This window comes from Allobosea sp. (assembly GCF_035944895.1).
Classification (GTDB): Bacteria; Pseudomonadota; Alphaproteobacteria; order Rhizobiales; family Beijerinckiaceae; genus Allobosea.
Window position 1 is genome coordinate 1 of sequence record NZ_DASZAT010000014.1, and the last position, 56994, is coordinate 56994.

At 67.2% G+C, this 56994-nt stretch carries 50 protein-coding genes (1 of these 50 only partly in view); 29 read left to right on the forward strand and 21 right to left on the reverse strand.

The annotated features are described in order from the left end of the window. On the forward strand, positions 1-1291 hold a 1291-nt coding region (gene puuE / locus VGV58_RS25420), incomplete at its 5' end, for an allantoinase PuuE (protein WP_326876853.1). 7 nt (positions 1292-1298) lie between these two features. Here the strand turns inward: puuE and VGV58_RS25425 are convergent. Further along, entirely contained in the window at positions 1299-2177 is an 879-nt protein-coding gene (locus tag VGV58_RS25425; RefSeq protein WP_326876854.1) for a LysR substrate-binding domain-containing protein, read from the reverse strand. Between the two features lie 144 nt (positions 2178-2321). On the opposite strand from VGV58_RS25425, the gene gcl reads away from it, so the two are divergent. The 6 genes from gcl to VGV58_RS25455 all read left to right on the forward strand — a co-directional run bounded on the left by gcl (position 2322) and on the right by VGV58_RS25455 (position 9569). Further along, positions 2322-4097, forward strand: coding sequence for a glyoxylate carboligase (gcl, locus tag VGV58_RS25430; protein ID WP_326876855.1), 1776 nt, complete (start codon positions 2322-2324; stop codon positions 4095-4097). Between the two features lie 23 nt (positions 4098-4120). Further along, complete coding sequence (gene hyi / locus VGV58_RS25435) at positions 4121-4900, forward strand: hydroxypyruvate isomerase (protein ID WP_326876856.1); 780 nt, start codon at positions 4121-4123, stop codon at positions 4898-4900. Positions 4901-4923: 23 nt separating this feature from the next. Further along, on the forward strand, positions 4924-5817 hold the full coding sequence (gene glxR / locus VGV58_RS25440; RefSeq protein ID WP_326876857.1) for a 2-hydroxy-3-oxopropionate reductase: 894 nt from the start codon (positions 4924-4926) through the stop codon (positions 5815-5817). Positions 5818-5856: 39 nt separating this feature from the next. After that, entirely contained in the window at positions 5857-7137 is a 1281-nt protein-coding gene (locus VGV58_RS25445) for an allantoate amidohydrolase (RefSeq protein WP_326876858.1), read from the forward strand. A gap of 14 nt (positions 7138-7151) precedes the next feature. Next, positions 7152-8780 carry an HAL/PAL/TAL family ammonia-lyase gene (locus tag VGV58_RS25450; protein WP_326876859.1) on the forward strand — a complete coding sequence of 543 codons (1629 nt, stop codon included), beginning with the start codon at positions 7152-7154 and terminating at the stop codon, positions 8778-8780. A 99-nt stretch (positions 8781-8879) separates the two neighbouring features. Beyond that, entirely contained in the window at positions 8880-9569 is a 690-nt protein-coding gene (locus tag VGV58_RS25455; RefSeq protein ID WP_326876860.1) for a DUF2161 domain-containing phosphodiesterase, read from the forward strand. A gap of 19 nt (positions 9570-9588) precedes the next feature. On the opposite strand, the gene VGV58_RS25460 is transcribed toward VGV58_RS25455, so the two are convergent. The 12 genes from VGV58_RS25460 to VGV58_RS25515 all read right to left on the reverse strand — a co-directional run bounded on the left by VGV58_RS25460 (position 9589) and on the right by VGV58_RS25515 (position 22430). Next, complete coding sequence (locus VGV58_RS25460) at positions 9589-10644, reverse strand: NAD(P)H-dependent flavin oxidoreductase (protein ID WP_326876861.1); 1056 nt, start codon at positions 10642-10644, stop codon at positions 9589-9591. A 109-nt stretch (positions 10645-10753) separates the two neighbouring features. Continuing rightward, a complete protein-coding gene (locus tag VGV58_RS25465) occupies positions 10754-10984 on the reverse strand; it encodes a tautomerase family protein (protein WP_326876862.1) in 231 nt (76 codons plus the stop codon). 29 nt (positions 10985-11013) lie between these two features. Then, on the reverse strand, positions 11014-11724 hold the full coding sequence (locus VGV58_RS25470) for an SDR family NAD(P)-dependent oxidoreductase (protein ID WP_326876863.1): 711 nt from the start codon (positions 11722-11724) through the stop codon (positions 11014-11016). A 150-nt stretch (positions 11725-11874) separates the two neighbouring features. Then, positions 11875-12804, reverse strand: coding sequence for a LysR family transcriptional regulator (locus VGV58_RS25475; protein WP_326876864.1), 930 nt, complete (start codon positions 12802-12804; stop codon positions 11875-11877). Between the two features lie 81 nt (positions 12805-12885). Continuing rightward, positions 12886-14604, reverse strand: coding sequence for a Na/Pi cotransporter family protein (locus tag VGV58_RS25480; RefSeq protein ID WP_326876865.1), 1719 nt, complete (start codon positions 14602-14604; stop codon positions 12886-12888). Between the two features lie 306 nt (positions 14605-14910). Beyond that, positions 14911-15573, reverse strand: coding sequence for a transglutaminase-like domain-containing protein (locus tag VGV58_RS25485; protein WP_326876866.1), 663 nt, complete (start codon positions 15571-15573; stop codon positions 14911-14913). Between the two features lie 13 nt (positions 15574-15586). Further along, a complete protein-coding gene (locus VGV58_RS25490; protein ID WP_326876867.1) occupies positions 15587-16192 on the reverse strand; it encodes a 2-hydroxychromene-2-carboxylate isomerase in 606 nt (201 codons plus the stop codon). 3 nt (positions 16193-16195) lie between these two features. Beyond that, positions 16196-17803 (reverse strand): acyl-CoA carboxylase subunit beta, encoded by a 1608-nt coding sequence (locus tag VGV58_RS25495; RefSeq protein ID WP_326876868.1) that lies wholly within the window; start codon positions 17801-17803, stop codon positions 16196-16198. A gap of 4 nt (positions 17804-17807) precedes the next feature. Next, the gene (locus tag VGV58_RS25500; protein WP_326876869.1) at positions 17808-18308 is read right to left on the reverse strand and encodes a biotin/lipoyl-containing protein; all 501 of its coding nucleotides are present in this window, start codon (positions 18306-18308) and stop codon (positions 17808-17810) included. 2 nt (positions 18309-18310) lie between these two features. Next, positions 18311-19810 (reverse strand): acetyl-CoA carboxylase biotin carboxylase subunit, encoded by a 1500-nt coding sequence (locus tag VGV58_RS25505; protein ID WP_326876870.1) that lies wholly within the window; start codon positions 19808-19810, stop codon positions 18311-18313. Continuing rightward, a complete protein-coding gene (locus VGV58_RS25510) occupies positions 19807-21642 on the reverse strand; it encodes an acyclic terpene utilization AtuA family protein (RefSeq protein ID WP_326876871.1) in 1836 nt (611 codons plus the stop codon). Before VGV58_RS25510 ends, VGV58_RS25505 begins: the two co-directional genes overlap by 4 nt. A 5-nt stretch (positions 21643-21647) precedes the next feature. Beyond that, positions 21648-22430: an enoyl-CoA hydratase-related protein gene (locus VGV58_RS25515; RefSeq protein WP_326876872.1), complete on the reverse strand. Its 783-nt coding sequence runs from the start codon at positions 22428-22430 to the stop codon at positions 21648-21650. Positions 22431-22629: 199 nt separating this feature from the next. Here VGV58_RS25515 and VGV58_RS25520 point away from each other — a divergent pair, with 199 nt between their 5' ends. Beyond that, complete coding sequence (locus VGV58_RS25520) at positions 22630-23889, forward strand: acyl-CoA dehydrogenase family protein (protein ID WP_326876873.1); 1260 nt, start codon at positions 22630-22632, stop codon at positions 23887-23889. Beyond that, the gene (locus tag VGV58_RS25525) at positions 23882-24760 is read left to right on the forward strand and encodes an SDR family oxidoreductase (RefSeq protein WP_326876874.1); all 879 of its coding nucleotides are present in this window, start codon (positions 23882-23884) and stop codon (positions 24758-24760) included. The genes VGV58_RS25520 and VGV58_RS25525 overlap by 8 nt, the downstream gene beginning before the upstream one ends. Positions 24761-24769: 9 nt before the next feature. On the opposite strand, the gene VGV58_RS25530 is transcribed toward VGV58_RS25525, so the two are convergent. Beyond that, complete coding sequence (locus tag VGV58_RS25530; protein WP_326876875.1) at positions 24770-25504, reverse strand: TetR/AcrR family transcriptional regulator; 735 nt, start codon at positions 25502-25504, stop codon at positions 24770-24772. A 307-nt stretch (positions 25505-25811) separates the two neighbouring features. On the opposite strand from VGV58_RS25530, the gene VGV58_RS25535 reads away from it, so the two are divergent. The 10 genes from VGV58_RS25535 (at position 25812) to VGV58_RS25580 (ending at position 37363) form a co-directional block, all read left to right on the forward strand. Beyond that, positions 25812-26774: an NAD(P)H-dependent flavin oxidoreductase gene (locus VGV58_RS25535; RefSeq protein ID WP_326876876.1), complete on the forward strand. Its 963-nt coding sequence runs from the start codon at positions 25812-25814 to the stop codon at positions 26772-26774. 333 nt (positions 26775-27107) lie between these two features. Continuing rightward, positions 27108-27947 (forward strand): ABC transporter ATP-binding protein, encoded by an 840-nt coding sequence (locus VGV58_RS25540; protein WP_326876877.1) that lies wholly within the window; start codon positions 27108-27110, stop codon positions 27945-27947. Further along, the gene (locus VGV58_RS25545; RefSeq protein WP_326876878.1) at positions 27944-29896 is read left to right on the forward strand and encodes an AMP-dependent synthetase/ligase; all 1953 of its coding nucleotides are present in this window, start codon (positions 27944-27946) and stop codon (positions 29894-29896) included. Before VGV58_RS25540 ends, VGV58_RS25545 begins: the two co-directional genes overlap by 4 nt. Beyond that, the gene (locus VGV58_RS25550) at positions 29896-30783 is read left to right on the forward strand and encodes a branched-chain amino acid ABC transporter permease (RefSeq protein ID WP_326876879.1); all 888 of its coding nucleotides are present in this window, start codon (positions 29896-29898) and stop codon (positions 30781-30783) included. Before VGV58_RS25545 ends, VGV58_RS25550 begins: the two co-directional genes overlap by 1 nt. 4 nt (positions 30784-30787) lie before the next feature. After that, a complete protein-coding gene (locus VGV58_RS25555; protein ID WP_326876880.1) occupies positions 30788-31861 on the forward strand; it encodes a branched-chain amino acid ABC transporter permease in 1074 nt (357 codons plus the stop codon). A 37-nt stretch (positions 31862-31898) separates the two neighbouring features. After that, positions 31899-33161: an ABC transporter substrate-binding protein gene (locus tag VGV58_RS25560; RefSeq protein ID WP_326876881.1), complete on the forward strand. Its 1263-nt coding sequence runs from the start codon at positions 31899-31901 to the stop codon at positions 33159-33161. Between the two features lie 55 nt (positions 33162-33216). Beyond that, complete coding sequence (locus tag VGV58_RS25565) at positions 33217-34008, forward strand: ABC transporter ATP-binding protein (protein WP_326876882.1); 792 nt, start codon at positions 33217-33219, stop codon at positions 34006-34008. Between the two features lie 9 nt (positions 34009-34017). After that, positions 34018-35250: a phenylacetate--CoA ligase family protein gene (locus VGV58_RS25570; RefSeq protein WP_326876883.1), complete on the forward strand. Its 1233-nt coding sequence runs from the start codon at positions 34018-34020 to the stop codon at positions 35248-35250. Positions 35251-35407: 157 nt separating this feature from the next. Beyond that, positions 35408-36196 (forward strand): enoyl-CoA hydratase/isomerase family protein, encoded by a 789-nt coding sequence (locus tag VGV58_RS25575; protein ID WP_326876884.1) that lies wholly within the window; start codon positions 35408-35410, stop codon positions 36194-36196. Positions 36197-36289: 93 nt separating this feature from the next. Continuing rightward, on the forward strand, positions 36290-37363 hold the full coding sequence (locus VGV58_RS25580) for an ABC transporter substrate-binding protein (RefSeq protein ID WP_326876885.1): 1074 nt from the start codon (positions 36290-36292) through the stop codon (positions 37361-37363). Between the two features lie 31 nt (positions 37364-37394). Here VGV58_RS25580 and VGV58_RS25585 read toward each other — a convergent pair whose 3' ends face one another. Beyond that, positions 37395-38105 (reverse strand): orotate phosphoribosyltransferase, encoded by a 711-nt coding sequence (locus VGV58_RS25585; RefSeq protein ID WP_284169224.1) that lies wholly within the window; start codon positions 38103-38105, stop codon positions 37395-37397. Between the two features lie 238 nt (positions 38106-38343). On the opposite strand from VGV58_RS25585, the gene pyrC reads away from it, so the two are divergent. Then, positions 38344-39438: a dihydroorotase gene (gene pyrC, locus VGV58_RS25590; protein ID WP_326876886.1), complete on the forward strand. Its 1095-nt coding sequence runs from the start codon at positions 38344-38346 to the stop codon at positions 39436-39438. Positions 39439-39563: 125 nt separating this feature from the next. Here the strand turns inward: pyrC and VGV58_RS25595 are convergent, their stop codons facing one another. Both VGV58_RS25595 and VGV58_RS25600 read right to left on the reverse strand, forming a co-directional pair. Next, positions 39564-40850 carry an amidase gene (locus VGV58_RS25595; protein WP_326876887.1) on the reverse strand — a complete coding sequence of 429 codons (1287 nt, stop codon included), beginning with the start codon at positions 40848-40850 and terminating at the stop codon, positions 39564-39566. A gap of 108 nt (positions 40851-40958) precedes the next feature. After that, complete coding sequence (locus tag VGV58_RS25600; protein WP_326876888.1) at positions 40959-41939, reverse strand: LysR family transcriptional regulator; 981 nt, start codon at positions 41937-41939, stop codon at positions 40959-40961. A 128-nt stretch (positions 41940-42067) separates the two neighbouring features. Between VGV58_RS25600 and VGV58_RS25605 the strand changes: the two genes are divergently transcribed. The 3 genes from VGV58_RS25605 to VGV58_RS25615 all read left to right on the forward strand — a co-directional run bounded on the left by VGV58_RS25605 (position 42068) and on the right by VGV58_RS25615 (position 47438). After that, the gene (locus VGV58_RS25605; protein ID WP_326876889.1) at positions 42068-42904 is read left to right on the forward strand and encodes an alpha/beta hydrolase fold domain-containing protein; all 837 of its coding nucleotides are present in this window, start codon (positions 42068-42070) and stop codon (positions 42902-42904) included. 50 nt (positions 42905-42954) lie between these two features. Next, positions 42955-44172, forward strand: coding sequence for an efflux RND transporter periplasmic adaptor subunit (locus VGV58_RS25610; RefSeq protein WP_326876890.1), 1218 nt, complete (start codon positions 42955-42957; stop codon positions 44170-44172). A gap of 80 nt (positions 44173-44252) precedes the next feature. Beyond that, positions 44253-47438 carry an efflux RND transporter permease subunit gene (locus tag VGV58_RS25615; RefSeq protein ID WP_326876891.1) on the forward strand — a complete coding sequence of 1062 codons (3186 nt, stop codon included), beginning with the start codon at positions 44253-44255 and terminating at the stop codon, positions 47436-47438. Between the two features lie 188 nt (positions 47439-47626). Here VGV58_RS25615 and VGV58_RS25620 read toward each other — a convergent pair whose 3' ends face one another. Together VGV58_RS25620 and VGV58_RS25625 are read right to left on the reverse strand one after the other, a co-directional pair. Next, positions 47627-48487, reverse strand: a complete 861-nt coding sequence (locus tag VGV58_RS25620; RefSeq protein ID WP_326876892.1) for a DUF3037 domain-containing protein — start codon at positions 48485-48487, stop codon at positions 47627-47629. Then, positions 48484-49263 carry a HipA family kinase gene (locus tag VGV58_RS25625; protein ID WP_326876893.1) on the reverse strand — a complete coding sequence of 260 codons (780 nt, stop codon included), beginning with the start codon at positions 49261-49263 and terminating at the stop codon, positions 48484-48486. Before VGV58_RS25625 ends, VGV58_RS25620 begins: the two co-directional genes overlap by 4 nt. Positions 49264-49765: 502 nt before the next feature. Here VGV58_RS25625 and VGV58_RS25630 point away from each other — a divergent pair. From VGV58_RS25630 to VGV58_RS25655, 6 genes are all read left to right on the forward strand, one after another. Further along, positions 49766-50671, forward strand: coding sequence for a DUF3108 domain-containing protein (locus VGV58_RS25630; protein WP_326876894.1), 906 nt, complete (start codon positions 49766-49768; stop codon positions 50669-50671). A 173-nt stretch (positions 50672-50844) separates the two neighbouring features. Continuing rightward, entirely contained in the window at positions 50845-51987 is a 1143-nt protein-coding gene (thrC, locus tag VGV58_RS25635; RefSeq protein ID WP_326876895.1) for a threonine synthase, read from the forward strand. Positions 51988-52113: 126 nt separating this feature from the next. Next, a complete protein-coding gene (locus tag VGV58_RS25640) occupies positions 52114-53049 on the forward strand; it encodes a transporter substrate-binding domain-containing protein (RefSeq protein ID WP_326876896.1) in 936 nt (311 codons plus the stop codon). An 82-nt stretch (positions 53050-53131) separates the two neighbouring features. Beyond that, positions 53132-53797 carry an amino acid ABC transporter permease gene (locus VGV58_RS25645; protein ID WP_326877075.1) on the forward strand — a complete coding sequence of 222 codons (666 nt, stop codon included), beginning with the start codon at positions 53132-53134 and terminating at the stop codon, positions 53795-53797. A gap of 125 nt (positions 53798-53922) precedes the next feature. Next, a complete protein-coding gene (locus VGV58_RS25650) occupies positions 53923-54600 on the forward strand; it encodes an amino acid ABC transporter permease (protein WP_326876897.1) in 678 nt (225 codons plus the stop codon). Between the two features lie 76 nt (positions 54601-54676). Continuing rightward, positions 54677-55459 (forward strand): amino acid ABC transporter ATP-binding protein, encoded by a 783-nt coding sequence (locus VGV58_RS25655; protein ID WP_326876899.1) that lies wholly within the window; start codon positions 54677-54679, stop codon positions 55457-55459. A 42-nt stretch (positions 55460-55501) separates the two neighbouring features. Here VGV58_RS25655 and VGV58_RS25660 read toward each other — a convergent pair whose 3' ends face one another. Together VGV58_RS25660 and VGV58_RS25665 are read right to left on the reverse strand one after the other, a co-directional pair. Then, on the reverse strand, positions 55502-56776 hold the full coding sequence (locus VGV58_RS25660) for an acyl-CoA dehydrogenase family protein (protein ID WP_326876900.1): 1275 nt from the start codon (positions 56774-56776) through the stop codon (positions 55502-55504). Between the two features lie 11 nt (positions 56777-56787). Next, positions 56788-56994 carry the 3' end of a phosphotransferase family protein gene (locus tag VGV58_RS25665; protein WP_326876901.1) on the reverse strand. The gene runs 834 nt beyond the window's last position, so 207 of the gene's 1041 nt are visible here — the last part of the coding sequence; its start codon lies off the right edge, out of view — the gene reads right to left on this strand; the stop codon is at positions 56788-56790.

A 56994-nucleotide genomic window follows, 5' to 3' on the forward strand; every position in this document is an offset into this window, starting at 1 on the left:
GCATGGCGATGCCGCCTCGGAAGCCTTCCTCTCCGAGATCGTCGGCGCCGCGCCCTGGCCCGGCCAGCGCCATATGAACATGGAGTCGATCTACGAATACGGCTCGCGCGCCGGCTACTGGCGGCTCTGGCGCATGTTCACTGAACGTAACATGCCGGTCACGGTCTTCGCGGTGGCCTCGGCACTGCAGCGCTATCCCGGGATCGTCGCCTCGATGCAAGAGGCCGGCTGGGAGATCGCGACCCACGGCCTGAAATGGATCGACTACCGCGACGCGCCGGCCGAGCTCGAGCGCGAGCACATCCTGGAAGCGATCCGTATCCAGGCCGAGCTCGCCGGGGAGCGCCCGCTCGGCTGCTATCAGGGCCGGACCTCGGTCAACACCATCCCGCTGACGATGGAGGAAGGCGGCTTCCTCTACACCGCCGACGTCTATGCCGACGAATTGCCCTATTGGTTGAAGGGACCGCACGGCCCGCAGCTCGCCGTGCCCTATACGCTCGACGCCAATGACATGCGCTTTGCGACGCCGCAGGGCTTCAACAGCGGCGACCAGTTCTTCGCCTATCTCAAGGATAGCTTCGACACGCTCTATGCCGAGGGCGAGAGCGCCCCGAAGATGATGTCGGTCGGCCTGCATTGCCGCCTCGTCGGCCGGCCCGGCCGGGCCGCGGCGCTCGCCCGCTTCCTCGACTATGTCCAGAGCCATGAGCGCGTCTGGGTCGCGACCCGGCTCGACATCGCCCGTCATTGGGTCAGGACGCATCCGCCGGAAGGCGGCTACGTGCCCTCGCGGCTGCCGCAGGCGCTGTTCGCCGAGGTCTATGGCCGGGTCTGGGAGCATTCGCCCTGGATCGCGCAGCAGACCCATGCCGGGGGCCTGACGACAGTGCAGGACACGGCCGAGGGCCTGCATCAGGCGATGGTCGCGGTGCTGCGCAAGGCCTCGCGCGAGCGGCAGAAGAGCCTGCTCGACGCCCATCCCGACCTCGCCGGCAAGATCGCCGCCGCCGGCGAGCTGACGCCGGAATCGGCCAGCGAGCAGGGCTCGGCCGGGCTCGATCGCCTGACCTCGGATGAGCGCGCCCGCTTCACCGCCCTGAACGAGGCCTACAAGGCAAGGTTCGGCATCCCCTTCATCCTGGCGGTCAAGGGCCTGAGCAAGGCCGACATCCTCGCCTCGTTCGAGCAGCGGCTGACCAGCACGCCGGAGCAGGAGTTCGCCACCGCCCTCGCACAGGTCGAGAAGATCGCCCTCATCAGGCTGAAGGAGATGCTGCCCGCTGGCTAGGACTTGCTCAGCCCGCCCTGGCCTGCGTAGCGAAGGCGATGAACTGATCGATGATCGGATCGGCGTCTTCTTGCGTCACCGCATGCACGTCCGCGACCGGGCAGGGGCCGGTGATGCGCAGATAGCGCAGGCCGGGCAGGCCCTGCCTGCCGACCGATTCCGGCACGAAGCCGATACCGAGTCCGGCTGAGACCAGGCTGACGATCGACATCGACTCCACCACCTGCTGCACGATTTTCGGCAGGAAGCCGAGCTGCGCGCAGAAGGATTGCAGATGCGCGGCGAAGGCGGAATCGCGCAGCCGGTAGAAGACGAAGTCCTCGTCCTTCAGTTCCAGGATCGTGGTCGCCTTTTTCCCCGCCAGCTTATGACCGGCCGGAACCGCAAGGCCGACCCGTTCGCCCCAGACGCGGCGGACGACGAGGTCGCGATCGTCGGGGGCAAGGCGCAGGAAGCAGATGTCGACCCGCCGCGCCTTGAGCGCCGCGACCTGCTCCTGCGGCGGCATCTCGTCGATGGTGATTTCGACATCCGGATGCAGGCGCTGGAACTCGGCGATCGCCAGCGACAGGCCACTCAGCAGTACCGAATTCGTCGTCGCCAGATGGATGATCCCGGCGCGGCCCTGTCCGATCGCCCTGACCTGCGCCGCCGCCTGCCGCGTCTGCGCCAGGATGGCGAGCGCATGGCGGCGGAAGGCATGGCCGGCGGCGGTGAGCTCGACCTGCCGGCTGCTGCGGCGGAACAATTCGGTCTTCAGCTCATGCTCGAGATCGCGGATCTGCTGGCTCAGCGGCGGCTGGGAGATATTCAGCTTCTGGGCGGCCGTGGTGAAACTCAGCTCCTCGGCCAGGGCCACGAAATAGCGCAGGTGACGCAGTTCCATCCCGGCCTCCGCATGGGACAATCAGCCTCTCATCTATATGCCATACATATAGATGATGACGAACAATATATTGGTCAGATTGGTCCATGGCTGCCATTCCTTCCTCCGACAACGGGCGCCGAGACGCCGAACGGAGGACGGGCCATGCCGAAGATGACCGCTGCCGAAGCCGCCGTGCTGATCCTGGAGCTGGAGGGCGTGAAGCAGGCCTTCGGCGTCCCGGGCGCAGCGATCAACCCGTTCTATGCCGCACTGAGGCCGCGCAACCGCATCGGCCACATCCTGGCGCGCCATGTCGAGGCCGCTTCGCACATGGCCGAGGGCTATACCCGCGCCGAGGCCGGCAATATCGGCGTCTGCATCGGCACGTCGGGGCCGGCCGGCACCGACATGATCACCGGGCTCTATTCGGCCTGGGCGGATTCGATCCCGATCCTGTGCATCACCGGCCAGGCGCCGCGCGCCCGACTGCACAAGGAGGATTTCCAGGCCGTCGACATCGAGTCGATCGCCAAGCCCGTGACCAAATGGGCGGTGATGGCGCGCGAGCCGGGGCAGGTCCCGGGCATCTTCCAGCACGCTTTCCACCTGATGCGCAGCGGCCGTCCCGGCCCGGTGCTGATCGACCTGCCTTTCGACGTCCAGACCGCCGAGATCGAGTTCGATCCGGACACCTATCAGCCGCTGCCGGTCTACAAGCCGGCGGCGACCCGCGCCCAGATCGAGAAGGCGCTGACCATGCTGAACGGCGCCGAGCGGCCGCTGATCGTCGCCGGTGGCGGTATCATCAACGCCGACGCCTCCGATCTCCTGGTCGAGTTCGCCGAGGTCACCGGCGTGCCGGTCGTCCCGACCCTGATGGGCTGGGGCACGCTTCCCGACGATCACCCGCTGATGGTCGGCATGGCCGGCCTGCAGACCAGCCATCGCTACGGCAACGCGACCATGCTCGCCTCGGACCATGTCCTGGGCATCGGCAACCGCTGGGCCAACCGCCACACCGGCAATGTCGACGTCTACACCAAGGGCCGCAGCTTCACCCATGTCGATATCGAGCCGACGCAGATCGGCCGGGTCTTCACGCCCGATTTCGGCATCGCCTCGGATGCGGGCAAGGCGCTGGAGCTGTTCGTGGAGGTCGCCACCGAATGGCGCACCGCCGGCAAGCTCAAGGACCGCACGGCCTGGGTCGAGGAGTGCCGCGAGCGCAAGCGCACCATGCTGCGCCGGACGCATTTCGAGGACAGCCCGATCAAGCCGCAGCGCGTCTACGAGGAGATGAACAAGGCCTTCGGCCGCGACACCACCTATGTCAGCACGATCGGCCTGTCGCAGATCGCCGCCGCCCAGTTCCTGCACGTCTACAAGCCGCGCGGCTGGATCAATTGCGGCCAGGCGGGGCCGCTCGGCTGGACGATTCCCGCGGCGCTCGGCGTCTGCGCCGCGACGCCCGGCACACCGGTGGTCGCGATCTCCGGCGACTATGACTTCCAGTTCCTGATCGAGGAATTGGCGGTCGGCGCCCAGTTCCGCACGCCCTACATCCACGTCCTCGTCAACAACTCCTATCTCGGGCTGATCCGCCAGTCGCAGCGCGGCTTCAACATGGACTACTGCGTGCAGCTGTCCTTCGAGAACCTCAATGCGCCTGAGCTCGGCGTCTACGGCGTCGACCACGTCAAGGTCGTCGAAGGCCTCGGCTGCAAGGCGATCCGGGTCACCGAGGTGAAGGACATCCTGCCGGCGCTCGAGCGGGCCAAGGCGATGCTGGACGAGTTCCGCGTGCCTGTTGTCGTCGAGATCATCCTGGAGCGCGTCACCAATGTCGCGATGGGGACGGACATCGACAAGGTGACGGAGTTCGAGGACCTCGCGCTCGCCGCCGAGGACGCGCCGACCGCGATCGCGCTGCTCGACTGATACCGATCGGGAGCTTTCAACCCATGCCGAAGTTCTGTGCCAACCTGACGATGCTCTTCAACGAGCATCCTTTCCTCGACCGCTTCGATGCCGCCGCTAAAGCCGGCTTCAAGGGCGTCGAGTTCCTGTTCCCCTATGCCTTCGCCAAGGACGATATCGCTGAGCGGCTCAAGACGAACGGCCTGGCCCAGGTGCTGTTCAACCTGCCGGCCGGCGACTGGGACAAGGGCGAGCGCGGCATCGCCTGCCATCCCGATCGCGTCGGCGAGTTCCAGGACGGTGTCGGCAGGGCGATTGACTACGCCAAGGCGCTCGGTGGCACCATGGTCAACTGCCTGGCGGGCCTGGCTCCCGCCGGGGTCGAGCGCGACAAGGCGCGGCAGACGCTGGTCGACAATCTCGCCTTCGCGGCGGCGGCGCTGAAGCGGGAGGGCATCCTGCTGATCATGGAGCCGATCAACGCTTATGACATCCCCGGCTATGTCGTGAACCGCTCGGCCGAGGGCATCGCCGTCATCGACGCGACCGGCTCCGACAATCTCAAGCTGCAATACGACATCTATCACATGCAGCGCATGGAAGGTGAGCTGGCGGCGACGATCGAGAAGCTGCTGCCGCGCATCGCCCATATGCAGCTCGCCGACAATCCCGGCCGCAACGAGCCCGGCACCGGCGAGATCAATTACGGCTTCCTGTTCGGGCTCATCGACCGGCTCGGCTACGCCGGCTGGATCGGCTGCGAATACAAGCCGAAGGCCGGCACGGTCGAAGGCCTCGGCTGGCTCAAGAACGCAACGCGCTGACGCGAAGGATCGGAGGACACGTCATGAAGATCGGATTCATCGGGCTCGGCATCATGGGCGCGCCGATGGCGGGCCAGCTGATCAAGGGGGGCCATGAGGTCCACCTCTACAGCCGTACCCAGGTTCCGCAGGAGCTGGCCGCGGCCGGCGGGCGCTCCTGCGCCTCCGCGACCGAGGTCGCGCAGCAGGCCGAGATCATCATCACCATGGTGCCGGACACCCCGCATGTCGAGGACGTGCTGTTCGGCGAGACCGGCGTCGCCAAGGGCCTGTCGAGGGGCAAGATCGTCGTCGATATGAGCTCGATCTCGCCGGTCGCGACCAAGGAGTTCGCCAGGCGGATCAATGTGCTCGGCTGCGACTATCTCGACGCGCCGGTCTCGGGCGGCGAGGTCGGCGCCAAGGCCGGAACGCTCTCGATCATGGTCGGCGGGCCGCAGGGTGCCTTTGATACGGTCAAGCCGCTCTTCGACCTGATGGGCAAGAACATCACTTTGGTCGGCGGCAATGGCGACGGCCAGACCACCAAGGTCGCCAACCAGATCATCGTCGCCCTCAACATCGAGGCGGTCGGCGAGGCGCTGCTGTTCGCCGCCAAGGCGGGCGCCGATCCCGCCAAGGTCCGCCAGGCGCTGATGGGCGGTTTCGCCTCCTCGCGCATCCTCGAGGTGCATGGCGAGCGCATGATCAAGCGCACCTTCGCGCCGGGCTTCCGCATCGAACTGCACCAGAAGGACCTGAATCTGGCCCTGTCGACGGCGCGCTCGCTCGGCGTCTCCCTGCCGAACACGGCGACAGCGCAGGAATTGTTCAACGCCTGCGTCGCCCATGGCGGCGGCGCCTGGGATCATTCCGGCATGGTGCGCGCGCTGGAGACGCTGGCGAATTTCGAGATCGGCCAGACCGACAAGGCCTGACCGGGATCGGCGAGGGCGCCGGTCGAGGGGACGTGCATCATGACGCTTCCACAGAACGCATCCCATGACGACCGCTCCAACGCGGCGCCGGACGGCCATGAGGTCATGCGCCGCCTCGACGATCTCGCGCGCTTCTCCAGCGACCAGGGCGCGCTGACCCGGCTCTTCCTGACGCCGGAGCATCGCCAGGCCATCGGCCAGGTCGAGGCCTGGATGCAGGAGGCGGGCCTTGCGACCCATGTCGACGACATCGGCAACCTCGTCGGCCGCAGTGAAGGCCGCGGCGAAGGCCTGCCGACTCTGCTGCTCGGCTCGCATATCGATACCGTCCGCAATGCCGGAAAATACGACGGCAATCTCGGCGTCGTCGCCGCGATCCAGGCCATCCGACGGCTGCGGGCGGAGGGGATAGAACTGCCCTTCGCCGTCGAGGTGCTCGCCTTCGGCGACGAGGAGGGCGTGCGCTTCCCGGTGACGCTGAACGGCTCGCGCGCCGTCGCCGGCCGTTTCGATCCTGCCGCGCTCGATGTCTGCGATACCGACGGCGTCTCGCTGCGCCGGGCGCTCACCGAGTTCGGCCTGGACCCGGCGGGCATCCCCGGTATCCGGCGCGATCCGGCCGAGATCCTCGGCTATGTCGAGGTGCATATCGAGCAGGGGCCGGTGCTGGAGGAGCGCGACCTGCCGGTCGGCATCGTCACCGCGATCAGCGGCGCCAGCCGCTTCGCCATCACCATCGACGGCGTCGCCGGCCATGCCGGCACGGTGCCGATGAACCTGCGCCGCGACGCCTGCGCCGCTGCTGCAGAAATGATCCTGGCGGTCGAGCGCGTCGCCTCGATGCGGCGCGACGTCGTCGCCACGGTCGGGCGCATCGCCATCGCGCCGAGCGCGGTCAACGTCATCGCCTCGAAGGCCGAATTCTCGCTCGACCTGCGCAGCCCCTCGGACGAGGCGCGCCACGCCGCCGTCCGCGACCTCAAGCGCGCCTTCGAGGCGATCGCCGCCTATCGCAACGTGACCTCGACCATCGTCGCCTTCTACGAGGAGGATGCCGCGGTCTGCTCGCCGGCGATCGTCGCGGCATTGGAGAAGTCGGTCGCGTCGCGAGGCGTCGCGCCGCTGCGGCTGCCGAGCGGGGCGGGGCATGACGGCCTCGCCATCGCCAATCTCTGCCCGTTCGGCATGCTGTTCATGCGCTGCGCCGGCGGCATCAGCCACAACCCGGCGGAGGCGGTCGAGGCCGCCGACGTGCAGGTGGCGGTCGACGTGCTCGTCGACGTCCTGCGCACCGCTTCTCCCGAAACCTTCAGGACCTGAGCAGGAGACCGACCATGAGCGTAGCGATCGACGGAACGACACTGACCCCGGAGCAGGTGGTGCGCGTCGCGCGCGCCGAGGGCGGGGCGGGCTTCGCCGCCGCGACGCTGGCGCCCGAGGCGCGCGAGCGCATCGCCGAGGCGCGCGACTATATCGACACGAACTTCATGAGCGACGATGCGCCGTTCATGTATTCGTTCAACACCGGCGTCGGCCTGTTCAAGGACCAGCGCGTGCTGATGTCCGAGATGACGGACTATCAGCGCAACACCGTCTACGCCCATGCGACCGGCATCGGCGAGCCGCTGTCCGAGGACGCGACCCGCGCCACCATGCTGCTGCGCGCCAACGCCTTTGCCTCGAACTATTCAGGCCCGCGTGTCGAGGTGGTCGAGCGCCTGCTCGAATGTCTGAACGCCGGCCTGCATCCGGTGATCCCGTCCAAGGGCTCGGTTGGCGCCTCCGGCGATCTTGCCCCGCTCGCCCATATGTCGGGCGCGATCTGCGGCTTCCCGGAAGCCGAGATGGTCTACAAGGGCGTGCGCATGCCGGCGCGCGAGGCGCTGCAGCGCGCTGGGCTTTCGACCGAGTTCCCGCTCGCGGCCAAGGACGCTTCGGCCCTGATCAACGGCTCCACCGTCTCGCTCGCCGTCGGCGTGCTGGCGATGGAGGATGCGCGCCGGCTGCTGAAGCATGCCGACATCGCGCTCGCGCTGACGCTGGAATGCATCCGCGGCGAGCTCGCCGCCTTCGATCCGCGCGTCCACAAGGCGCGCCCGCATCCCGGCCAGGCGGCGACGGCGCGCAACATCCTGCGCATCGCTGGCGATTCCAAGCGCTGCGGCGAGGCGGCAAGGCAGCTCGTCTTCCCGGACGAGGCCCGCGCGCCCGGCAGCAAGGCCCCGCCGCGCGTGCAGGACGTCTATTCGATCCGCTGCGGCCCGCAGGTCCACGGCCCGGTGCGCGAGGCGATGGAGTTCGTCACCCGCGTGATGACCACCGAGATCAACTCGGCCACCGACAACCCGCTGATCTGCAAGGACGGCGACGGCTATGTCTGCATCTCGGCCGGCCATTTCCACGGCGCCTATGTGGCGCAGGCCATGGACCTGCTTGCCATCGCCGCGACCGATCTCGGCTCGATCTCCGAGCGCCGCCTGGCGCGCCTGATCGATCCGACCATGAGCTACGGCCTGCCGCGCAACCTGCTCGCCGGCAAGCGCGGGCTCAACACCGGCTATGCCACGGTGCAGTGCTCGATGTCGGCGCTGGTGATGGAGAACCGGCACCTCTCGACGCCCGGTTCGGTCGATTCGATCCCCGGCAAGTCGAACGCCGAGGACCATGTCTCGAATTCGACCTGGTGCGCCCGCAAGGCCCGCACGGTGGTCGAGAACGTCGAGCAGATCCTCGCCTGCGAGATCCTGATGGCGGCGCAGGCGCTGAGCCTCGTCGATGACCTCGCCAGGGACTATCCGATCGCCAAGGGCAGCCGCGCTGCGCTCGATGCCGTGCACGCGGTCATCCCGCCCGCGCTCCAGGGCGACCGCTGGTACGCCACCGAGATCAACCAGGCGCTGGCGCTGCTGCGCTCAGGCGCGATCGTCGACGCCGTCGAGAGCGCGGTCGGCCCGCTGGAATGACGATCGGAAACGCCCGGCTCCGGCCGGGCGCTACGGCGCCTGTTCGGCACTTCGAAACGTCTTGGTACCATCATGGTGTGAGTCGTCCGGAGAGCCCGCGTGGAAACCACCCTCTACCCGCCCGTCAAGCGCTTCCTCGAGGAGCTCGGCTATGCCGTGAAGGGCGAGATCGGCCGCTGCGACCTCGTCGGTCTGAAGGAGGGCGATCCCACCGTGGTGGTGATCGGCGAACTGAAGCTGGCCTTCAACCTGGAACTCATCCTGCAGGGTGTTGACCGGCTGCGCCTCGGCGACGAGATCTGGCTGGCGGCGCAGCTCTCCGCCAGGGGCAAGGGGCGCGAGAGCGATCCGCGCTATCGCGACCTCTGCCGCCGGCTCGGCTTCGGCCTGCTCGGCGTCAGCAGCACGGGCCGGGTCGAGGTGCTGGTGTCGCCGGTTGCGCCGACGCCGCGCAAGAACCCCAAGGCCCGCTCGCGGCTGGTCGACGAGCACCGGCGGCGCAAGGGCGATCCTGCCGCCGGAGGCAGCACGCGCCGGCCGATCATGACCGCCTATCGCCAGCAGGCGCTGGCCTGCGCCGCGGCGATGAGCGCGGCGCCGCAGCGGCCGCGCGATCTCAAGCCGTCTTGTCCCGACGCCCAGAAGATCCTGCACCGCAATGTCTATGGCTGGTTCGAGCGCGCCGAGCGCGGCGTCTACGGGCTGACACAGGCTGGCCGCAACGCGTTGGCGCTCTGGGGGGCGAACTGCCCGCCGGTCGAGGTCGAGCGCGGCAGGCTGTCGGCTTAGGTCGTCGCGGCAGCCTCCATCAATCGCCCAGGCCCGCGAGCATCCGCGTCAGCGCCGCCGATGTCATCGGCCTGGCGAGTGGGTAGGACTGGCCCGCCCAGAGCAGGGTGAAGTCGTCGCGGCCGGCCGTTTCCGCGGCGCTGCGCAGCGGCCCCAGCGCCGTGCCGGCGGTCGGGAAGGCCGGCGCGAGCTCCGAGATCGGGCCGAGCTCCGCCATCGCCCGGTTGACGATGCCGCGCGCCGGCCGGCCGGTGAACAGGTTGGTGATCGCGGTCGGCCGCTCGCTCATGCCAAGCGCCTTGCGGTAGATCGGCGAGATCTTGGCCTCAGGCGTGAACAGATAGGCGGTGCCGACCTGGACGGCCGCTGCTCCAAGCGCGAAGGCAGCTTCCACCCCGCGCCGGTCGGTGACGCCGCCGGCGGCGATGACCGGGACCGGGACGGCGTCGACGACCTGCGGCACCAGCGCGAAGGTGCCGACCTGCTCGGATATCCGGTCGTTCAGGAAGATGCCGCGATGGCCGCCGGCCTCGGCGCCCATGGCGATGACGGCGTCGACGCCGTGCTCGGCCAGCCAGCGCGCCTCGGGCACGGTGGTGGCGGAAGCGATGATCCTGGCTCCAGTGCGCTTGACGCGCTCGAACAGCTCCGGCGCCGGCAGGCCGAAATGGAAGCTGACGATCTCGGGGCGATACTCTTCGACGACGCCTGCCAGGCCTGCGTCGAAGGGCGTGCGTCCGCTCGGCGTCTTCGGCATGTCCGGATCGAGCCCGGCCTCTGCATAGTAGCCACCGAGGTGCTTCAGCCAGGCCGCCTGGCGGGTGGGATCGTCGGCCGGGGGCGTGTGGCAGAAGAAGTTGACGTTGATCGGCCGGCGCGTGCCGGCCCGCACCGTGTCGAACGCGGCCCGCAGGCCCGCCTCGTTGTATTGTGCGCCGGCCAGCGAGCCGAGGCCGCCGGCTTCGCTGACGGCGATGACCATCTCCGGCGTTGAGGCGAGGGCCATCGGCCCCTGGATGATCGGCAGTTCGATGCCGAACAGGTCGAGCAGCTGTGCTTGTGCCGTGCTGGTCATGGTCGTTCCTCACAAGGGCCGAACGGGCAGCGGCCAATCTCCGCCGCGGCCCGTCGATTTCAAGGCGAAGGTCAGCGCATCCGCAGTGCAGGATTGAGCGAACCTCTGGTCAGCTCGCCGCACGTCGCTTGCGGTATTCCGGAACGGGCAGGCCGCCCCAGCCCCAATTGTCGAGCGCGACCTCCTCGATCACGACGAAGGTCGAATCGAACGGCTTGCCGAGCACGTCGAGCAGGAGCTGGCTGGCCCCGGCGATGAGTTTGGCCTTCTCCTCGGCGGTGGCGGCGCTTTGGCCGGGCGCGGAGCCCTCACGGGTGATCTGGATAGTGACGATCGGCATGGCAATCTCCTGCTGGTTCGACTTGCGGGTCAATGGCCGGCGCTCTGGCCGCCGTCGACATGCAGGATCTCGCCGGTGACGAAGGGGGCGCTCTCCAGGAACAGCACGGCGTCGACGATGTCCTTGATCTCGCCCAGTCGCTTCACCGGATGCAGGCCCGCCAGGAATTCGTGCGTCTGCGGTGCGTGCATCGGCGTCTTGATGATCCCCGGCGAGACCGCATTCACGCGGATGCCCTTCTGGGCGTACTCGATGGCGAGCGCCTTGGTCGCCGAGTTGATGCCGCCCTTGGTCAAATTGGCGAGCACGGTCGGGACGGAGCTGACGGCCTGGTCGGTCAGACTGGTGGTGATGCTGACGATGTGGCCGGAACCCTGCGTCAGCATGGCACGCGCGGCCTGCTGGGTGATGTGGAAGAAGCCGGCGAGATTGGTCGCGATCTTCGCCTGGAAGTCCTCGGCCGTGTAGTCGGTGAAGGGCTTGGCGATGAAGATGCCGGCATTGTTGACCAGCGTGTCGATGCGCCCGAAACGGGCGAGCGCCTCGCGGACGACCCGCTCGGCCGTCGCCGGGTCGGCGATGTCGCCGGGTACGGCGAGAACGTCGGGGTCGGCGCCCTGCGTGATCGAGCGCGATGTCGCGACGACACGATAGTTGCGGTCGCGGAAACCCTTGACCAGCGCGGCGCCGATGCCTTGCGAGGCGCCGGTGATGATCGCCACCTTCCGTTCGTTGCTCATGATGTTCCTCGTCTTTTCGACAGCGAGCGGACGTGCCGCTGTCCGGCCCTCCGGCCTGGTGACGGGGAATCTGGAGTATCTCGCAATTCGGCTGAATGCCCGTCGTTCGACAGTCATTCTTCCTTCAAGCGGAAGAATGACCCGTCAGGATCACATCGCGACCGACGCGGCCGAAAGCCGCGCGAACTCGGCGCGCAGCCGCGGTACGGCGAAATCGATGAACGCCCGGACCTTCGGGACGCTGGCCCGGCCCTGTGGCATCACCAGATTGACCGGTCGCGCCGGCGGCTCGGCATCCCGCAGCAGGAGCTGGAGCGCGCCATCCTGGACCTGCTCGGCGACGTGGTAGGTGAGGAGGCGGGTGACGCCGAGCCCGCCGAGCGCGGCCCCCCGCGCCGCGCGAACGCTGTTGACGACGAGCCGCGGCTTGAACTGAACCGAGCGCGGAACCGCCCCGCCCTTGGCAGGCGGGAAGGTCCAGGCATCGCGCCCGAAATCGGTACAGGCGACGATGCTGTGCTTGGCGAGGTCGCCGGGCTCGTCGATGCGTGGATGCTGGCTGAGATAGCGCGGTGAGGCGACGGTCACCAGCCGCACCTCGCCGCCGATGCGGATCGCGGTCATCGAGGAATCCGGCAGGTCGAGGATGCGCAGGGCGATGTCGATCCCTTCCTCGACCAGGTTGGCGCCGCGCACCAGCAGGACGAGATTGACCGAGACCGCGGGGTGAGCCTCGATGAAGGCATCGACGATCGGCCGCAGGATTTCCTCGCCGCTGATCGGTGGCGCTGTGATGGTCAGGGTACCGCGTGGAGCGGCCTGCTCGCCGGCGCCGACGGCCTCCAGCTCGTGCAGCTCTGCGAGAATGCGGCGGCAGACATCGGCATAGCGCTCGCCGGTCTCGCTCAGCCTGATCGAGCGGGTGGTGCGGTGCAGCAGCGGCGCCCCGGCCTGCTGCTCCAGGAAAGCGATCGCTCGGCTGACCGCGGCCGGCGAGCGGCCGAGTAGGCGTCCCGCTCCGGCGAGGCTGCCCTCGTCGAGTGCGGCGATGAATACCTTCATCGCGTCGATGCGATCCATCAGACCTCAGCCCCCTGGCTGCCTAGGCTCGGCCATTCCGGCGGGCTGTCAAGCGTCGCTGAACGGAGCCTGGCCCGGGCCTCAGGCCGGCTTGTGCGGCAGCGCGAGGCCGTAGCCGCCCTCCGCGGACTGCTCCTCGGCCTTGCGCAGCCTGGTGTCGCTGAGCTCGTCGGCCGCTTCCAGGATCGGGTAGGCGATCGAAGTGATGTGGCCGTGGATGCGCTTCAGGTCGCGCAGCACGTCGAGATGGATAGACGAGGTCTCGAGCGATTCCGTGACCCCGCTGCGCAGGCGCTCGTAATGCTTCTCGGTCGCCATGCGCTCGGCGACACGCATCGCGCTCTTCTCGTCGAAGAGCTGGCGGGCGAGGCCGATATCGCGCGTGGCCAGCACGTTGAGCGCCAGTTGCAGGCTGTGGCTGACTCGCTGATGGAAGTCGCGGATCTCGGCGAGGCCGTCCTCGGAGAAGCGGTAGCGCTTGCGGATCTTCTTCTCGGCGAGTTCGCGCAGGTTCTTGTCGATGATGTCGCCGATATGCTCGAGATTGGTGGTCGCCGTGATGATCTCGAACAGGCGCCGGCTGTCCTCCTCATCGAGCGGGCGGCGCGAGAGCTTGACGAGATAGAGCTTGATCGCCTCGTGGATCGCGTCGACGCCGTCATCGGCGGCCGCGATCTCGCGCGAGAGGGCGAGCTTGTCCTGCTCCAGCAGGACCTGCAGGTCCTTCAGCATGGCGCCGACGCGGTCGCCGAGATGCAGCGTTTCCCGCATCGCGCTGGCAAGCGCTTCGGGCGGGCTGTCGAGCAGGCCGGCATCGAGATAGAGCGGCCGGATGCGCTGTTCGGCTTCGGGCTTGGCCGGAGTCAGGCGCGTGACCAGCGCCGCGATCGGCTGGACGAAGGGCAGGAAGGCGACGGCGCCGATGATGTTCAGCGCCAGATGGATCTCGACCGCCAGTCGCGAGGGATCGTGCGACAGCGCCGAGAACCAGACCGAGAGCGGCTTGGCGAAGGGAATGACGACGAGCGCGATCAGGATGCGCGTCAGCAGGTTGGCGAGCGCGACGCGGCGCTGCACCACCGGCGCGCCGAGCTGGTCGAGCACCGGCACCAGCGCGTTGCCGAGATTGGCACCGACGATCAGGATCAGCGCGGTCGGCGCCGGGAACAGCCCGCCGGCCCAGAACGAAGCGATCAGCAGGACGATGGCGAGGCTGGAATGGGTCAGCCAGGTCGCCGCGACGGTGATCGCGACGGCGAGCAGCGGCTCGCTCGCCAGTGCCTCGAACACCGAGCGGAATACGGGCGATTGCGCCAGCGGGGCCGAGGCGGTCTTGAGCTCGGCGAGCGAGAGCAGGATCAGGCCGATGCCGACGATCAGGCGCCCGATATTGCGGGCGCGGTTCATCGCCTCGTTGGCGAGATAGAGCGCGACGCCGACGGCAAGGCAGGCGCCCCAGAGCCAGCCGAGCTCGAAGGAAACCAGGAAGGCCGCGATCGCCGTGCCGACATTGGCGCCGAGCAGCACCGCGAAGGCCATGGGCAGGCCGATCAGCGCCTGCCCGGCGAAGGAGGAGAGCAGCAGCGTCGTCGCCGTCGAGCTCTGCAGGATCAGCGTCACCACCGCTCCGCTCGCCATCGCCGAGACGCGGTTGCCGGCGAAGCGCGCCAGGCCCTGCCGCAGCGAGGGGCCGAATGCCCGCGTCGCGCCCGTCCGCACGAGCCTGACCGCCCAGATCAGCAACGCCACCGAACCGGCGAGGTGGATCAGGATGGCGGTGGTGCTCTCGGCGGCGTTCATTGCGGGGAGGGCGCTCCTTCAGGCGGGAATCAGGGAGGTCAAGCGGCGGATTATGCCGCTTAATTCGTTAGCCGTCTTATAAAATCGGCGGCGAAAAGGGTCTACTTCTTGCGTATTCTGATCGAGACGGCTCGGGAATGGCCGGCGAACTGCTGCAGCCTTGCCGGCTGGCGGGAAACCGCAAGACCGGAGGCTGCCAGTAAACGCCGGCGAAGCCGCGTTGCATAGCCGGTCAGTGTGGAGGAATTGAGGTCACGCATGCGATCCGCCGGCGGCGACGCGCTGGCCGCGGACCTCAGGCGGGTTTCAGCGGGATTTGCCGGCGAGGGCGGCGCGCTCGGTCGCCATCGCCGTGATCAGGCGAGGATAGGCGTCCTGCATCGCCTCGCGGAAGGCCTCGAATGGCATCTCGTCATGGTCGCCGCGGTCGAGCACATAGTCCATGTGCTGGCGGCCGGCGGCGTCGAAGGGCTGGAAGATCGAATCCGTGCTGCCGTCGAAATCGAGCGGCTCGACGTCGAAGCGGGCGCAGAAGGCGAGGTCGAAGGCCGGCGTCGCCTTCACCCAATGGCCTTCGATGTGGAGCAGCGTATAGGCGTGCCAGCGGAAGACGTCGGTGCCCATCAGCTCGAGGATGCGCGGCGAAGCCAGGTGGTTGCGCACATCGGCGAAACCGACACGCGCCGGTATGCCGGCCGCACGGCAAACCGCGGCCAGCGTCACCGCCTTGGGCACGCAGAACGAGCCCTTCGCCTCCAGGCAGCGCGAGGCGACGAAGATGTCGCGCTCGATGCCGAAATAGCGCAGGTCGTAGGGGATCGCGTCGCGGACGGCGTAGTAGAGCCGCACCGCGCGGTAGCGGTCCGGGCCGCTGCCGGCATGCTTCTCGACGAAGGCGCGGATTGCCGGTGCATTGGCATCGATGAAGGGCGTCGCCTTCAGCGCCCCGGCGAGCCTGTCGTCGCTCATCACACCCTCCCGTTCATGCCGCGCGTGGATGCTGCAGCCGCCAGGCGATCTGCGGCAGGCGGTCGGCGCCGAAGAAGCTCTCGCCATCCAGCGTCACGAAGGGCACGCCGGTGATATTGGCCGCGTAGGCCTCGTCCACGGCTGCGCCGAGGCGCTGGCGGCCTTCGCTGCCCTCGATCATGGCGCGGATCGTCTCCGGAGCCTCGTTCGCGAGGCAGGGCAGGACGGCGAGCACGTTCGGGTCGGCGATATCCTCGCCCCGGGCGAAGAAGGCCTCGAAGATCTCGCTCGCCAGTCGCAAACCGTCCTGCGGCCGTGTCGCGGTCCAGCCGTGATAGAGCCGGCCGGCGAGATGGGCTGAGATCTGCAGCGGTTCAGGGATACGGAAGGGCAGGCCGAAGAATTCGGCCGAGCGCACGACATCCTCGAGGAAGTAGCGGCGCCGCGTCGGCTTCTCCAGCGGATTGACGACGCCCTGTTGCTTGAACACCGCCCAGAGCAGGATCGGCCTGAGCTCCAGCGTCCGGCTATGCTCTTCAGCCAATCGCGCCAGTGGACGAAGCGCGAAATAGGAATAGGGCGAGGCGAAATCGAGATAGAGGCGCAGCGCTCCCGGCATCGATCAGAACCTGAAGACGCCGTAGCCGGGTGGGCCGAGCGGAGCGTTCAGCGAGGCCGAGATCGCCACGCCGAGCGCATTGCGGGTGTCGAGCGGGTCGATGATGCCGTCATCCCAGAGCTCCGAGGTCGAATGATAGGCCGAGAGCTGCTCCTGGTAGGCCTTGCGCGTCTCCTCCCAGAGCTGGTCGATCGCGCTCTGGTCGACCGTTCCGCCATTGCGCTTCATCTGGTTGGCCTTGACCTCGGCCAGCGTGTTCGCCGCCTGGTCGCCGCCCATCACGCCGATCTGGTGGTTCGGCCAGGAGAACAGGAAGCGCCCGTCGAAGGCGCGCCCGCACATGCCGTAATTGCCGGCGCCGAACGAGCCGTTGCACATCACCGTGAATTTCGGCACCCGCGAGCAGCTCTGCGCCATGATCATCTTGGCGCCGTCCTTGGTGATGCCGCGCCGCTCATATTCGCGCCCGACCATGTAGCCGGTGATGTTCTGCAGGAAGACCAGCGGCGTGTTGTTCTGGTTGCAGAGCTCGATGAAATGGGCGCCCTTGATCGAGGAATCGTTGAAGAGAACGCCATTGTTGGCGAGGATGCCGACCTTGAAGCCCCAGATATTGGCAAAGCCGCAGACCAGCGTCGTGCCATAGTTTGGCTTGTATTCGTGGAAGCGGCTGCCATCGACGATGCGGGCGATGATCTCGCGCATGTCGAAGGCCTTCTTGATGTCGTCGGGCACGATCCCGTAGATCTCGGCGGGATCGTAGAACGGCTCCTCCGGCGCCTCGCGCTGAGCCTCCCAGCGCGGCAGCCGGTCCCATTGCGAGACGATGTCGCGGCCGATCTCGATGGCGTGCTCCTCGCTATCGGCGGGATAGTCGCAGGTGCCGGAAACGCTGGTGTGCATCTCGGCGCCACCGAGTTCCTCGACCGTGACGTCTTCGCCGGTCGCCGCCTTCACTAAGGGCGGGCCGCCCAAGAAGACCGCGCCGGTGCCGCGCACGATCACGCTGTAGTCGGAAAGCCCCGGAATATAGGCGCCGCCGGCGGTGCAGTGGCCGAAGACCAGAGCGAGTTGCTTCACGCCCATCTTCGACAGCATCGACTGGTTGCGGAAAATCCGCCCGCCCATATAGCGATCGGGGAACAGCTCCGACTGGAGCTGCAGGAAGCCGCCGGCGGAATCGCAGAGATGCACGACCGGCAGCCGGTTCTCCATGGCGATGTCGAGGGCGCGGACGATCTTCTTGACCGTGAGGGGATACCAGGCGCCGCCCTTCACCGTCGGGTCATCGGCGCGGATCATCACCTCGCGGCCGGAGACCATGCCGATGCCGACGATCGAGCTGGCCGAGGGCGATTCCCCGCCATAGGCCATGTTGGCGGCGAGCGAGGAGAGCTCGAGGAACGGCGTGCCGGGGTCGAGCAGCATCTCGATGCGCTTGCGCTGCGGCATCTTCTGCTGGCGGGCGAGCCGGTCGAGATCGCGCTGCGGGCGGGCGTGGCGCGCCGCCTCCTGCTTCGCCTTGAATTCGGCGACGAGGCGGCGGTTATGCGCCTCGTTGCGGCGGAAATCGGCTGAAGTCGTGTTGATCGAGGATTGCAGTCTGGACATCGGGTCAGCCTTCCGCCGGAGCCGCGAGACGGGCGAGCACGGCGTCCTTGTCGAAGCCTTCGCCCTCGCGTGCCGCGATCTCGGCGATCTCGCCGTCGCGCGGCGCATCGAGCTTCATCTGCAGCTTCATGCTTTCGATGGTGACGACGGTCTCGCCGCGCTGGACATGGTCACCGACGCGCTTGTGGACCACGACGACAGTGCCCGGCATCGGCGCGCGCACGACATTGGCGCCGCCACCGGCGGCAGAAGCTTCCGAAGCGGCATCGAGCCGGCGCAGAGCGAAGCTGCGCCCGTCCAGCCGGACGATGGCGCCATCGGCGCTGCCGGCGCGGGCGAAGGCGACCGGCTCGCCGTCCACGGTCAGCCGGCGGCTGCCGTCACCGGCTTCGTCGAGGTTCTCCACGACATGCCGGCGGCCATCGACCGAGAGGACGAGGTGAGGCCGGCGCGCCAGGATGGTGACGTGGTGGACGGTGCCGTCGAGATCGAGCTTGAGGACCATCGTCAGTTCCTCCAGCGCCCGATCGAGGCATGTGGCTCGGGCACGCCGAGGATGAGGTCGTGGAAGTCGCGCAGGCCGAGCGCCGCGGCGATCAGGACCTTGTCGCGCATCGCCGCGTCAGGCTCGGCGGCGGCGAGCGCCGCCTTGTGCTGAACGACGAAGCCGGTGTGCAATTCACCGGCGGCGAAGGCAGGATGGCTGAGCACGCGGGCGAGGTAGTCGATATTGGTCTTGACCCCAAGCAAGGCGAGATCGTGCAGCGCCGTGATCGTGCGCCGGGTCGCGCCGGCCCGATCCGGCCCATGGGCGACGAGCTTGGCCAGCATCGGGTCGAAGTCGGCGGTGACGCGCTGGCCGCGGTCGAGCGCGTTCTCGAAGCGCAGATATGCGGCCTGTGGCGCATCGAGATGCAGGATCGTGCCGGTCTCCGGCAGGAAGTCGCGCTCGGGATCTTCGGCGCAGACCCGGCACTCGATGGCGTGGCCGTTGGCGCTGACTTCATCCTGTGCGAAGGGCAGGTCACGCCCGGCGGCGATCTCGATCTGCAGGCGTACGAGGTCGAGCCCGGTGATCATCTCGGTGACGGGATGCTCGACCTGCAGGCGCGTGTTCATCTCCAGGAAGAAGAAGCGGCCGTCGGCGCCGAGGATGTATTCGACCGTGCCGGCGTTGCGGTAGTTCGAGGCTGCCGCGAGCCTGACGGCCGAGGCGCAGATCTCGTCGCGCAGCGCGGCTGGCAGGTTGGCGGCCGGGGCCTCCTCGATGATCTTCTGGAAGCGGCGTTGCACCGAGCATTCGCGCTCGAACAGGTGGATTGCATTGCCCTTGCCGTCGCCGAATACCTGCACCTCGATATGGCGTGGCCGCTCGACGAAGAGCTCGGCATAGACGCGCCCGTCGCCGAAATAGCGCTGCGCCTCGCTCGCGGCGAGGCGCGCCGCGCCTTCCAGCTCATCGGCGGAGCGGACGATGCTCATGCCCTTGCCGCCGCCGCCCGCCGCCGCCTTGATCAGCAGCGGGAAGCCGATCTGCGTCGCCTGGCGGGTGAATTCGGCGAGGTCCTCGGTCGGCATCACCGAGGGCGCGACCGGAACGCCGTGGTCGGCCGCGAACTGGCGCGCCGAAATCTTGTCGCCCATCAGCGCGATGGTGTCGGCATCCGGGCCGATGAAGGTGAGGCCAGCCTCTGCCACGGCGCGGGCGAAGCGGGCATTCTCCGACAGGAAGCCATAGCCCGGATGGATCGCGTCGGCGCCGACAGCACGCGCAGCCTCGACGATCTGGGCGATGTCGAGATGGGCCGCGACCGGCGTCTCGCCGGAGATCTCGACCGCCTGATCGGCCTCGCGCACATGCCGGGCGCGGGCCTCTACCGGGTGATGGATCGCGACCGAGGCGATGCCCATCTCGCGCAGCGTCCGGATCACCCGGCAGGCGATCTCGCCGCGATTGGCGATCAGAACCTTGCGGAACGGCGGGTTGTCGTCCGGAGCCGTCATCATGCGTTGTCCGTGATCTTGAGGCCGTGGAGAGGGCCGCCCGGAGCGAGCCAGGCGGCGGGCACCGGCACCGGCAGACTCATCAGCACCTGCGCCATTGCCTTGCCCTGCGGGTCATGGCGCAGCGAGGCGATGCCGCCGCCGCCGAGCGCGCGATGCATGACGAGGTTGAAGCCGGCGAGGCCCGGCCAGTCGAAGCGCTCGACCTTGCCCGCGACATGGTGGGCGAAGTGCTGGCCGACCGCTTCCGGCGTCAGCCCGCGCCTGAGCCAGGGCAGGAAGGCGGCATCGCGCGCGATCACCCCGACATTGGCGATGTCGCCCTTGTCGCCGCTGCGGCCGAAGGCGAGGGCAACGAGCGGGACGGCAACCGTCTCGCCAGTAGCCTCCGCAACATCCGCGGCTGTGCTGGCAGGCGAGGGGACGTCCGCGGCCGCCGCGGGGATATACGCCGGCACCGGCAAGCGCGTCTCGCCGAGGCTCACGATCGGCTGCAGTTCGGCCTTGTCTATCAGGAAGGAGAACAGCCTGATCACCGGCTGCGGCTCGGGTCGGCCACCGGCGAAGCCGGTCAGGCTCTGCGCCATCGCGGTCGCGGCCGGGTAGATCTCGCGGGCGAAGATCTGCAGCGCCTCCTTGCTCGAATGGCGCACGCCGATCTTGAGCACGACCTCGCGCGTTGCCCGCGCCCGGCTCTGCGCGCCATAGCTCGCCTCGGCGCCGAGCGTCTCGACCGAGGTCTCGGCGAAATCCGGGAGGCCCGCCTCGCGGATCAGCCGGCCGCAGCGGGCAAGGATCGCCCTGGCGACGGCTTCGGCCCGCTCGGCCGCCTCATCGCCGACGATCATCATCGTCGCCGTGCAGCGATAGCCGTCGGGATAGGTGGCGCTGACCTTGTAGCTGCCGGAGGGTGCGCGTCCGCGCGCGCCGGAAACCCGGACGCGATCAGGGCCGGCGGCTTCCAGCCTCACCTGCGACCAGTCGCAACAGACATCGGGCAGCATGTAGGCGGCGGGATCGCCGACCTCGTAGACCACCTGCTCGGCAATGGTAGCCGGGCTGATGCGCCCGCCGGTGCCTTCCGGTTTGCCGATCTCGAAGCTGCCATCGGCGCGGCAGTCGGCGAAGGGGAAGCCCATATCGGCCCAGTCGCCGGCGACGTCGCGCCAGTCGGTGACGATGCCGCCGGTCGCCTGCGCGCCGCATTCGAGGATGTGACCGGCCAGGCTCCCGGCCGAGAGGCGATCGTAATCCTCCAGTGTCCAGCCGAACTCATGGATAAGCGGGCCGAGCACCACGGCGGAATCGACGCAGCGCCCGGTCACCACGACATCGGCGCCGGCTGCGAGCGCGGCTGCGATCGGGAAGGCGCCGAGATAGGCGTTGATGCTGGCGGTCCGCTCGGGGAAGGGCGCGCCCGAGAACATCTCGGTGACATCAGCAGCGCGCAGGCGCTCGGCCTCGCCCGACAGGTCGTCGCCGGTGACGATCGCGACCTTGAGATCGACGCCGGCCTCCTTGAAGGCCGCGAGCAGGGCGTCGCGGCAGGCTTCCGGGTTGACGCCGCCGGCATTGGTGACGACGCGGATACGCTTTTCCGCGATCTCGCGGGCGAGCGGCTTCATCACCAGCGAGACGAAGTCGGTGGCATAGCCGAGCGCCGGGTTCTTCGCCTTCATCCGGGCGAGGATCGACATGGTGATCTCGGCCAGATAGTCGAGCACGAGATAGTCGATGCCGCCCTGCCGGACGAGCTGGCGCGGCCCTTCCGGGCTGTCGCCCCAGAAGCCGGCGCCGCAGCCGATGCGGATGCTCTCGCGCATTGTCGCCACCATGGCACTCACCGCCCGGTCCAGGCCGGCGGACGCTTTTCGGCAAAGGCGGCGAAGCCCTCGCGCGCATCCTCGGTGCGGGCCATGTTTGCCAGCATGAACTGGGCGTATTCGAGCGCGGCGTCGATCGACATCTCCCTGATCTTGGCGAGGCTCTGCTTGCCCAGGCGAATGCCGGTCGGCGACTTGTCGACGAGCCTGCCGACCAGCCAATTGGTCTTGGCGTCGAGATCGGCAGCCGGAACCGCGTAGTTGACGATCGCGCCAGCTTCCGGATCGCCGGCCCTGATCGTCTCGCCGGTGAGGCAGAGCTCCATCAGCCGGCGATAGGGCAGCACCCGCATCAGATAGGGCAGGATCATCATCGGGAAGAGCCCGACCTTGACCTCGGTCACCCCGAGCAGCACGTCGTCGCGCGCCACCACGAGGTCGCAGGCGCAGATCAGGCCGAAGCCGCCGGCCAGCGCATGGCCGTTGACCCGCGCCACCAGCGGCAGCCGGCAGGCATCCATCCGGCGCAGCAGGGCGGCGACGTAATGGCGAGGATCGGCGGCATCGATGGTGAAGGGCGTTCCGTCGGCATTCGGCTTGAGATCGCCGCCGGCGCAGAAGGCCTTGTCGCCGGCCCCGGTCAGGATGACGGCGCGCACCTGCGGATCGGCCTCGGCCTGGTCGAGTGCGGCAACGATTCCTGCGGCAACCGCTTCGTTCAGGGCGTTGCGGCGGCTCTCGCGATTGATCGTGACGACCAGCGCCGCGCCTTCGCGTCGGGTGATGATCTCTTCGCTCACGGGTTCCATCCCTGCGCGGCTCGCTGAGGGAGCCTTCGACGAATAAATGATTTCAATTCATTTGAGCTGTCAATAGCCGTTCCATGCTTGAATCGCGGGAACCGCTGCGCAAACGGATTATTCGATTTTATCACATTCAGCTGCGTTGACAGTCGGGATCGCTGCTGATGAAATGCGCTCAATAAGATCGACAAGCCAAATGGCGATGCCCGCACCGCTGCGTGACGAGGCGAGGGAGGAGATCGACGTGAACGCCGTGAACGGTAGCAACCACGCCAACGCCTTCGGCCTCGATGAGGAGCAGAACGCCATTCTCGACGGCGCCGATCGCTATGCCCGCGCCGAGCTCTATCCTCTGTCGCAGCGCATGGACGACGAGGAGTGGTGGCCGGACGAGGCCTTCCGGCAGATCGGCGCCAGCGGTTTCCTTGGCGCGACCATCCCCGAACAATATGGCGGGGCGGGGCTCGATCTGCTTCAGGCCGGGCTGGTCCTGCAGGGCTTCAGTCGCTGGAACCACGCCATGGCGCTCTCGGTCGTCGCCCATGACAATCTCTGCGCCAACAACATCTACCGCAACGGCAATGAGGAGCAGCGCCGCCGCTACTTGCCCGACCTGTGCTCAGGCAAGACCATCGGCGCGCTCGGCCTGACCGAGCCGGGGGCGGGCTCGGACGCACTCGGCTCGATGCGGACCACGGCTCGCCGCGAGGGCGACCACTACATCCTCAACGGCAGCAAGATCTTCATCACCAATGGCCCGGTCGCCGACGTGCTGCTGGTCTATGCCAAGACCGACAAAGAGCGCGGTGCCCACGGCATCTCCGCCTTCATCGTCGAGAAGGATTTTCCAGGGTTCAAGGTGGCGCAGAAGCTGGTGAAGATGGGCTATCGCGGCAGCCAAACGGCCGAATTGCTGTTCGAGGATTGCCGCGTCCCGGCCGCCAACCTCGTCGGCGCCGAGAACCAGGGCGTCGCCATCGTGATGAGCGGGCTCGATCTCGAGCGCGCAATGATCTCGCCGCTTTGCCTCGGCGTCGCCGAGCGGGCACTCGATCTCTCGATCGACTACGCCAAGACGCGCAAGCAGTTCGGCAAGCCGATCGGCTCGTTCCAGATGGTCCAGTCGATGCTGGCCGAGATGTACGTGCTGGTCGAGACCATGCGCAGCTTCAGCTATCGCACCCTCGCCGAGGCGGCGCCGCTCGAAGTCGGCGGTGGCGGGCGCGGCGACATCCACCGCCTGACTGCGGCCTCGGTGATGTATGCGGCGCAGGCCTGCCACGATGTCCTCGACAGGGCCGTGCAGGTCCATGGCGGCGCTGGCTATATCTGGGAATCGGAGATCAACCGGCTCTTCCGCAGCACCAAGCTGCTGGAGATCGGCGCCGGCACCACCGAAGTCCGCAAGATGATCATCGCCGGCGAACTGCTGAAGGGGATGGACCGCCATGGCTGAGGCCGATCCCCGCGAGTTCGGGCTGGAGGATGCCGATCTCGCCGTGCTGCCGACGGTCTACGGACCGGAGGCCTTCGCCGGCAAAACCGTCTTGATCTCTGGTGGCGCCGGCGGCATCGGCCGTGCCACCGCCTGGCTGCTTGGCCGGCTCGGCGCGCAGGTGATCATCGCCGGGCGCGACGAGGATAGGCTGGAGGCGGCGGCTGAGGCGATGCGCGCCGCCGGGCTCAAGGCGGCTGGCAAGACAGTGAATGTCCGTGATCCCGCGACGATCACAGCGCTGCACGACTGGATCGCGGCCGAATTCGGCGGCATCGACATCCTCGTCAACAGCGCCGGCGGTCAGTTCCCCCAGGCGGCGATCGATTTTTCGACAAAGGGCTGGAACGCCGTCGTCGACACCAATCTCAACGGTACCTGGTACATGATGCAGGAGGCCGCGCGGCGGTGGCGCGATGCCAAGCGGCCGGGCAGCATCGTCTCGATCGTGGTGGTGACGCGCCAGGGGCTGCACGGCGTCGCCCATACGATCGCGGCGCGCGCCGGCGTGGTCGGTCTGACCCAGGCGCTGGCGGTCGAATGGGCACCACTCGACATCAAGGTGAACTGCATTGCGCCGGGTGCGATCGAGACGCCGGGCTGGCGCGTCTACGCTCCCGAGCAGGTCAAGGCCTATCCGCGCTCCAACCCGATGATGCGTACCGCGACGACCTGGGAGGTGGCGGAGGCCTGCGCCTATCTGTGCGGGCCGGCGGCGGCCTATGTCACCGGCGAGGTGCTCCACGTCGCCGGCGGGGCGCAGCTCTGGGGCGAGACCTGGACGATCCCGCGCCCGGCCTTCTTCGACGGCCCGGGCAGCAGTGGCGGCTAGGCGATGATCTCAGCGCGGCCGAGCGGAAGCAGGTTTCGTCGGAGCGATCCCGGCCGCAGCCTCGAGCCGGGCCGTCGCCGTCTCCAGCCGGGCGACCACGCTCTCCATCGGCGAGGCTGGTTCGCTGCCGAGTGCCAGGCCGTGATGGACCAGATTGGTAATTGCATCCGCCATCTCGGCCGGGTCGAAATCGCCCTCGCCGCGCAGGAAGGCCCAGGTGCGATGCTCGATGCAGCCGAAGACGAGATCGCGCACCAGGTTCGGCGAGCTCTCGGGTCGCAGCTCGCCGGCGACGATGCCGGCTTTGACCACGTCGACCAGGCGATTGGTGTAGGCGCGATTCAACTCGAACAGATGCGAGCCGCGATAGTCCGGCGCCGGCCGGATCTCCTGGAACATCAGGCGCGACAGCGCCGGGTCGCGATGGATCGAGGTGAGGTGTGTGTAGATGATGAAGCGGATCTGGTTCCAGCTGCCGCGCACCGCAGCAAACTGCTCGGCATCGTCGCGCAGCATCTCCTCGAACCAGTGCTCGACGACCTTGACCAGCAATTCGCGCTTGTTGGCGAAGAAGCGGTAGATGCTGCCCTCGACCACGCCGGCGCGCAGCGCAATGTCGGTGATCAGTGCGTCATTGTAGCCCTTCTCGACGAAGACCTCCTTGGCGGCGGCCATGATGTCGGAGATACGCCGTTCGGGCGGGAGCCGGTTGACCTGGCGCTTCAGGGCAGTGCGGGGCGGCATCGATGATCCTTGCTGAGGCGAAGCAGCGGCGCGCTGGCGGGCCTCGTAAAACCGGTCGAAGGTTTTGCGCAAGACTGGGCCGGCGCAGCACTAATAAATACCATTCATCACTATCGCGCCGCAAGCAGGAACGCGGAGTACGCCGGAAGATCGGTCAGGGCATCGTCGGCAGAGTTCCGACTCGGGTGTCGCTGCCGCCTTCTGTTGGTCGCGGCGCCCGCCGAGGATTTGATAAGTCGCGTTCATTGATTTTATGCCGCGCCGCCTTGTGTTGCGGTCGGATATTGCATCGCTAGGGGAGGGATCCTTGCCGCTGCCTGCCGCTTTCGCCGGACGCCTGCGCGTTCCCGTCATCGCTGCGCCGATGTTCCTGATATCGGGGCCGGACCTCGTCGTATCCTGCTGCCGCAACGGTGTTGTTGGCAGTTTCCCGGCGCTCAACCAGCGGACCACGGCCGGCTTCGCCGACTGGCTCGACGAGATCGCCGGGCGGCTGGCTGGCGCGGACGATGCTGCGCCATTCGGCGTCAACCTGGTGGTCCATCGCAGCAATCCGCGGCTGGAGGCCGATCTAGCGGTCGTGATCGAGCGCAGGGTGCCGCTGGTGATCACCTCGCTCGGTCTCAACCGCGACCTGATCAAGGCGGTGCATGGCTATGGCGGATTGGTCTTCCATGACGTGATCAACCTCGCCTTTGCCGCCAAGGCGGCCGAAGCCGGCGTCGACGGGTTGATCGCTGTCTCGGCCGGCGCTGGCGGGCATGCCGGCCCGCTCAATCCCTTCGCCGCGCTGGCCGATATTCGCCGAATCTTCGACGGCACGCTCGTGCTTGGTGGAGCGCTGAGCAATGGCGCACAGGTCGCTGCCGCCCGGATGGCGGGCGCCGACATGGCCTATCTCGGCACGCGTTTCATGGCGACGCAGGAGAGCATGGCGCCCCAGGCGCTACGGTCCATGCTGCTCGATGCGTCCGTGGCCGACATTGTCTACACCCCGGCGATCAGCGGCGTGCACGGCAATTTCCTGCGTCCCAGCATCCTGGCGGCGGGGCGTGATCCCGACGATTTCAGCAAGCCGGCGAGCTATGATTTCGGCACGGCGGAGGCCAAGGCCTGGCGCGATATCTGGGCGGCCGGGCAGGGCGTCGGCGCGATCGATGACCTGCCGGCGGCTGCTGATCTCTGCCGGCGGCTGGCCGAAGAATACGAGGCGGCGTTGGCCGGCGCTACGCGTCTGTCGTGCCGGGTCGGTGCCGGGTTGGCGGGCTGAGCCGAGTTCATTGAGTTGCTCGCTGGGGATGGATGTCGAATGGTGTGGCTGGCCGGCCCGAATGGGGTACTTCGGACGTGCTCGTGCGAAAATTCACAGCTGCCGACAGGGTGGAAATTGGCTGGCGGAAGAGTTGACAGAAGAAGATGAATTCTATTCATTAGCTGCATCGAGCTGACGCCTATTGAGCCAAGAAGCCAGCGCAGCCGGGGAGGATGCCGTGGGAGTCAACGCCGTTCGCGCGGCGGCGCCGCATGCGCGCCGGGCGCCCGCAGATATCGCGGTCGGGGCCGCCGATTGCGGCCTTCTGGCCCGTCGTTCCGGGTGTCTCGAATGAATGAGGTTCAATACCGCTCCGCCGCGAGCGCCGCAGGCGCGCCCGTCGCGCTGTCCTGCACCGGGATCGAACGTGTCTTCGGCGGCTTGCGGGCGCTGAAGGGCGTCTCGCTCGATGTCCGCCAGGGCGAGATTCTCGGCCTCGTCGGCCCGAACGGCTCGGGCAAGACCACCATGGTCAACGTGATCACCGGCTTCTACCCGCCCAATGCCGGCAAGGTCAGCCTGTTCGGCGAGGATATCACCGCGCTGAAGCCGCACCGCGTCGCCGCCCGCGGCGTTGCCCGTACCTTCCAGAATCTCGCTCTGTTCAAGGGCATGAGCGTTCTCGACAACATCCTGATCGGCCGCCACACGCATATGAGGCCGAGCGCGCTCGGGGCGCTGTTCTACTGGTGGTGGGCGGAGCGCGAGGAGCTGGCCCACCGGCGCGTCGTCGAAGAGATGATCGAGTTCATGCAGCTGCAGGACATCCGCGACGAACCGGTCGAGGTCATCCCGCTCGGCCTGCAGAAGCGCGTCGAGCTGGCGCGCGCCCTCGTCGCCGAGCCGCGCCTGCTGATCCTGGACGAGCCGATGGCCGGCATGAACCAGGAGGAGAAGGAATATATCGCCCGCTTCATCCTCGATGCGCGCGAGGCCCGCGGTATCACCACCCTGATCATCGAGCACCACATGGACGTGGTCACCTCGATCTGCGACCGCGTCGTCGTCCTGAGCTATGGCGAGGTGATCTCGGAAGGCGAGCCGCAGGCAGCGATCTCGCATCCGAGCGTGGTCAGCGCCTATCTCGGCGAGCGCGCCGCCAAGCGCCATCAGGCCGGGAGCGCGGCATGACGGCGGCACCGGGCACGATCGGGGAGGTGGCCCACTGGCCCGTCGCCGCGAATGGCGAGCCGGCGACGTTGATCGCGGCGCTCGCCCGCAACGCGGCGCAATTCGGCGACCGCGTCGCCTTCCGTGAGCGGCGTTACGGCATCTGGCAGGAGCAGGACTGGCGCGAGGTCTTCGCGGAGATCGCCGCCATGGCGGCTGGCCTCGAAGAGGCCGGGCTGGTGGCCGGCGCCGCGATGACAGTGATCGGCGACAACCGGCCGCGGCTCTACTACGCCATGCTCGCCGCCAACATGCTGCGGGCCTTTCCGTCGCCGGTCTTTCCGGACGTGCCGCTGGAAGAGCTGATCGTCGCGACGCGGCATGGCGCGCCGCCCGTCGGTGTCGCCGAGGACCAGGAGCAGGTCGACAAGCTGCTGGAGCTCCGGGCCGCGACCGGGCGCGTCGCGACCATCCTTTATGACGACGCCCGTGGACTCGACGGCTACGATCAGCCCGGGCTGATGTCGCTTGATGCGCTGGTCGCGAAAGGGCGCGAACGGCTGGCGCGTGAGCCCGATCTCATCCGGCGTTTCGTCGATGGGCCGCAAGCCGACGACATCTCGGTGCTGCTGCATTCCTCCGGCACCACCGGCCTGCCCAAGGGCATCCCGTTGCGCCATCGCAACGTCACCGGCGGCCTGCTCAATGCTGGCGCCAGCGGCTATTTCCACAAGCACGAGGAGCTCTACGCCTATCTGCCCACCGCCTGGGTCGGCGATTTCGTCTTCACTCTGGGCGCCGGCATGATGATGGCGGCGACGATCAACATCCCCGAGCGGCAGGAGACGGTGATGCGCGACCTGCGCGAGGTCTCGCCGACCTTCTATCTCGCCGCCCCGCGCGCCTGGGACCAGATGCTGACGCGCGTCCAGGTCGGCATGAAGAACTCGACGCCGTTCAAGCGCTGGCTGTTCGAGACCACGATGGAGCGCGCCGTCGGCTTCGAGCGCAAGCGCCTGTCCGGTGGTTCGCTGACGCTGACGGAGAAGCTGCTCGACACGGTCGGCAACGTCCTGGTCTACGCGCCTTTGCGCGATCATCTCGGGCTCGGACGGGCCGAGCGTGCCTTCACCGGCGGCGAGGCGCTCGGCGAGGACACTTTCCTGTTCTTCCGGGCGCTCGGCATCAGGCTGAAGCAGTTCTACGGCCAGACCGAGACCTGCGCGCTGACGGCGGCGCAGACGGAGGGACAAGTCAAGCTCCACACGGTCGGCAAGCCGATGGTCGGCAGCGAGATCCGCATCGACGATAGCGGCGAGATCCTGGTCCGCTCCACCTCGGTGGTCGACGGCTACTATGACGACCCCGAAAGCAGCGCCAAGGCGCTGGTCGATGGCTGGCTGCACACCGGCGATGCCGGGCAGATCGACGCGGATGGCGAGCTCGTCGTGCTCGGCCGCGTCAGCGAGGTCGTGCGCACCGCCTCGGGCGAGCGCTACATCCCGAATTTCATCGAGAACCGGCTGAAGTTCAGCCCTTACATCCGCAATGTCGCTGTCATCGGCGCCGGGCGAGACCAGCTCACCGCGATCGTCTGCATCGATTTCGACGCGGTCGGCCATTGGGCCGAGGAACGCGGCATCTCCTATACCTCCTATGCCGAGCTCTCGCAGAAGCCGGAGGTGCAAGGGCTGATCGGGCAGGTGGTCAGGCACGTCAACGGCACGCAGCCGGAGGGCTTGCGGGTGCGGCGCTTCACCAACCTGCACAAGGATTTCGACGCCGACGACGGCGAGATCACCCGCACCCGCAAGCTGCGCCGCAATGTCATCGAGGCGACCTACGCCTCGCTGATCGAGGCGCTCTATGACGGCGCGAGCGAGACCGTGTTCGACGCCACCATCGCCTATGAGAACGGGGAGCGCGGCGTGATCCGGCGGACGCTCAAGATCAGCGAGGTCGTCGCCTGATGGACTGGATCCTGCTCGCGGAACTCTCGGCCAACGGCGTCTTCGTCGGCCTGATGTATGCGCTGGTCTCGCTCGGCATCGTGCTGATCTACAAGACCTCCGGCACCGCCAATCTCGCCCAGGGCGCGATCGCCATGACCGGCGGCTACGTCACCTGGGCGCTCGCAACCCTGGTCGGTCTGCCGATGTGGCTGGCGATTCCGATCGCGCTCGTCGGCATGTTCGGCTTCGGCCTGCTGATGGAGCGCATCGCGCTGCGCCGGATGATCGGCCAGCCGGTGATCATGACGATCATGCTGACGCTCGGCGTCGAGATCATGCTGCGCGGCCTGCTGCCGGGCATCTTCGGCGCGGCGGTGAAGCGTCTCGACATCGGCCTGCCGCAGCAGCCACTCTTCGTCGGCGAGCTCCTGCTCAACCGCTCCACGCTGATTGGCGGCTCGATCTCGCTGTTGCTGATCCTGCTCTCGCTGTTCTTCTTCAACTCGCGCTTCGGCGTGGTGATGCGGGCCGTCGCCGACGACCAGACCGCGTCCTGGTCGGTCGGCATCAGGGTCGAGCGGGCGATCGCCGTCGCCTGGGGGCTCGCTGCCGTCTCCGCCACCGCCGCCGGCGTGCTCTGGGGCAGCACTCAGGGCATCGACTGGTCGCTTTCGCTGCTGCTGATCAAGGCGCTCGCCATCGCCATCCTCGGCGGCCTCGACTCGATCCCGGGCGTGCTCGTCGCCGGCGTCATCGTCGGCGTCGCCGAGAGCCTCGCCACCGGCGTGCTCGACCCGCTGGTCGGCGGCGGCTCGCGTGACGTGGTCGCGGCCGTGATCATCCTGGTGACGCTCCTCCTCAAGCCGCACGGCCTGTTTGGCCGCCACCATATCGAGAGGGTCTGACGCCGTGTTCTATCGTCGCGCCGGCATCCGCCACACGCGCTATCAGGACGAGCGCCAGCTGTTTCCGCTCGGCTTCGACCGCGGCCTGATCATCGTGGTCATTGCCATCCTGCTGGCGGCGCCCTTCATCTTCGACCGGCTCTATGTCTCCGGCTACCTGCTGCCCTGGCTGATCTGGACCTCGGCAGCGCTCGGCCTCAACCTCCTGATGGGCTGGTCCGGCCAGATCCATCTCGGCTATGGCGCGGTGATGGGCATCGGCGCCTATGGCTCGGTCCATCTGGTGCGCCTCGGCGTGCCGCTCGAGATCGCCATGATCGCCGGCGGCCTGCTCAGCGCCACCATCGGCACCATGTTCGGCGGCGCCGCGCTGCGCATGAAGGGCATCTATCTGGCCATGGCGACGCTCGCCATGCAGTACGTCGTCGACTTCGTCATCTCGCATTCCTCGGTGATCAGCGGCGGCTCGCTCGCGACCTTGCAGGTGCCGCCGGTCCGCTTCCTCGGCATCCCCCTGCAGGGCGATCTGCCGACCTATTACCTCGCCTTCGGCGTCTGCTTCGTCATCACCCTGTTCATGCTGAACGTCCGGCGCACCAGCTTCGGCCGGGCCCTGGCGGCGCTGCGCGAGAAGGATTACGCCGCGCAGATCCTCGGCATCTCGACCTTCCGCTACAAGCTGCTCGCCTTCTGGGTCTCGTCCTTCATCGGCGGTGTCGTCGGCTCGGTGCTGGCGGTGACCTATCTCAGGGCGATCTCGCCCGACCAGTTTCATATCGAGCTCTCGATCCAGATCCTGGCGATGATCATCGTCGGCGGCCTCGGCAGCGTGCTCGGGCCGTTCTTCGGCACGGCGCTGATCCTGTTCGCGCCGATCCTGCTCAACAACCTGCTCGGCTTCACCGCGAGCACGCTCGGCTGGTCCTTGCCGATCGACCTGCGCGCGCATCTGCCCCTGATGGCCTATGGCGCGCTGGTGATCGGCTTCCTGCTCTACGAGCCGCTCGGCCTCGCCAAGATCTACGCCAATTTCCGCAATTACTTGCTCGTCTGGCCGTTCCGCCATGCCCAGCGGTGACGGTGCCTCAATCAACGACAGGGCTGGAGGAAACAGGATGTCGCTCGATCGCCGTTCTTTCATCGCCGGCTCGGCCGCGCTCGCTGCGCCGTTTGCGCTGCCGGTGCGGGTCTTCGCCCAGGAGAAGATCGTCCGCTTCTCGCTGCCGCAGGACTTCACCCGCATCTACACCTTCGTCACCTCGGAATATAACCAGGGCCAGCGCGACTACTTCACCCTCGTCAATGATCGCGGCGGCGTCAGTGGCTACAAGATCGTCGCTGACATCACCGACCACGCCAACGATTTACCCCGCGCCATCGAGGCCTATGAGCGCGGCAAGCGCGAAGGCGCCGTGCTGATCGACCCGCTCTCGACGCCGGTGGCCCGCGCGCTCGTGCCGCGCGCGCTCGAAGACAAGATCAACATGATCACCGCCTATTCCGGCCGCAGCGATGCCGCCGATGGCAGCGCCTTCCCCTATGTGCTGCCGCTCTCGATCAACTACTGGACCCAGGCCGGCCTGATCATCGAGCAGTTCAAGAAGACCGAGAAGGGCAGCCTCAAGGGCAAGAAGATCGTCTTCGTCCATATCGACACGCCCTTCGGCAAGGAGCCGCTGCCGATCCTCAACGTGCTCGCCAAGAAGGAAGGCTATGAGCTCACCGCCTTCCCCTATACGCCGCCGGGCAACGACCAGTCGGCGATCTGGCCGCAGGTGCGCCGCGCGCGGCCCGATTTCGTGATCTTTTGGGGCGCCGGCGTCGGCCAGACCGTGGCGCTGACCGAGGCGATCCGCAACGGCCTGCCGATGGACCGGGTCTCCGGCAGCGTCTGGCTCTCCGAATCCGACATGGACGTGGTCGGGCGCGAGGCGGCCAAGGGCGTGATGAAGGTCGAGCCCTGCGTCGGCGGGCGCGAGCCCAAGGTCATCAAGGACATCCTGGCCGAGGTCGTCGGCAAGGGCAAAGGCGCCGGCCCCGAGAACAAGGTCGGCACGGCCTACTACAACTACGGTGTCCAGATGGCGACGCTGATGGTCGAGGGCGTGCGCAAGGCGGCCGAGAAGGCGCCGAACGGCCCGGTCACTGGTCCCTGGCTCAATGAAGGCCTGCGCTCGATCACCAACTTCACGGCGGAAGGGCTGCTGCCACCGACCACGATCACCAAGGACGACCACCAGGGCGGCGGCATGGGCCGGATCGCACGCTGGGACGGCGCCAAGTTCGTGCCGATCACCGATTGGTTCTCCGCCAACCAGGACGTGGTCTGGGAGGAGATTCGCAAGAACTCGGACGAGTTCAAGAAGACAGGGAAATGACGAGGTCCGGGCGGCGCGTCTCTGACGCGCCGCCCGCCATTATCGGATCGGGCCGATGACGCTGCTGGCGCTGAACAATATCGAGATCGTCTACGATCAGGTCTTCCTCGCCGTGCGCGGCGTCTCGATCGAGGTCCCCGAGAAGGGGCTCGTCGCCGTGCTCGGCGCCAACGGCGCCGGCAAGAGCACGGTGCTGAAGTCGATCTCCGGCCTGCTCAAGCCCGAGCGCGGCGCGGTCACGCGCGGCGAGATCAGCTTCGATGGCCGCTCGATCCTGGCGGTCGATCCGCCCGAGCGCGTCCGTCTTGGCATCGTCCATGTGCTCGAGGGACGGCGCGTCTTCGGCCATCTGACGCCGAAGGAGAACCTGATCGCGGCGGCGACCATGCATCGCGAGCGCGGCCATGTCACAGCGCTGATCGACAGGATGTTCGAGACCTTCCCGCGTCTCGCTCAGCGGGCCAAGGCAGAGTCCGGCTATCTCTCCGGCGGCGAGCAGCAGATGCTGGCGATCGCCCGAGCCCTCATGACCGAGCCGCGCCTGCTGATGCTCGACGAGCCGAGCCTGGGCCTCGCCCCGTTCCTCGTCGACGAGATCTTCGACATCGTCCGCCGCGTCAACGAGCGCGACGGCGTCGCCGTGCTGCTGGTCGAGCAGAACGCCACGGCGGCGCTGGAGATCGCCCAGTACGGCTACCTGATCGAGAATGGCCGCATCCTGATGAGCGGCGAGGCGGCGGTGCTGAGTGCCAATCCCGACGTCGCCGACGCCTATCTCGGTGGCCACGAGAAGGTCGACTACCACGCGGTCAAGCACTACCGGCGCCGCAAGCGCTGGTTGGCTTGAGGCGGCGCCATGGCAAAGCACTACGACCGCCTGGAAACGCGCGCGCCGGCGCGCCGCGAGGCCGAGCTGTTCGGGCGGTTGCCGCAGGTGATCGCAGCGGCGAAAGCCTTGCCGGTCTGGCGCCGGAACCTGCGCGGCATCGAGCCAGCTGAGGTGACCGACCGGACATCGCTCGCCAAGCTGCCGGTGCTGCGCAAATCCGAGCTGTCGATGATCCAGCGCGCGAAATTGCCTTTCGGTGGCCTGCTGCCCGGCCGCCCCGGTGATTATCGCCGTCTGATGATGTCGCCGGGACCGATCTTCGAGCCCGAGGGCCATGACGACGACCCCTGGCGGGTCGCACGGGCACTCGCCGCGACCGGCGCCGGCTGGCGCGACATCGTGCTCAACACCTTCTCCTACCACCTGACGCCCGGCGCCTGGTGCTTCGATGCCGGGGCGCGCGTGCTCGGCTGCGCGGTGATCCCGGCCGGGCCGGGCAATAGCGACGCCCAGCTCGATCTGATCGAGGCCTATCGGCCGACGGTCTATGCCGGCGTGCCGGATTTCCTCAAGATCCTGCTCGACCTCGGCGCGGCGCGCGGGCGCGATCTCTCCTCGCTGAAGCGGGCGGTGGTGTCGGGCGCGGCCTTCCCGCCTTCGCTGCAGGCCGAGTTCCGCGCGCGCGGCATCGACGCCTATCAGTGCTACGCCACGGCCGAATGCGGCATCATCGCCTATGAGACGCCGGCCCGCGAAGGCCTCGTCCTCAACGAGGACATCATCGTCGAGATCCTGCGGCCCGGTACCGGCCAGCCGGTGGCGGAAGGCGAGGTCGGCGAGATCGCGGTGACTATCCTCGACCCGAAGAAGCCGCTGATCCGCTTCGCCGTCGGCGATCTCACCGCGACGTTGCCCGGGCGCTCGGCCTGCGGGCGCACCAACCAGCGCATCCGCGGCTGGCTCGGGCGGGCCGACCAGTCGGCCAAGGTCAAGGGCATGTTCGTGCGACCGGAGCAGGTCGCGGCGGTCGCAGCACGGCACCCGGAACTCGGCCGCTGCCGGCTGGTGGTGACGCGTGCCGGCGAGGCTGACGCGATGTGCTTCAAGGCGGAGGCTGCGGCGCCGGGGGCAGGGCTGGCCGAGGCGGTAAAGACCTCCGTCCGCGATGTCTTCAAGCTGAGCGGTGCGGTCGAGCTGGTGGCGCCGGGGACATTGCCCAATGACGGCAAGGTCATCGACGATACGCGGGCGCCGGGGTGAGCTTCACCCATCGGGCCGTCATTCCGGACAAGCGGCGCAGCCGCGCAGCTCCGGAATCCATCGAAGGGCGTCGTGCTCTACGATGGATCCCGGAGTTCCGCTTCGCTCCATCCGGGATGACGAGGGAGTTTGAGCTTGGGCGGCAGGAGGTGATGCGATGAGCGATCCGGCGGGCGAGGTGGTGGGCACGCAGCGGCAGGGCCCGATCCTGACCGTGACCATGAACCGCCCCAAGGTGCTGAATGTCCTCGACGAGGCGATGGCGGACGCTCTCGTGGCAGCCTTCTCCGGGCTTGCCGCCGACGCGTCGATCCGCGCGGTCATCCTGGCCGGGGCAGGGCGCTCCTTCATGGCCGGTGGCGATCTCGCCCGCTTCCAGGCCGACCTTCCGGGCGCGCCGCAGACTGCGACGAAGCTGATCGACCGCTTCCACACGCTGATGCGGCTGATCAAGGCGATGCCGCAGCCGGTGATCGCCGCGGTGCAGGGGCCGGTCGCAGGCGGCGGCGTCGGGCTCGCTCTCGCCTGCGATCTCGTCGTCGCTGCGCAGGATGCGAGCTTCCTCTCGGCCTATACCAAGCTCGGCACCAGTCCCGATGGCGGCACCACCTGGACACTGACGCAATTGCTCGGCCCGCGCCGGGCTCTGGAATTCGTCTTGCTCAACGAGGCTGTGAATGCGCAAACCGCGCTCCAGCTCGGCCTCGTCAACCGCGTCGTGCCGCATGGTGAGCTGATCGAGACCGCGCGAACCATGGCGGAGAAGCTCGCCCGCGGCAGTGTCGGCGCGCAAGGGGCGAGCAAGGCGCTGGTCCAGGCCGCGACGCATGGCTCCTTCGACGCGCAGCTCGACCTGGAGAAGCAGAACTTCGTCGCCAACGCCGCCACGGCGGATTTCCGCGAGGGCATCGCCGCCTTCTTCGAGCGCCGGCCACCGAAATTCTGAAATCGGTTGACTGCGCTGCGCCTACGCTACTGACGTCCATCGGCGCGATCCCGGCATAGTGCGACCGAAACGCCGCCCGGGAGATACCGACGCATGACGACGCCTATCCGGATCGGTGCCCTGGCACCGCTGTCGCCACCTGGCTGGGTGGAGGCAGGCCAGCATCTGCTCGCGGGGCTCGAGCTTGCTGTCACTGACGTCAATGCTGCCGGAGGAATCCACGGAAGGCCACTCGAGTTGATCGTACGCGACACTGCGGCCGACCCGCAGAGGGCGGCGGCCGCCGTCGACGAGCTGGCCGGTCTGGGCGTCGTTGCGCTCGCGGGCGAGTACCACAGCGTCGTCGCCCGCGCCGCTGCGGCCAGGGCCGATGCCCTACACCTGCCATTCCTCTGCTCCTCGGCGGTGCTCGATGCGCTCACCGAGCAGCCGACGGATTGGGTTGCCCGGATCGCCCCGGCGCAGTCCCGGGGCTGGCGGCTCTACGCTGACTTCCTGCTAGGCTTGGGGCATCAGCGTATTGCCGTCGCGACCGTCCCGAGCGTCTACTGGGCCTCCGGGACACGTATCCTGTGGGATCATCTCGCGCCGCATGGCGGCAGCGTCATCGAATTCGAGATGAACTCGCTGACGCCTGCCGCGCTCTGTGACGAACTTGCCGGCAAGGGCGCCACGGCCCTGCTGCTCCTGGTCGGCCATCCGGAGCCGGCGGTCTCGATCGTCAAGGCCGTCCGCAGCGATCCGCGCCTTGGCGGTGTCCTGATCGGCGCGCCGGCAGGGCCGCCGGAGCTGCCCGAATGGCTGGCGTTGCTGGGCGAGGGTGGGGCCGCGATCCCGTTTTTGCGCTATTTGCCGGAGCAGCTTCCGCTGCTCGGTGTGCGGGTCGAGGCGGCCTTGCGCCGGCAGCTTGCGCAGGCGCCGTCCTTCGTGGCTTTCGAGGGCTACGACACGATCGCCGTTCTCGCCGAGATGTTGAGAGCTCGGGGCACCGATGGCGCGCGCCTGGCCGAAGCCTGGCCGAACATCTCGGTCGAAGGCACGCGCGGGCCAATCCGCTTTTCGCGCGAGCCGGGGATCAGCGTTTGGCAATGGACCTGGCCGCCGATCCAGATCGTCGATCGGGAGCCTGCGGCACCCGATCGTTTTCGTGTCCTGCACGCCGGCTGAGAGCCTGCGGATCGGAGCTGATTTTGGGTCTTCAGCCGGTCTTGGCCTGGTTGAAGTCCGAGATGCCGCCATGCGCGGCCGACCACTTGGCCGGCTCGTTGAGGAAGCTCTCGACCTCGGCCAACACCTTCGGCTCGAAATGCCCGCTCGCCTTGGCGACCTTGAGCACGTCCCACCAGGTGGTGAGGTAGTGCAGGCCGACGCCGATCTCCTTCATCATCTCGCGGCCCTGCGGGAAGATGTCGTAGTAGAACAGCACGAAGCAGTGATCGACCTTGGCGCCGGCGTCGCGCAGCGCCTTGCAGAAATTGACCTTGCTGCCGCCGTCAGTGGCAAGGTCCTCGACCAGCAAAGTGCGCGCGCCTTCGACCACTTCGCCTTCAATCTGCGCATTCCGGCCGAAGCCCTTGGGCTTCTTGCGGACATATTGCATCGGCAGCGACAGGCGATCGGAGATCCAGGCGGCGAAGGGAATGCCGGCGGTCTCGCCACCGGCGACGATGTCGATCGATTCATAGCCGATGTCACGCACGATCGTCGTGGCGGCGAAGTCGATCAGCGAGGAGCGCAAACGCGGGAAGGAGATGATCTTGCGGCAGTCGATATAGACCGGGCTCGCCCAGCCCGAGGTGAAGATGAAGGGCTTGTCGCTGTAGAAGTGGACCGCCTTGATCTCCAGCAGCATCTTGGCCGCTTCGAGCGCGATGGTCTCCCGGTCGACCGGCATGTAAAGATTCGACATGGTCTCGTTCTCCAGGGCCAGCGCGCGCCATCCTTCGCCGTTTGCAGGCGTTGGCGCGGCTCGTGTCAAATTCGCAAACGGCCCCTTCTCGACAGGTTGTCGGTGAAGGTCAATCCCTCCCGCGCACTGTCCCCGGCAGGATTGTTTCGATGTACTCGCGCGGCCTCGCCAAGGCGGCTATGGAAGGCCGGCTCGCTGGCGGATTCGTTTGGCGGGCAGGTCAGCACAGGGGCAGGTCATGAGCGTCACGGAACTCTTCGGCAGCAGCGAGGCCAAGGCAGCCATCCCGGCGCAGACCCTGACGATCCGCCGGCCGGACGACTGGCATGTGCATCTGCGCGACGGCGCCATGCTCAAGGCTGTGCTGCCCTTCACCGCCGCGCAGTTCAAGCGCGGCATCATCATGCCGAATCTGGTGCCGCCGGTGACCTCGGTTGACGCGGCCTCAGCCTATCGCGAGCGCATCTTGGCGGCGCGGCCGGATGGCAACGACTTCACGCCGTTGATGACCTGCTATCTCACCGACACGACCAATCCGGACGAGATCGAGCGCGGCTTCCGCGAGGGCGTCTGGGCTGCCGCCAAGCTCTATCCCTCGGGCGCGACGACCAACTCGCATCACGGCGTCACCAGCATTCCGAAGCTCGCCCCTGTGCTGGAGCGGATGGAAAAGATCGGCATGCCGGTTCTCGTCCACGGCGAGGCGACCGACCCGGCCGTCGACATCTTCGACCGTGAGGCGGTGTTCATGGAGACCGAGATGCTGCCGCTGCTCGGGCGGCATCAGGGCCTCAAGGTCGTGGTCGAGCACGTCACCACCGCCGAGACGGTCGAACTGGTACGCGCCCATGCCGGCCGCGCGGCCGGCACGGTGACGCCGCACCACCTGATCATCAACCGCACCTCGATCTTCCAGGGAGGATTGCGGCCGCATCTCTATTGCCTGCCGGTCGCCAAGCGCGAGCGCCATCGCCTCGCCTTGCGCAAGGCGGTCACCTCGGGCGACGGTAATTTCTTCATCGGTACCGACACTGCTCCGCATCTGCGCAGCGCCAAGCAGGCCGAATGCTGCTCGGCCGGTGTCTTCGGCGGCGCCACCGCCTTGCAAACTTACGTCCAGGTCTTCGACGAGGAGGGCGCACTCGCCCATTTCGAGGCTTTCGCCTCGGAGAACGGCGCGCGCTTCTACGGCCTGCCGCTGAACGAAGGTACGATCACGCTGGAGAAGCGGCCCTGCCGCGTCTCTCCGACGGTGGCGGTCGGCGAGGAAGACGTCGTCATCTTCCGTGGCGGCGAGGAACTGCCCTGGTCGCTGGGCGAGGTGAGGGGCTGATCCTCGACGTCATGCTCGCCCTTGTGGCGAATAGCCACGTCTTGAACACTGCGCTATCCGAAGGAAGACGCGGATGGTCGGGACAAGCCCGACCATGACGGGAAGGGCGTCCGCGCCCCTGAGACTCAGCCCGCCGCAGCCGGCTCGATCAGCTTGGCGATGTTGAGCAATTGTTGGTCCCGTCCGGCGACTGCGCTCAGCATCAGCCCGCCCGAGAGCTTGTCGCCGAGCGGCATCGGCAGCGAGATCGAGCACAGGTCGAACAGGTTGCCGAAGGCCGGGTTGCGCAGGATCAGGCGGTTGGCCGCGAAGAAGGCCTCGTCACCGGCCTCCATCGCGGCGATCGTCGGCGCCTCGATCGGCACGGTCGGAGCCAGGAAGCCGTCGAGCCCGTCGAGCTGGGCTTTGAGCCTGGCGATCAGCGCCCGGCGCTTCTCCATGGCGATGATGTAATCGGTCGCCTTGCAGGGCACGCCGATGGCGATGCGGGCCGCGACGCGCCGGTCATAGGCATCGGCCTTGCTGGCCAGCAGGTCGCGATGCACGGCCGCCGCCTCGACCGTGACGAGCGGCACCGGGCCGACCGCCAGCATCTCCTTGTAGAACCCGTCGAGATCGACCGGCTCGATGGCGATGCCGAGCCGTGTCACGCGCTCGATCGCCGCTTCATAGGCCTTGGCGACGGAGGGATCGGCCTCGGCCAGGAAGCCGCCGCGCGCCACGCCGAGGCGGATGCGGCCGGGCGAGATGCCGTCCGCCAGATCGAAGGGCCGGTCGGCCAGCACCGAGAGCAGGCGCGCGCAGCCGGCGACGTCCTTGGCCAGCGGGCCGATCGAATCGAGGCTCGGTGCCAGCGGGAAGCAGCCCTCGTCGGGGACCGTCTTGTGCGTCGGCTTCATCCCGGTGATGCCGTTGAAGGCGGCGGGAATGCGGCAGGAGCCGCCGGTGTCGGTGCCGACGGTCAGCTCCGACGAGCCTTCCGCCACCGAGACTGCCGCGCCCGAAGAGGAGCCGCCGGGGATGCGCGCCTTGTCGACCGCGCTGCCAGGCGTGCCGAAGGTGGTGTTGAGGCCGATGCCGGAAAAGGCGAACTCGGTCATGTTGGTCTTGCCGATGATCACCGCGCCGGCACGGCGTAAGCGCGCCACCGAAGGCGCATCCTGCGTTGCGGCAGGCGCGCCTTTCAGCGCGCTGGAGCCGGCCCAGGTCGTGACCCCCTTCACATCGAGCAGGTCCTTGACCGAGACGATGGTGCCGTCGATCGCGCTCAGCTGCAGCCCGGTCTCGCGCCGGCGGTCGGCGGCGTCGGCCTCGGCACGCGCGGTATCGAGCAGGAGCTTGGTGAACACCGGGGTGCCGTCGCCGATGCTGGCGAGATTGGCTTCGAGCTTGTCGCGGACGCTGCGGGACATCGGGCGGACCTGGCTGGTGGCGGAAGCGCGCGGCGGATGCCGGCGCATCTGGTTAGGCCAGTTCGCTATGTGATGGAACCGCCGGCCCGTCATCCCGGCCTTGCGCGGCTAGGCGGCTTGTTCCGGCCGATGAGCGAGTGCCTCCGCGGCCACGCCGCCGGGGCAGGGTAGCAGCGGCTTGCCTTGAAGCAACGCGTTCCGGGCGAATAGCTCGGCGAGCCAGTCGACGAAGACGCGGACCTTGTTGGAGAGGTGGCGGTTCGGCGGATAGATGATGTGCAGCGGCTTCGGCTTGGTGCACCAGTCGGTCAGGACCGGCACGAGCCGGCCGGCGGCGATATGCGCCATCGCCATGAAGGTCGGCACCTGCATGACGCCCAGCCCCGCCAGTCCGGCGGCGACATAGCCGGTCCCGTCGTTCAGGGAAACGACATAGTCGCCCTGGATTTCGATCGTCTCCTTCGGGCTGGCGAAGGTGAAGGGCATGATGCGGCTGGTGCCGGCCCGGCGATAGCCGATCGCGAGATGGCCATCCTCCAGATCGCGCGGGTGCTGCGGCGTACCGTGCTTGGCCAGATAGCCGGGTGTCGCGCAGGTGATCAGCATCATCTCGCCGATGCGGCGGGCGATCAGGCTCTGGTCGTCGATTTCGCCGGCGCGGATGGCGAGGTCGAGATTCTCGCCGATCAAGTCGGCAGGCCGGTCGGACAGGCCCATGTCGATCTGGATCTCGGGGTAGCGCGCATGGAAGCCGGGCAGCGCCGGCAGGATGATGTCGGTGGCGAACGAGGCACTGACGTCGACGCGCAGCCGCCCGCTCGGCCGGGCCTGTGAGGAGGTCATGCTCTGGTCGAGCTCGTCGATCTCGCCGAGCACGCGCAGGGCCCGCTCGTAATAGGCGGCGCCATCCATCGTCACGGTGACGCGGCGCGTCGTGCGGTTGAGCAATTGCGCGTGCAGATGGCCTTCGAGCTGTTGGATCAGCTTGGTCACGGTCGGCTTCGGCAGGTCGAGCAGTTCCGCGGCGCGGGTGAAGGTGCCGACTTCGACGACGCGCACGAAGGCGCGCATGGCGTTGAGCTGGTCCATGGCGAGGCTCCGGATGCCCTGTCGATTGTTTCCATATGGAAATAATGTAGGAGCAGAACGGCGGTTTATTAAGCGGGGAGCATCACCTAAATCGTGATGCACCGCAACATTCGTCGGCCGTCACCGCCATGCTCGCCCCGTCCGTCCCCGAAAGCCGCTATCGCCGCGCCGTGTTCTGGCGCGAGCAGAGCGTCGCGGTCGGGCGTGAAAAGGTCGCCGGCCGGCTCTACGCGCCGGCTTCCGTGCCGGACGAGGCAGGCCTTGTCGTCCACCTCCATGGCGGCACCTTCGACAGCGGCTCGCTTGCCTCTGGCGAGGCTGTCGCGACCACGCTGGCCGAGGCCGGCGCAATCGTGATCTCGCTGCCTTACCCGCTTGCTCCGGCCAGTCCGTTCCCGCAGGCGCTCGAAGCCTCCTATGCCGCGCTCGAAAAGATCGCCCGCGACAAGGCGCGCTGGGTCGGCAAGACCGCGCCGCTCTATGTGGCGGGCGAGGAGGCCGGCGGCAATCTCGCCGCAGCGCTCGCCATGATGGCGCGCGACCGGCACGGCCCGCCGCTCGCCGGCCAGATTCTATTTTCGCCGATGCTCGATTCCTGCCTCGGCACCTATTCCTTCCGCAATGCCGAGGCCGGCCCGGTCGGCTGCCGCTGGGCCGATGGCTGGCATGCCTATCTCGGCTCGCCCGAAAAGGCGGCGCATCCCTATGCCGCTCCGGTCAATGCCGTCAGGCTGACCGGCCTCGCCCCGGCGCTGATCGTCACCGCCGAGGACGACCTGCTGCGCGACGAGAGCATCAACTATGCCCACCGGCTGAAGGCGGCCGGCGTTGACACCACCATTCGCGTCGTCGGCGGTCCGAGCCGTTGGCCGGACGCCTTCGCCGAAGGCCCCTGCGACGGCACCTGCCTGTGCGCGGCCTGTCATCACGTCAGCGAGTTCTTCACCGCGACTGCGCCGTCCTAGCACCGACAGCCGCCAGCTCTTTCAATCTCTCTCCACGAAGGACTAGACCCATGATTCTGGGAACGATCCGTCATGCCCTGTTGGGCGTTACTTTCGCCGCCGGCGTCTCGCTCGCGGCGCTCGCCGTCGCCGTCCATGGTTCCGACAAGGCGCAGGGCGACACCGCCCCCGCCGCGCCGGCCGCGACTCCTGTTTCTGTCGCTGTCGTCGAGCAGCGCGAGCTGGTCAGCTGGGCCGAATTCTCCGGCCGGCTCGAGGCGATCGAGCGCGTCGAGATCCGCTCGCGCGTCTCCGGCGTGGTCGAGCAGGTGCACTTCGCGCAGGGCGCGCTGGTCAAGCAGGGCGACCTGCTCGTCAGCATCGATCAGGCGCCCTATCAGGCCGAGTTCGAGCGTGCGCAGGCGCAGTTGCTTGCCGCCGAGGCTCGCGTCGCGCTCGCCGCAAACGAGCATGAGCGCGGCCAGAAGCTGATGTCCACGCAGAACGTCTCGCAGCGCGACCTTGATGCCCGGCTGAATGCCCTGCGCGAGGCGCAGGCCAACGAGCGCGCCGCCCGCGCCGCCCTGCAGTCGGCGCGGCTCAACCTCGATTACACTCAGATCCGCGCCCCGATCGGTGGCCGTATCGGTCGGCTGGAAGTCACCGTTGGCAACCTCGTCGCTGCCGGCGCCAATGCGCCGCTGCTGACGACGTTGGTCTCGGTCGACCCGGTCTATGCCGGCTTCAATGCCGACGAAGGCTCGCTGCTCAAGGCGCTGGCGACCCTGCCGGCCGAGCCCGGCAAGCCGCGTGACCTGAAGCGCATCCCGGTGCAGATGACCACCGCGACCAACGAGGCCGCGCCGATCTCCGGCCATCTCAACTTCGTCGATAACGGCATCGACGCCGCGACCGGCACCGTCCGCGTCCGGGCGATCTTCGACAACAAGGACGGCGCGCTGATGCCCGGCCAGTTCGTGCGCCTGCGCATGGGCCAGGCCAAGTCCGAGCCGGCCCTCGTCATCAACGAGCGCGCCGTCGGCACCGACCAGAACAAGAAGTTCGTCTTCGTCGTCAGCAAGGACCACAAGGCGCAGTGGCGCGAGGTCACCCTCGGCACGGCCGCTGAAGGGCTGCGCATCGTCACCAGCGGGCTGGAGGCCGGCGAGCAGATCGTCGTCAACGGCCTGCAGCGCATCCGCCCGGGCGCTTCCGTCGCCCCCGAGCAGGTGCCGATGGCCGAGCGCTCCGAGCTGAAGAAGCCCAAGACCGAGCTTGCGCAGCGCTAGAGCGCGCGAGCCTTTCCCAGTTCTATCGCCCCGCCGGCCGCTTCGGGACCGGCGGGGCCGCCGCCTTGAAGGGGCACCCCATGAACCTCTCGAAGTTCTTCATCGACCGGCCGATCTTCGCCGGCGTCCTCTCCGTCCTGATCTTCCTCGCCGGCCTGCTGGCGCTGCGCGCGCTGCCGATCTCGGAATATCCCGAGGTCGTGCCGCCGACCGTGGTGGTGCGCGCGCAATATCCCGGCGCCAATCCCCGCGTCATCGCCGAGACCGTGGCGACGCCGATCGAGGAGCAGATCAACGGCGTCGAGGGTATGCTCTACATGTCGAGCCAGGCGACGACCGACGGCGTGATGACGCTGAACGTCACCTTCAAGCTCGGCACCGACCCGGACAAGGCCCAGCAACTCGTCCAGAACCGGGTCAGCCAGGCCGAGCCGCGCCTGCCCGAGGAGGTGCGCCGCCTCGGCGTCACCACGATCAAGAGCTCGCCCGACCTGACGATGGTGGTGCACATCACCTCGCCGAACGGCCGCTACGACATGACCTATCTGCGCAATTACGCCGTCCTCAACGTCAAGGACCGGCTGGCGCGCATCGACGGCGTCGGCCAGGTTCAGCTCTTCGGCTCGGGCGACTATTCGATGCGCGTCTGGCTCGATCCGCAGAAGGTCGCCGAGCACGGCCTCTCGCCTTCCGACATCGTCCGCGAGATCCGCGCCCAGAACGTCCAGGCCGCGGCCGGCGTCATCGGCGCCTCGCCGAGCGGGCCGGGGCTCGATCTGCAGCTCTCGGTCAACGCGCAGGGCCGCCTCGCCAGCGAGGAGGAGTTCGGCGAGATCATCGTCAAGACCGCTCCTTCAGGCGCGGTCGTGCGCCTGAAGGACGTCTCCCGCATCGAATTGGGCGCCGCCGAATACGCTCTGCGCTCGCTGCTCAACGGCAAGTCGGCCGTCGCCGTGCCGGTCTTCCAGGCGCCGAACTCGAACGCCATCGCGATCGCTGATCAGGTTCAGGCGGTGATGAAGGAGATCAAGCAGAACATGCCCGAGGGCGTGGACTACTCGATCGTCTACGACACCACCCAGTTCGTTCGTGCCTCGATCAAGGCGGTGATCTCGACGCTGCTCGAGGCGATCGCGCTGGTCGTGCTCGTCGTCATCGTCTTCCTGCAGACCTGGCGCGCCTCGATCATCCCGCTGGTCGCCGTGCCGATCTCGGTCGTCGGCACCTTCGCGGTGATGTATCTCTTCGGCTTCTCGATCAACGCGCTCTCGCTGTTCGGCCTGGTGCTGGCGATCGGCATCGTCGTCGACGACGCCATCGTCGTGGTCGAGAATGTCGAGCGCAACATCGAGAACGGGCTCTCGCCGCGCGAAGCCACCTACAAGGCGATGCGCGAGGTCTCCGGCCCGATCATCGCGATCGCGCTCGTCCTCGTCGCGGTCTTCGTGCCGCTCGCCTTCATCAGCGGCCTGACCGGCCAGTTCTACCGCCAGTTCGCGCTCACCATCGCGATCTCGACGGTGATCTCGGCGATCAACTCGCTGACCTTGTCGCCGGCGCTCGCCGCCCTGCTGCTGCGCGGCCACGACGCGCCCAAGGACGCGCTGACCCGCGTCATGGACAAGCTGTTCGGCTGGTTCTTCCGCGGCTTCAACCGCTTCTTCAACCGCAGCTCCGAAGCCTATGGCGGCGGCGTCACCCGCATCCTCGGCCGCAAGACCGTGATGCTCGTGGTCTATGCCGGCCTCGTCGGCCTCACCGTCATGCTCTTCCAGAAGGTGCCGTCGGGCTTCGTGCCGGGCCAGGACAAGCAGTATCTCGTCGGCTTCGCGCAGCTGCCCGACGCGGCGACGCTCGACCGCACCGAGGACGTCATCCGCAAGATGGACGCGATCGCGCTGAAGCATCCCGGCGTCGAGAACGCGATCTCCTTCCCCGGCCTGTCGATCAACGGCTTCACCAACTCTTCCAATGCCGGCATCGTCTTCGTCGGCCTGAAGCCCTTCGACCAGCGCAAGGATCCCTCGCTCTCGGGCAACGCCATCGCCATGCAGCTCAACAAGGAGTTCGCCGGCATCAAGGAGGCGTTCATCGCGATGTTCCCGCCGCCGCCCGTCCAGGGCCTCGGCACCATCGGTGGCTTCAAGCTGCAGATCGAGGATCGCGCCGGCCTCGGCTACAAGGCGCTCGACGAGGCGACCAAGGCCTTCATGGCCAAGGCTGCGGCGGCGCCCGAGCTCGCCGGCATGTTCTCGAGCTTCCAGGTCAACGTTCCCCAGCTCTATGCCGACATCGACCGCACCAAGGCGCGCCAGCTCGGCGTTCCCGTCACCGATGTCTTCGAGACGCTGCAGATCTATCTGGGCTCGTCCTATGTGAACGACTTCAACAAGTTCGGCCGCACCTACACGGTGCGAGTCCAGGCCGATGCGCCCTACCGCGCCTATCAGGAGGACATCGGCAAGCTCAAGGTCCGCTCGAATTCGGGCGAGATGGTGCCGCTGTCGGCCGTGCTCAACGTGCGCACCGATGCCGGCCCCGAACGTGCCATGCGCTATAACGGCTTCCTCAGCGCCGACATCAATGCCGGCCCGGCCCCCGGCTTCTCCTCCGGCCAGGCGCAGGACGCCGTCACCCGCATCGCCGCCGAGACCCTGCCCAAGGGCTTCGCCTTCGAATGGACCGAGCTGACCTATCAGGAGATACTGGCCGGCAACTCCGCCATCCTGGTCTTCCCGGTCGCGATCCTGCTCGTCTTCCTGGTGCTGGCGGCGCAATATGAGAGCCTGACCCTGCCGGTCGCGATCCTGCTGATCATCCCGATGGGCCTGCTCGCGGCGATGGCCGGCGTCTGGTGGAGCGGCGGCGACAACAACGTCTTCACCCAGATCGGCCTCGTCGTCCTGGTCGGACTATCGGCCAAGAACGCCATCCTGATCGTCGAATTCGCGCGCGAGCTCGAATTCGAGGGCAGGACGCCGGTCGAGGCCGCAATCGAGGCCAGCCGCCTGCGCCTGCGGCCGATCCTGATGACCTCGCTCGCCTTCGTCATGGGCGTGGTGCCGCTGGTGCTCTCGACCGGGGCGGGCGCCGAGATGCGCCAGGCCATGGGCATCGCGGTCTTCGCCGGCATGATCGGCGTCACAGCCTTCGGCATCTTCCTGACGCCGGTGTTCTACGTGCTGATGCGCAAGCTGTCGGGGAATAAGCCGCTCAGGCAGCATGGGGAGGTGGGGAGCGAAAAGCACCTCGCAGAGGCGGCGTAGTGGAATGGCTGGCGGGGGCGGAGTTCTGCAATCCCGCCGGCATCTAGCTTGGCCTACGACCCCGCCGTGCCTGTGGGCGAGGCGGGGTTACCACTATTTGGGACGTTGAAGATGGCGCCCGCCAAGCGTGCTGTCTCGCATCAAGTGGCGGTCGATCCAGTTATTACAGGCTTGAGTAACCAATTAAATTATTCGAGGTGTGCCTCATGCGCGCGAACCTCATCCTCGATCTGAGCGACCAATTCATCAACTTGGTCCTCTTCGAATATTTCGGGCGAGCCCGGTGCCTTCTTCAGGATCGCGAGTGCGGATTTATACGCATTTGACAATTCGCTTCGCGATGGGCCGCAGACGATGAAGTGAGGTTTAAACACCTCGGTTGCTCCGTCACTCGCGGACAGAAGGTGGCCTGCCCACTCCCGCGCCTTTGTTTTGATCCCATCGGAATCAGCGAGATCAAAGGAGAGAGCCTCATAGACGTGCCAGACACTATTCTTCCAAGCATGCTTGAAGACAATCTCGTCGACGGTGCCGACGATCGTCTTTTCCTGAAGTTGGACAGACAGGTTCTGCTCTTCCAATTTCTGGCGCACTGGACGCCAGACATCGTCGTCCGAGCGCCGACGCAAGGATCGCACGTCGTAACGCGATACGAAGCGGTCGTAGAGACGCGCAAGCGTTTTCTCAGGGTCGCTCGTCAGGCCAGAACCGGCCGGCGATGACCACTGCAGCGCACTATCATCCTTGGGCAAAGCGCGCGCGACCATGCCGACTGCATCGGCCTCGGATGAAAATAGCCCTTCGGTCTTCGTGGCTTTGGCGAGGGTCGCGAGGCTGCGTTCAGTCGCCCGCATGGCGCGCGTAAACGCCTCGCGATCCAGATCGGGAAAGACCCCTCTCAGGCGGGGGCCCATCGAGGTTCGGACACGCGAGAGGACGGAGCCAGTAGATGGCACGTAGATGACCACGCCGACGTTGACGAACTCAGCCGTCACGACGTCATGCACATAGCGCAAGACCGCATATGTGTAGGTCTGCTTGTCCATCATTCCAGAACTCGTCTCGCTTCCGCGATGCAGCCGTCGATATTATCCCGCGCGTCTCGTATCAGAGCCAGCGCGCTGTCAATATCCGCCCCTTCGGCGGACCACTCTCCCGGCACCGCGGCACCATAGGCCCGAAGCCGATCATCCGACAAGGATCGCCATGCAGCCCCGATCGGCTCGAAATCGATATTCCGGTTACGCAGGACGTCTCGAAAAATATGAAATCCGGGCGTTTCCATCACGTTAAGACCACCAAGTTGCCAAGGTGGCCTCCAGAACAGAATCTGGCCATGGGCAAAGGCCAACTCGTGATCGATAATTCTGATCTCGTCGCCCCTAACTAGGCAGTTCGGGTTTATGAGCCGTCGGTCAGGGTTCTGTATGATACAGTCGAAAACGAAAGCCGCCGCCGCGATGCCCACCATATCGTCCAGAAGGCGAGTGCCGCTCGACCAGGCAGTATATTGATTGCCAAGATACTTGGAGCCGAAGGCTATACGCGAACTGCGGGCAACCAGCTCTCGATACCCCGCATCTACGATGATGTTGGCCCAGTCAGGCGAAATTTCAAGAAGGAATGGCTGCGGAACCGGCAGCTCAAGGTCTGCGGCGAGGCAGGCGGCGACCACTTCTCGCGCTAGGCTCGTGACGCCGAGATCACATCCGGCCGAGAATTTCGCTACAACTTCGACAATGTCGCCTTCCGCCGTTTCGCATGTGACGATGGCCGGTCTTGTCCGGCCTGACCCTGTCGGCTTGTTGAACTCGATCGGCGTCAAGCGTGTGAGCAAAACTGACGCTCCAGAGTTTGGGCTGGTTCTTCCTTCATAGAATCACTTGCGCATGTCGAATATGCTCAAATCACGTTGTCAAAAGCCGTTAAAAACGCAAGTGAGCACTTGAATACGTGTATGAGAATCGCCTCCAACTCTACTCACCACCTTGACCCAAGGCCGCGCCAACTCCTGTTCCGTAAACGTCCTCGCCCGTTTTCCTTGCGCTTTTTGATCTCGGTGCAGGCGATGGTGCGCAGATGCCCGGTCCGTTGATGAAGCGCAGGGGCTGGCGGTAGGGAGACATCGGTGGCGAAGGGCGTGTCGCTGGCGAGCCCGCCGGCACTGAGACCCTCCATCGCCCTATCCGCATCTGCAACACGTCGCGCCTTCGTGCATGGCGGGGCGCTCGTCGTCCGCGCTACAACGGCACATCGCCTCGGCCCTATGACACCGGGCGGTCACGCGGAGGGAAGGGGACCTGCCGGTCCTGTGCGGGATGATGCGGATGCTCGGGCGCAACTTCGACAGCGACGGTGCCGAGGACCTGCGGAGCTGTGCAGCCTCTCCGGCGACGGTGGTGAGGCCTGAGCGCGGCGGGAGGGCAGCCGGCATCGCATCGAGACAGGCCAGGGCCATCGCGGCAGGCGCCCTGATCGCCGGCGCGCTCGCCTGCGCCGTGCCTTCGGCCGCTTCGGCGCGCGAGATGCGCCTTCGCTACGATGTCACGGTGCTCGGCGGGGTCTCGCTCGGCGAGATCGAGGTGACCTCGATGCTCGACCGCGCCGGCTATCGCATCGAGATCCGCACGCGCCCCTACCGGGCGGCACAGCTCGTCGGGGCTGCCGAGCAATCCGGCAAGGTCGAAGGCCGCTGGGGCCGCAGCGGTCCCGAGCCGCGGCTCTATCAGGCGAATGGCTCATGGCGCGGCCGGGCCTATGTCAGCGAGATGCACTATCCGCGCGGCGTGCCGACGATCCGGCGGCAGGAGCCGTCGAACGAGGATCGCGAGGCCGTCCCGCCCGAACTGATCCGCGGCACGGTCGACTCGCTCTCCGGCGTCGCCGGGATGCTGAAGAAGGTGGCGGAGAGCGAGGCCTGCGACGGCTCGACGGCGATCTATGACGGCCGCCGCCGCTCGGTCGCGGTCATGACCTCCTCGGCCAAGGTGCAGGTCAGCGACCAGGGCCCGTTGAACGGCCGCGCGCTGAACTGCGGCTTCACCGTCCGGACCATCGCCGGCTTCCGGCATGACGATGACCGCGAGGCGGCGATGCGGCCCCTGAAGGGCTCGGTTCTGATCGCGCTGCGCGAGGGCGGCGAGTTTCCGCTGCCCCTGCGCTTCGAGGTCGAGACGCGCTGGTTCGGCACGGTCGCGGTCCAGCTCGCCGGGCCGCCTGTCGCGGCCGATTGAGCGCTGGCGCTCGGGCTGCGCCAAGCCTCCGGGCAGATCAAGCCCCCCGGACAGATGCAGGGCGGCCCACCGCAAACGGGCGCAGTGTCGGCCGGCATTTTCGGTCTAGGCTGAAGCCATGGCGGCCTTGCGAGGGCAGGGTTGCCGGCCGACAGCCTGGAGGAGTGCTCGCGATGGAACTGCGCTGCGTCGATTGCACGACGACCTATCCGCCAGTGCTGCTCTATCGCTGCAAGGCCTGTGGCGGCATCCTGGAGACCGTCGGTGACGACGACACGCCGGGCGTCTCGCTCGGTGAGAGTGTCACGCCGCTGCTGCGGGCCCGCCGGATCGAGGCCTCGCTGCCCGGCTTTTCCGGCGAGATCTGGCTGAAGGACGAGACCCGCAACCCGTCCGGCTCGTTCAAGGACCGGCTCGTCGGCGCCGCCATGGGCCGGGCGCTCGCGCTCGGCATCCGCAAGGTCGTCTGCGCCTCCTCCGGCAATGCCGGGGCAGCGACTGCCGCCTACGCCGCCCGCGCCGGCATTCCGGCCGTGATCATCGTGCCGGCGCATACGCCGCTCGGCAAGGTGACGCAGATCGCGGCCTATGGCGCGATCCTGCTGCTGGTCGAAGGGCATTACAGCCGCTCCTACGATCTCGCCCTCGCTTTGGCCGAGCGGCACGGCTTCGCTAACCTGACCACCACCTTCATCAACCCCTACGCCGTCGCCGGCCTCACCGCCGTCGGCACCGAGCTCATCGAGCAGCTCGGCGGCGCGCCGAGCCATGTGCTGGTGCCGACCGGCAGCGGCCCGCTGGTCAAGGGCGTCCGGCAAGGCATCGCCGCTGCCGGCGGCACGACCAGATTGATCGCCGTGCAGGCAGAGGGCTGCGCACCGATCGTGCAGGCCTTCGAGGCCGGGGCCGGGGAGGTGACCGCCTGGGGCACGCCGCAGACCATCGCCTCCGGCATCAGCGACCCGCTGATCGGCTATGAGCGCGACGGCACCTATACGCTGAAGCTGGTCCGCGAGAGCGGTGGCCTGGCGATCGCGGTCGGCGACGAGGAGCTACGCGAGGCGATGCAACTGCTCGCCCGCAGCGAAGGACTCTATGCCGAGCCGACCGGTGCGAGCCCGATCGCGGCGCTGCCGCGCCTGCTGGCGCAAGGCGCGCTGCCGCCAGGTTCGCGCGTCGTCTGCATGGTGACGGGGCATGGATTCAAGGACGGCAAGGTCTACCAGGAGATGCCTGTGCGGACCCACAAGGTTGCGGATCCCACCGATATCGCCGCGGTCGCCGGGCTTTGCGAGGCGGCGCTGGCAGCCGCCTGACGACTTTGACGGTTCCCTAGAGGCAGCTCGAATTATCCGGCTTTGCATCCGGCACTTTTCTTGCGACGCTCGCCTCGCTGCAGGCCGAACGCTGCAGGGCACGTGGATCAAAGAGGGGAGTTCGTGATGGGCATTCATGACGACAAGGCTTTGGACGGCGCCACTCCCCCCAAGGACGAGGGCCTGACGCTGGAGCGCCGCAGCCTGTTCGGCCTTGGCCTCGCCGGCGCCGCGATCGGCGCGGCGGCCGGCGGGCTGCTCACCCCTGCCTCGGCCCAGGCCCAGACGGTGGCCAAGAGCAAGCTCTATACCATCAAGGAACGCGGCAAGCTGATCGTCGGCACCGGCAGCACCAACCCGCCCTGGCACTTCCAGGACGCCAGCGGCAAGCTCGTCGGCATGGATATCGACCTCGCCCGCCTCCTAGCGAAAGGCCTGTTCGACGACTACGAGAAGGTCGAGTTCGTGCTGCAGGGCTCCGACGCCCGCATCCCGAGCCTGGTCACCGACAAGGTCGACATCGTCGTGCAATGGATGACGGTGACGCCGGGCCGGGCCCAGCAGGTCGACTTCACCATCCCCTATTATCGCGAGGGCGTCGGCCTGCTGATGCTGGCCCGCGGCGGCAAGTACAAGAACTATGAGGAGCTGAAGGCGGCCGGCAAGGAGGTCTCGGTCGGCGGCATGCAGAACGTCTTCCTCGAGGAATGGATCCACAAGGCGCTGCCGGGATCCAAGGTCGATGCCTTCGACAGCCCGGACGCGGCGATGCAGGCGCTGAATGCCCGCCGCATCGACGCCTCGATGCAGGATCAGTCGGCGATGCGCTGGCTGATGCAGCAGGCGCCCGGCCGCTTCGTCGATTCCGGTTTCGGCTGGATGCCGAACTCCTATGCCTCGGCGGTGAAGCCCGGCGACCCGACCTGGCTGAACTGGGTCAACACCGCCTATAAGGAGGCGATGATGGGCGTCGATTTCGACTATTTCGCCGCCTCCTACAAGAAGTGGTTCGGCATCGAGCTGCCGATCCCCAAGGTTGGCTTCCCGCAGGAATTCGCCTGATCCCGCATTCGCCTGATCGCAACGTGGCGATGGCGGGCCGGACGTCCGGCCCGCCGCTTTCGGGATCTTCGCGACAGCCATGATCGACTACCATTTCGACTGGTCCGTCATCGCACGGAACTGGGACAAGCTGACCGACGCGCTCCTGCTGGGGCTCTGGCTGGCGGTGATCTCGCTGGCGATCGGCTGCATCATCGGCATCCTCACCGCCTATGCCCGGCTTTCGGGTAAGAAATGGCTCTCAGGTCCGGTCTGGGCCTATGTCGAGTTCATCCGCTGCACGCCGCTGCTGCTGCTGATCTTCTTCCTGTATTTCGGCCTGCCCGAATTCGACGTGAACTTCCTGAACAAGACCGAAAGCTTCGTGCTCTCGCTCTCGCTCTATGCCGGCGCCTACATGTCCGAGGTCTTCCGCGCCGGGCTCTCCTCGATCCCCAAGCAATATGTCGAGGCGGCCAAGGCGATCGGCCTGCGGCCCTGGCAACGCCAGGCCTATGTCGTGCTGCCGGTGATGTTCCGGATCACCCTGCCGGCGGTCAGCAACAACCTGATCTCGCTGTTCAAGGATACCTCGCTGGCAGCCGCGATCGCCGTGCCGGAGCTGACCTTCGTCGCCCGGCAGATCAACGCCAACACCTTTCGGGTCATGGAGGTCTGGCTGACCGCGAGCGCGCTTTATCTCGCCACCGCCTATCTCATCGCCATCTTGCTGCGCATGGTCGAGCGCCGCTACGCCTCGATCCGCTAGAGCAGGATACGAAAAAGTGGAAACCGGTTTTTCGCAGCAATCCTGCTCTAAACTCTTAGAATCGATCACATTTTATGATCTTGGATCGAATCGATCCAAGATCATCGTGATCTAGGGGGCACGCGATGGATTTCTCGATGGCTCCCGGCACCTTCCTGTTCGAGGCCTGGCAGGCCCGCGCCTCGCTGCTCTCCGGTCTCGGCGTCACCCTCCTCAGTTCGGCGCTGAGCATTGTCATGGCGACCTTCTGCGGCATCCTGATGGGGGTCGCACTGTCCTATGGCTGGTGGTGGTTGAAGCTGCTGTCCCGGCTCTATGTCGACCTGATGCGCGGCATCCCGGTGCTCGTGCTGATCCTGTTCACCTATTACGGGCTCGCCTTGTTCGGCGTGAACGTCGCCGCCTTCTGGGCCGGCGTCATCGCGCTCGGCGCCTTCGCCACGGCCCATGTCGCCGAGAACTTCCGCGGCGCGGTCGAATCCGTGCCGGCCGGACAGATGGAGGCGGCCAAGGCGATCGGCCTCACCTTCGGCAGGCGCCTGTACTACGTGATCCTGCCGCAGGCCTTCCGGCGCATGCTGCCGCCCTGGGTCAACACCGGGCTCGAGATCGTCAAGGGTACGACGCTGCTCTCGATCATCGGCGTCGTCGAATTGCTGCTCTCGGCCCAGCAGCAGATGGCGCGGAACTACATGATCGTCGAGTTCTACCTGCTGACGATGGTGCTCTACCTGATCATCAATTTCGCGCTGGCGCAGCTCGGCGCGCTGCTCGAACGCAAGACCTCCTATCTGCGCTATTGAAGCCACTCCAGCAAAAGTGCGTAGCGGTTTTGCGTCCGGAGTTGCTCTGAAACCTTGAAACGGGACGCGACTGCCGATGACCGAGACTGCGCTGCTTCAGGCCACCAATGTCCGCAAGCATTTTGGTCAGATCGAAGTGCTGAAAGGCATCGACCTCACCGTCAAACAGGGGCAGGTCGTCTCGCTGATCGGCGCGTCTGGCTCGGGCAAGACCACCTTCCTGCGCTGCGTCAACCTGCTGGAGGAGCACGATGGCGGCGAAATCCTGCTCGACGGCGACCCGATCGGCTATCGGATGGCAGGCGAGACGCGCAAGCGCCTGAGCGAGACGAAGATCTCGGCCCAGCGCGCTCGCATCGGCATGGTCTTCCAGCAGTTCAACCTGTTCCCGCATCTCACTGCCGGGCAGAACGTCATGCTCGGCTTGACCAAGGTACAGGGCAAGAGCACGGCCGAGGCTAAGGAAATTGCCGATCATTGGCTCGGCCGTGTCGGTCTCGCCGAGCGTCGCGACCACTACCCCTATCAGCTCTCGGGCGGCCAGCAGCAGCGCGTCGCGATCGCCCGCGCCGTCGCCATGCAGCCACGTCTGCTGCTCTTCGACGAGGTCACCTCGGCGCTTGACCCGGAGCTGGTGGCCGAGGTGCTCGGCGTGATGCAGGCGCTCGCCGAATCCGGCATGACCATGCTGCTGGTCAGCCATGAGATGCTCTTCGTCCGCGAGGTGTCGCACCACGTTCTGTTCCTCGACCAGGGCCGGGTCGCACAGGCGGGGGCGCCATCCGAAGTCTTCGACAATCCCGAAAGTGAGCGCCTGCGCAGCTTCCTCGGTCGCTTCCACGGCATTTTCAGCCGTTGACTTGGCCTGCCGGAATGACGGCATGGATCCGGTCGGCCGAGTTCAGGATTCGGTCGGCTTCACCCAAGGCCGCACCACGCCCTGCTCAGCGAAGGTGCTGCGGTTGCTCTCCTTGCGCTTCCTGATCTCGGCGCGGGCGATGGTGCGCAAATGGACCTCGTCCGGCCCGTCGATGAAGCGCAGGGCTCGGCCCCAGGAGTAGATGAAGGCGAGCGGGGTATCGTTCGAGAGCCCGCCGGCGCCAAAGACCTGCATCGCCCGGTCGGCGATCTTCGTCTGCAGCCGCGTCGCCGCGACCTTGATCGCCGAGACCTCGGTGCGGGCGGCCTTGTTGCCCTGCTTGTCCATCATCCAGGCGGCGCGCAGGCAGAGCAGGCGGGCCTGGTCGATTTCCATGCGCCCTTCGGCGATCCAGTCCTGGACATTGGCGTAATCGGCAAGGTTGCGGCCGAAGGCCTTTCGCTCCAGCGCGCGCTCGACCATCAGTTCGAGCGCGACCTCGCATTGGCCGATGGTGCGCATGCAATGATGGATGCGCCCCGGCCCGAGCCGCGCCTGCGCCAGCGCGAAGCCCGCGCCTTCCTCGCCGAGCAGGTTCGCGGCCGGCACGCGGACATTGGTGAAGTCGGTCTCGGTGTGGCCCTCGATCGAATAATGGTTCAGCAGCGGCAGGTTGCGCATCACCGTCAGGCCGGGCGAATCCATCGGCACGATGATCATGCTGTGGCGCTTGTGCGGATCGGCCTCAGGACGCGGGTCGGACAGGCCCATGACGATGCAGAATTTCACCTTCGGGTGCAGCGCCCCTGTCGTCCACCATTTGCGGCCGTTGACGACGTAATGGTCGCCGTCGCGGATGATGGTGGTCTGCAGATTGGTCGGGTCGGAGGAGGCGACGCCCGGCTCGGTGATCCCCACGCAGGAGCGGATCTCGCCATTGAGCAGCGGGTTCAGCCAGCGTTCGCGCTGCGCTGGCGTCGCAAACATATGCAGGATTTCCATGTTGCCGGTGTCGGGGGCGTTGCAGTTGAACACCTCCGAGGACCAGTAGAACCGGCCCATGATCTCGGCGAGCGGGGCGTATTCGAGATTGGTCAGGCGCGTGCCGGGCTCGTCGGCCTTGAGCGCCGGCAGGAAGAGATTCCAGAGCCCTTCGGCCTTCGCCTTGGCCTTGAGGTCGTCGATCAGCGCGCTGGGATAGCTGTTGGCCTCGACCTCATGCTTCCAGGCGGCGTCGGCTGGCTGGATATGGGCGTCCATGAAGGCCTGCAGCTTGACGCGCAGCTCCTCGACCCTGGCCGAATAGGCGAAATCCATGGCGTCCCTCGTCAGTTCGTCTGGTCGATCAGCGCTTCCGCGCGCTGCGCAAAGCTCTCCGCCATCGCGCCGACCACGACGGCGTTCTCGGCGGCGGCGTTGCCGGTCTTCGCCCGCGCCGCGATGCCATCGAGGATGACGGCGAAGCGGAACAGCGAGAAGGCCAGGTGGAAGCGGCCCGGCCCCTGCGCCCGCCCGGCGGCGGCGCAATAGCGGGA

Bases quoted from the DNA above. Each gene is read 5' to 3' on its own strand.
- VGV58_RS25425 (WP_326876854.1), bottom strand. From the start codon at position 2,177: ATGGAACTGCGTCACCTGCGCTATTTCGTGGCCCTGGCCGAGGAGCTG.
- gcl (WP_326876855.1), top strand. From the start codon at position 2,322: ATGCCGAAGATGACCGCTGCCGAAGCCGCCGTGCTGATCCTGGAGCTG.
- hyi (WP_326876856.1), top strand. From the start codon at position 4,121: ATGCCGAAGTTCTGTGCCAACCTGACGATGCTCTTCAACGAGCATCCT.
- glxR (WP_326876857.1), top strand. From the start codon at position 4,924: ATGAAGATCGGATTCATCGGGCTCGGCATCATGGGCGCGCCGATGGCG.
- VGV58_RS25445 (WP_326876858.1), top strand. From the start codon at position 5,857: ATGACGCTTCCACAGAACGCATCCCATGACGACCGCTCCAACGCGGCG.
- VGV58_RS25450 (WP_326876859.1), top strand. From the start codon at position 7,152: ATGAGCGTAGCGATCGACGGAACGACACTGACCCCGGAGCAGGTGGTG.
- VGV58_RS25460 (WP_326876861.1), bottom strand. From the start codon at position 10,644: ATGACCAGCACGGCACAAGCACAGCTGCTCGACCTGTTCGGCATCGAA.
- VGV58_RS25465 (WP_326876862.1), bottom strand. From the start codon at position 10,984: ATGCCGATCGTCACTATCCAGATCACCCGTGAGGGCTCCGCGCCCGGC.
- VGV58_RS25470 (WP_326876863.1), bottom strand. From the start codon at position 11,724: ATGAGCAACGAACGGAAGGTGGCGATCATCACCGGCGCCTCGCAAGGC.
- VGV58_RS25475 (WP_326876864.1), bottom strand. From the start codon at position 12,804: ATGGATCGCATCGACGCGATGAAGGTATTCATCGCCGCACTCGACGAG.
- VGV58_RS25480 (WP_326876865.1), bottom strand. From the start codon at position 14,604: ATGAACGCCGCCGAGAGCACCACCGCCATCCTGATCCACCTCGCCGGT.
- VGV58_RS25485 (WP_326876866.1), bottom strand. From the start codon at position 15,573: ATGAGCGACGACAGGCTCGCCGGGGCGCTGAAGGCGACGCCCTTCATC.
- VGV58_RS25490 (WP_326876867.1), bottom strand. From the start codon at position 16,192: ATGCCGGGAGCGCTGCGCCTCTATCTCGATTTCGCCTCGCCCTATTCC.
- VGV58_RS25495 (WP_326876868.1), bottom strand. From the start codon at position 17,803: ATGTCCAGACTGCAATCCTCGATCAACACGACTTCAGCCGATTTCCGC.
- VGV58_RS25500 (WP_326876869.1), bottom strand. From the start codon at position 18,308: ATGGTCCTCAAGCTCGATCTCGACGGCACCGTCCACCACGTCACCATC.
- VGV58_RS25505 (WP_326876870.1), bottom strand. From the start codon at position 19,810: ATGATGACGGCTCCGGACGACAACCCGCCGTTCCGCAAGGTTCTGATC.
- VGV58_RS25510 (WP_326876871.1), bottom strand. From the start codon at position 21,642: ATGGTGGCGACAATGCGCGAGAGCATCCGCATCGGCTGCGGCGCCGGC.
- VGV58_RS25520 (WP_326876873.1), top strand. From the start codon at position 22,630: ATGGCGATGCCCGCACCGCTGCGTGACGAGGCGAGGGAGGAGATCGAC.
- VGV58_RS25525 (WP_326876874.1), top strand. From the start codon at position 23,882: ATGGCTGAGGCCGATCCCCGCGAGTTCGGGCTGGAGGATGCCGATCTC.
- VGV58_RS25530 (WP_326876875.1), bottom strand. From the start codon at position 25,504: ATGCCGCCCCGCACTGCCCTGAAGCGCCAGGTCAACCGGCTCCCGCCC.
- VGV58_RS25540 (WP_326876877.1), top strand. From the start codon at position 27,108: ATGAATGAGGTTCAATACCGCTCCGCCGCGAGCGCCGCAGGCGCGCCC.
- VGV58_RS25545 (WP_326876878.1), top strand. From the start codon at position 27,944: ATGACGGCGGCACCGGGCACGATCGGGGAGGTGGCCCACTGGCCCGTC.
- VGV58_RS25550 (WP_326876879.1), top strand. From the start codon at position 29,896: ATGGACTGGATCCTGCTCGCGGAACTCTCGGCCAACGGCGTCTTCGTC.
- VGV58_RS25560 (WP_326876881.1), top strand. From the start codon at position 31,899: ATGTCGCTCGATCGCCGTTCTTTCATCGCCGGCTCGGCCGCGCTCGCT.
- VGV58_RS25565 (WP_326876882.1), top strand. From the start codon at position 33,217: ATGACGCTGCTGGCGCTGAACAATATCGAGATCGTCTACGATCAGGTC.
- VGV58_RS25570 (WP_326876883.1), top strand. From the start codon at position 34,018: ATGGCAAAGCACTACGACCGCCTGGAAACGCGCGCGCCGGCGCGCCGC.
- VGV58_RS25575 (WP_326876884.1), top strand. From the start codon at position 35,408: ATGAGCGATCCGGCGGGCGAGGTGGTGGGCACGCAGCGGCAGGGCCCG.
- VGV58_RS25580 (WP_326876885.1), top strand. From the start codon at position 36,290: ATGACGACGCCTATCCGGATCGGTGCCCTGGCACCGCTGTCGCCACCT.
- VGV58_RS25585 (WP_284169224.1), bottom strand. From the start codon at position 38,105: ATGTCGAATCTTTACATGCCGGTCGACCGGGAGACCATCGCGCTCGAA.
- pyrC (WP_326876886.1), top strand. From the start codon at position 38,344: ATGAGCGTCACGGAACTCTTCGGCAGCAGCGAGGCCAAGGCAGCCATC.
- VGV58_RS25595 (WP_326876887.1), bottom strand. From the start codon at position 40,850: ATGTCCCGCAGCGTCCGCGACAAGCTCGAAGCCAATCTCGCCAGCATC.
- VGV58_RS25600 (WP_326876888.1), bottom strand. From the start codon at position 41,939: ATGGACCAGCTCAACGCCATGCGCGCCTTCGTGCGCGTCGTCGAAGTC.
- VGV58_RS25605 (WP_326876889.1), top strand. From the start codon at position 42,068: ATGCTCGCCCCGTCCGTCCCCGAAAGCCGCTATCGCCGCGCCGTGTTC.
- VGV58_RS25610 (WP_326876890.1), top strand. From the start codon at position 42,955: ATGATTCTGGGAACGATCCGTCATGCCCTGTTGGGCGTTACTTTCGCC.
- VGV58_RS25615 (WP_326876891.1), top strand. From the start codon at position 44,253: ATGAACCTCTCGAAGTTCTTCATCGACCGGCCGATCTTCGCCGGCGTC.
- VGV58_RS25620 (WP_326876892.1), bottom strand. From the start codon at position 48,487: ATGATGGACAAGCAGACCTACACATATGCGGTCTTGCGCTATGTGCAT.
- VGV58_RS25630 (WP_326876894.1), top strand. From the start codon at position 49,766: ATGCTCGGGCGCAACTTCGACAGCGACGGTGCCGAGGACCTGCGGAGC.
- thrC (WP_326876895.1), top strand. From the start codon at position 50,845: ATGGAACTGCGCTGCGTCGATTGCACGACGACCTATCCGCCAGTGCTG.
- VGV58_RS25640 (WP_326876896.1), top strand. From the start codon at position 52,114: ATGGGCATTCATGACGACAAGGCTTTGGACGGCGCCACTCCCCCCAAG.
- VGV58_RS25650 (WP_326876897.1), top strand. From the start codon at position 53,923: ATGGATTTCTCGATGGCTCCCGGCACCTTCCTGTTCGAGGCCTGGCAG.
- VGV58_RS25655 (WP_326876899.1), top strand. From the start codon at position 54,677: ATGACCGAGACTGCGCTGCTTCAGGCCACCAATGTCCGCAAGCATTTT.
- VGV58_RS25660 (WP_326876900.1), bottom strand. From the start codon at position 56,776: ATGGATTTCGCCTATTCGGCCAGGGTCGAGGAGCTGCGCGTCAAGCTG.